This window comes from Comamonas sp. MYb396, from assembly GCF_037479555.1.
GTDB lineage: Bacteria > Pseudomonadota > Gammaproteobacteria > Burkholderiales > Burkholderiaceae_C > Comamonas.
Genome location: NZ_JBBGYU010000013.1, coordinates 1 through 57,542, shown reverse-complemented (window position 1 = coordinate 57,542; position 57,542 = coordinate 1). Strand labels below are relative to the sequence as shown.

Genomic DNA, 57,542 nt, shown 5'->3' with positions numbered 1-57,542 from the left:
CGCTGCTGCGCTTTTGCTCGCCCACCAGCTCGGCACTGCCATCGGGCAGGCCTTCGTCGATGAAGAATGGCGCCACCTGAGTCAGGCCCTGGGCCTGTGCAATGGCCTGCACATCGCGCGAGAACCAGCGCTGGGCCTGTGGGTCGTTGTCGCGCAGAAAGCCGCCCTTGGGCTCGGTAGCGCGCAGCAGGCCGGTCACGCTGACCTCGCCCGTGGGCGTCGCGGCTGTCAGCTGCGGGCCGCCTGCCCAGTCGCGGCGCAAGGCGTCGGGCACAAAGCCGCGGTTGACCAGCACCTGGCTGCCATCGGCACGCTGCAGCGGCGTGAGCACCCAAAATCCCGAACCCAGCGCCGTGGTGGCCTGGGTCAGCACGGTCTTGTCCGTCAGCCACTGGCCTTGCAGCTGGCTGGGCTGGTACTCCATGGCCTTGGCATCGAGCTGGGGCCAGCTGGTTATTGCAGGTACGGGCTGGGGCGCGCTGTGCACCCGGCGCTCGACCCGCTCGATGAGGTCGAGCTTCCACTGCAGGCGGTAGACCTGCCAGGTGCCCAAGGCGCAAAAGCCCAAGAACAAGGCGATGCCCACGGTTGCGAGCATCGCCTGAAAAAGTGCGGAATGCCGGGGCTGGCCCTGCGCATTCCGTTGCGTTTCGTTGGTCAAAACAGCTTAGTGGTTGGTGTGGCCTTCGCTGGCAGCAGGTTGCTGCTGGGTCACGGCGGCCGGGTTGTGGTTGTGGCCAGGCATCATGTTGGTGTTCATGTGGTACATGACCCACAAGGTACCGGCCAGGGTCACGGCCACGAACACGATGGTGAAGATGGTGGACATCAGGGTCCAGCCGCCTTCGATCTTGCCGTTCATGTGCAGGAAGTAGACCATGTGCACGATGATCTGCACGACCGCGAAGAAGGCGATCACGACCACGGTGGTGGTGCGGTTCTCGAACACATCACCCATCACCACAGCGAAGGGGATGGCCGTCAGGATGATCGACAGGAAAAAGCCGATCATGTAGCCCGAGAAGGTGCTGTGTGGGCCATCGTCATGACCGTGGTCATCGTGGCCGTGTGCTGCGTGGTTATGTTGTGCGCTCATTTACAGCACTCCCATCAAATATACGAAGGAGAAGACGCCGATCCAGACCACGTCCAAGAAGTGCCAGAACATCGACAGGCACATCAGGCGGCGGTTGTTCTCGCGGGTCAGGCCGTGCTTGCCGATTTGCAGCAGCAGCACCACCAGCCACACCAGACCAAAGGTCACGTGCAGACCGTGGGTGCCCACCAGTGCAAAGAAGGCCGACATCGCAGCGCTGCTCTGCGGGCCGGCGCCCACATGGATCAGGTGGTGGAACTCATAGAGTTCCACGCCCAGGAAACCGGCGCCAAACAGCATGGTGATGATCAGCCAGACGACGGTGCCCTTGACCGAGCCCTTTTGCTTGGCCAGCATGGCAAAGCCGAAGGTGATGGACGACAGCAGCAGCAAGGCGGTGTTGATGGCCACCAGGCTCAGGTCGAACAGCTCGGCGCCACCTGCGCCGCCTGCATAGTTGCGGCCCAGCGCGCCATAGGTGGCGAAGAGGGCAGCAAAGATCAGGCAGTCGCTCATCAGGTAGAGCCAGAAGCCCAGAGCGGTGCCATTTTCAACGTGCGGTTCTTCCTTGAGGAAGTAGTCACGGGTACCGGTCGCGCCGGCGAGGGTGTTGTGATTAGACATGGCGGGCCAACAGTTGGGTACGTTCTTCTTCGGTGGCTGCTACTTCGCTTGCGGGGATGTAGTAGTCACGCTTGTAGTTGAAGGTGTGGATGATCGAGACCAACACGATGCCGGCAAAGCTGATGCCAGCGATCCACCACATGTGCCAGATCATCGCAAAACCAAAGACCAGGGCGATCATCGAGATCACGAAGCCGGCGCCAGTGTTCTTGGGCATGTGGATTTCCACGAAACCGTCGAGCTTGCGCTTGTAGCTGTGCTTCTTCATGTCCCACCAGGCATCGCTGTCATGCACGGCTGGCGTGAAGGCGAAGTTGTACTGGGGTGGAGGCGACGAGGTAGCCCATTCCAGCGTACGGCCGTTCCAGCAGTCACCGGTCACATCACGCAGTTGGTCGCGCTTGAGGTAGCTGACGAACAGTTGGATGAAGAAGCAGGCGATACCCAGCGCGATCAGCACAGCGCCGAAGGCAGCGATGATGAAATAGATCTGCAGCGAGGTGTCTTCGTAGTGGTTGACGCGGCGGGTCACACCCATCAGGCCCAGCACGTACAGCGGCGTGAACGCAACCCAGAAGCCGAAGAACCAGAACCAGAACGATGCCTTGCCCCAGAACTCATCGAGGCGGTAGCCGAAGGCCTTGGGGTACCAGTAGTTGATACCGGCGAACACGGCAAACACGACACCACCAATAATCACGTTGTGGAAGTGGGCGATCAGGAACAGCGAGTTGTGCAGCACGAAGTCAGCAGGCGGCACGGCCAGCAGCACACCGGTCATACCACCGATGGTGAAGGTCAGCATGAAGCCCACGGTCCACAGCATAGGCACGGTGAACTTGATGCGGCCACGGTACATCGTGAACAGCCAGTTGAAGATCTTGGCGCCGGTCGGGATCGAGATGATCATCGTCGTGATGCCGAAGAACGAGTTCACGCTGGCGCCCGAGCCCATGGTGAAGAAGTGGTGCAGCCACACCAGCCAGGACAGGATGGTGATACACACGGTCGCATACACCATCGAGGTGTAGCCGAACAGGCGCTTGCGCGAGAAGGTCGCAACGATTTCAGAGAACACGCCGAACGCAGGCAGGATCAGGATGTAGACCTCTGGGTGGCCCCAGATCCAGATCAGGTTCACGTACAGCATGGGGTTGCCGCCCAGCTCGTTGGTGAAGAAGTTGGTGCCGACGTAGCGGTCCAGGGTCATCAGCACCAGCACAGCGGTCAGGATCGGGAAGGAGGCCACGATCAGCGCGTTGGTGCACAGCGAGGTCCAGGTGAAGATAGGCATCTTCATCAGGTTCATGCCAGGCGCGCGCATCTTGATGATGGTCACGATCAGGTTGATACCGGACAAGGTCGTCCCGACCCCGGCAATCTGCAGCGCCCAGATGTAGTAATCCAGACCCACGCCCGGGTGGTACTCGCCCAGACCCGACAGTGCCAGCCAGCCCAGGGTGGAGAACTCACCGACGAACAGCGAGGCCATCACCAGCACGGCGCCGGAGGTGGTCATCCAGAAGCTGAAGTTGTTCAGGAACGGGAAGGCCACGTCACGCGCACCGATTTGCAGCGGCACCAGATAGTTCATCAGGCCGGTCACAAAAGGCATGGCCACGAAGAAGATCATGATCACGCCGTGGGCGGTGAAGATCTGGTCGTAGTGGTGCGGGGGCAGGTAGCCCATCGATTCACCGGCGGCCAGCGCCTGCTGGCCACGCATCATGATCGCGTCGGCAAAGCCGCGCAGGAACATGACCAGGCCCAGGATCATGTACATGATCCCGATGTTCTTGTGGTCGATGGAGCAGATCCAGTTCTTCCACAGCGGACCCCAAAGCTTGAACTTGGTGATACCGGCGACGACCACGAGGCCGCCCAGGACCACGGCGATGAAGGTCCACAACACGATGGGCTCATGCACCATCGGTATGTCATTCCATGTCAGCCGCCCGAGGAGCGGGTCATGGCTTACGTTTGTAGCTACGGACATATTGAGTCTCTTTGAAAATTCTCGATGGGGTTACTGCGCCACGGGGGTGCCAGGCGCTGGCTCGCCCAGGGAGGCGACCACGGCAGGGGCGTTGGCCACCGTGCACACGTCGTCCTCAGGGATCAGCGAAACACTCTTGCCTGCAGCTGCACGGGCCTTCATGTTGGCCATCGCATCCTTGGCCATGATTTCGTCCATGCACATCTTGCCCGCTTCAACGCAGCGGTTGAGCACGGCGTGGTACAGGGTGCTGTCAACGGTGCTGAACAGGCGCACAGGATCGCGCTCGCTGGGCTTTTCCAGCTTCACGTATTCCGCACGGTCCAGGGTCGCGCCTTCGGTCTTGGCCTTTTGCACCCAGGCGTCGAAGTCGCCATTGCTCAGGCCGTGGAACTTGAAGGTCATGCCGGCAAAGCCCGAGCCGCTGTAGTGCGAGCTCATGCCCTTGTACACGCCAGGCTTGTTGATCACGGCGTTCAACTGTGTCTGCATCGATGGCATGGCATAGATCATGCCGGCCAGGTCAGGCACGTAGAAGGCGTTCATCGTCGTGGTCGAGGTCAGCTTGAAGCGGATCGGACGGTCCACGGGCGCGGCCAGCTCGTTGATGGTGGCAATGCCTTGCTCGGGGTAGATGAACAGCCACTTCCAGTCCATGGCCACCACTTCGACTTCCAGCGGCTTGACGTCCGCAGCCAGAGGGCGGTTGGCGTCAATGCGGTCCAGAGGACGGTAGGGGTCAAGTTTGTGGGTGTAGATCCAGGTCAGCGCGCCCAGCGCGATGATGATCAGCAGCGGAACGGACCAGATCACCAGCTCCAGCACCGTGGAGTGGTGCCATTCTGGATCGTAGTCGGCGGGCTCATTGCTTTCGCGGTACTTGAACGCGAACAAGAGGATCAGCACGATCACCGGAACGATGATGATCAGCATCAGCAACGTGGCGATGATCACCAAATTGCCGGACTGCGCCGCCACGTCACCCGCAGGGTTGAGAACGACGGTGTTACAGCCTGCAAGGCTGGCGGCAACCAGTAACGCCGCAACGAGCCGTGAGGGCCCGTGAAGTTTTTTCAGATCAGGCATGCGAAAGGGCACGGCAAGCGCGCTTAGGTATAAACATGGATTGCAAAATCCCCCCAAATGTAAATGCTAGAGGCAGGCCTGTCGATTGGACATTTTGTCCTACGCCCTCTCAGAAAGTACCCAGCTAGGCTCCTGGTAAAGGTACGGTCTCAGCAGGCCGGTAACAGCTTGAGGAAGGAGCTTTTGTATGAGTAGTCTCGGTTACACAGCATCTCCTGTCGGCGGCACCCCCGGTGCTGATCCCCATTCCCGTGCCCATTCTGAAGAAGATGTAACACCTGGCGAGATCGCGGTCGGGGTGATTATCGGCCGTTCGTCAGAGTATTTTGATTTTTTCGTATTTGGCATAGCGGCGGTCTTGGTCTTTCCAAGCGTCTTTTTTCCCAACTTTTCGCAGCTCAATGGCACGTTGCTGTCATTTGCGGTCTTCTCCATCGCTTTTGTCGCCAGACCGGTCGGCACCGCCATCTCGATGGCCATCCAGCGCCGCTGGGGACGTGCCGCCAAAATGACAGTGGCCCTGTTTTTGCTGGGTGTCTCCACGGTCGGTATCGCCTTTTTACCCGGGTATGAGATTCTCGGCCGCACCGCCATCTGGCTTCTGGCGCTGTTCCGCTTTGCCCAGGGCCTGGCACTGGGCGGCTCCTGGGATGGCCTGCCGTCACTGCTGGCGATGAACGCGCCGAGCAACCGCCGAGGCTGGTACGCGATGATCGGCCAGCTGGGTGCGCCACTGGGCTTTGTGCTGGCCGCCGGCCTGTTCGCCTACCTGTACAGCGCGCTGTCCAAGGCCGAGTTCCTCAGCTTTGGCTGGCGCTACCCGTTCTATGTCGCCTTTGCGGTGAACGTGGTGGCCCTGTTTGCCCGGCTGCAGTTGGTGCTGGGCCAGACCTACACCCAGGCGATGCAGGAGCGCGAGCTCGAACCCGTCAGCGTCACCCGCCTGATCGACGAGGAGGGCAGCCATGTGGCGATCGGCGCCTTTGCCGCGCTGGCCAGCTTTGCGCTGTTCCACCTGGTCACCGTGTTTCCGCTGTCCTGGATTTCGCTCTATTCGGACCAGCCCATCACCCATGTGCTGGGGGTGCAGATTCTGGGGGCCTTCTGCGCGGCGCTGGCGATTGTGGCCTCGGGCAAGCTGGCAGACAGTTTTGGCCGGCGTAACACCCTGGGCGCGATGGCGGTGCTGATTGCACTGTTCAGCCTGGCCACGCCCAAGCTGCTGTCCAGCGGCGTGACCGGTAACAACATCTTCATCATCGTCGGCTTTGTGCTGCTGGGCCTGTCCTACGGCCAGTCGTCCGGCACGGTCACCGCCAACTTCTCGCCGCGCTTCCGCTACACCGGTGCTGCGCTGTCCACCGACATGGCCTGGCTGGTGGGCGCGGCCTTTGCACCGCTGGTGGCACTGGGCTTGTCGGCCAAGTTCGGCCTGATCGCTGTCTGCCTCTATCTGCTGTCGGGTGCCGTCTGTACCTTGGCGGCCCTGGGCATCAACCGTGCACTGGAGTCGCGCGAAAGCGCCGAGGCCAGCACCTGACCGGTTTTATCAAGGGACTGTCCATTGCGGACAGCCGGGACGAAGGATTGACCTGAGCTCCTGGGCCTTGGTGAAAAAAAAGCTGCAGAGCTTGGCTTCTGCAGCTTTTTTCTTGGTGCGGGCGGATCGCCCGCTCAAGTACGCACCACCGCAGGCCGGGTGCGGTAGAACTGCATCGGGAACTCCTGCATCTCCTTGGCATGCTGGTTGATGACCGAGCGCTTCATCTTGCCGACCACATGCATCTCGCAGGGCTTGCAGTCAAAGCGCAGGGTCAGCTTTTCCTTGCCATTGATCAGCTGCAGCGGCTCGGCCTTGATGGTGCCCTTGACGCCGATGACGCCCTTGGCCTGCTTGGGGCACAGGCTCATCGAGAAGCGCACGCAGTGCTTGGTGATCATCAGCGAGACTTCGCCTTCCTCTTCCTTGCTCTCGTAGGCCGCGTCGATCACCTTGACGCCATGCTTCACATAGAAGTCATGCGCTTTCTGGTTGAACACATTGGACAGGTAAGTCAGCGTGTCTTCCGGGAAGGGCGCAGGCGGCTCCACTGGCAGCGCGCGCGGCAGGCGCACAAAGCCGGCCTCGCGGGCGGCTTCGAGCGCAGCCACAGCGTCGCGGCGCAGTTGGTTCAGTGCAGAGGCGGGGATGAACCAGGGCTGGTCCAGCTGCAGGCTGATGTCATGCACCGAGAAAATCGTGGTGCCAAAGCGGCCCAGCTGGTCGCGCAGGCTCGCTTCGGCCCGCTCGCTGTCGGTGGCGGCTTGGTGCGGCTGCACCAGGCTGGCGCTGCCGACAAAGCCGTCATCATCGGTCAGGGTCAGCGCAAAGCCATCCGGGGTCTGGCCGAGCTGGGCCCAGAGGCCAATGCGGCGCTCGCTGGACTTTTTATCCAGGGTGCGCACCCAGGCCATGTCACGGTTGCGGTTCACTTCCAGGCCCTTGCGCAGGTCCTTGAAGCCGGCGATCGGGTCCTTGGGGAACACGCGCCACAGCGATTTCTTCGCATCCACCGATTCGGCGCGGTTGATCTGCATGCCGACCAGCTCTTTTTGCAGATCGTAGTAGCACAGGCCATCGCCGTTGTGCAGCACGGTGTCGCGGCTGGAGGCCTCGAGCTCGACAAAGTTCTCGCCCACCTTGGTGACCCAGCCGATCGCGCGGCCCGGGGTCTTGGGGGTGTCGAAGGCGCCGATATCGTCCTTGCGTCCATTGACAAAGTAATCGGTGAACTCGCGGTTGAAGTTCTGGTCCGGATCGGGCATGAAGCTGAAGCTGGTGCGGCCAGAAGACGAGCGCGCCAGCGGCGCCTCGGAGAACTCGCGCTCTTCGATGATCTCGTCGAGCAGCTTGCGGTAGTGGGCCGTGATGTTCTTCACATAGCCCATGTCCTTGTAGCGCCCCTCGATCTTGAAGCTGCGCACCCCTGCATCGATCAGCGCGCGCAGGTTGTCGCTCTGGTTGTTGTCCTTCATCGAGAGCACATGCTTTTCATGCGCAATGATGCGGCCCTGGGCGTCCAGCACCTCGTAGGGCAGGCGGCAGGCCTGGTTGCAATCGCCCCGGTTGGCGCTGCGGCCGGTGTGGGCGTGGGTGATGTAACACTGGCCCGAATAGGCCACGCACAGGGCGCCATGCACAAAGAACTCAATCGTCGTGCGGGCCGGGTCGGTCGCGGCACGCACGGCGGCAATCTGTTTCAGATCCAGCTCGCGTGCCACCACGATCTGCGACAGGCCGGCATCCTGCAGAAAGCGGGCTTTCTCAGGCGTGCGGATATCGCTTTGGGTCGAGGCATGCAACTGGATCGGCGGCAGGTCCAGCTCCAGCAGGCCCATGTCCTGGATGATCAGCGCGTCAGCCCCGGCTTCGTAGACCTGCCAGGCCATCTGGCGCGCGCCTTCCAACTCATCGTCGCGCAAGATGGTGTTGAGCGTGATGAAGATGCGGCTGCCAAAGCGGTGCGCGTGTTTGATCAGGCGCTCCAGGTCCCGGATGTCATTGCCCGCCGTCGCGCGCGCGCCAAAGGCCGGCCCTCCGATATAGACGGCATCGGCGCCATGGTTGATCGCTTCAATCCCGATATCGGCATCGCGGGCCGGGGAGAGCAGTTCGAGCTGGTGGGGCAGGAGGGACATAGGGCCAGGATTATCTCAGGTCGCTGCAGGAGGGCCGCTGCGCTCGGAGATAAGCTGACTGCAGTGCCAGCCCAAGCACCATACCGACCCGGTTTATCCCCTGGTCCAGCCCGGTTCAGCCGCGCGGGCTGAAGGTGCGCGGAAATACCACCGGCGCGCTGCGGTCGGCCAGGCGGTAGCCCATGGCCGGGCGGTTGGAGGGCCCCTCGACATGCCCGGTCTCATGCAGAAACTGCGCCGCCAGCATGCGGGTGCGAAAGCCGCTCTTGTCTACCGGCCGTCCCAGCACTGTCTCGTATACCTGCTGGAGCTGGGGCAGGGTAAAGGGCTCGGGCAGCAAAAACGCAGGCAGCGAGGTGTACTCGACCTTGCCGCGCAGCCGATCGACCGCAGCGCGCAGGATCTCGCTGTGGTCAAAGGCGAGAGGGGGGCCATCGCAGATGGCATCGACCTCGAACCAGGCCACATCGGCCGCATTGGCGCCCTTGGCCAAGGTCAAGGGCTGCGCAGCGATCAACGCAAAGTAGACATGGGTGGCCGACCAGCCACGCGGATCCCGGCTGCGCCCGCCCCAGCTGCCCAGCTGCTCCAGGTAGGGGCTGGCGACATTGGTCTTCTCGCGCAGCTTGCGGTTGGCGCAGGCCTGCAGATCGCTGTCCTGCGCCACATCGACAAAGCCCCCGGGCAGCGCCCACCGCCCGGGGAAGGGCTCGGAGCCCGATACCGGCCGCTGCACCAGCAAGACCTTCAAGGCCCCGTCCAGCACGCTGAAAATCACCACATCCACGGTGGTGTAGGGTCGTACAAAATCAACGGGTTGGTAGCTGGCAGCGGTGGAAGCCATAAAAAACCTTGACGGATGGAAAAGCTAGTTGTATTGTACAACTCATGTAAGTTGTTCAGTACAACTTACAGCATGAGAGAGTGGTGCAGACAGGAGGCCAGCGCTCTCACCGATACATAACAACAAGAAAGACAGATGATGACTTTTAACCAACCAACCAAAGACACCCAGGTCGGCGAGCAGTCCGCCACCATGACCCGCCGCAGCAAGCTGCTCAGCCTGGTGCTGCGGCACAGCCCTCAGGCCATTGGCCTTCAGCTCGATGCCGCAGGCTGGGCGCACACGGGCGAACTGCTTGCCTGCCTGGCCCGCAGTGGCAAAGCCATGAGCCTGGCGCAATTGCAGGCGGTGGTGGCGAACTGCGCCAAGCAGCGCTTTGCGTTCAGCGAGGACGGCAAGCGCATCCGGGCCAACCAGGGGCATTCGGTCACCGTCGAGCTGCAACTGGCCCCCAGCACCCCACCCGATGCGCTCTACCACGGTACGGCGACCCGCTTTCTTGAGGCGATCCTGGCGCAAGGCTTGCAACGCCAAAAGCGCCACCATGTGCACCTGTCGGCCAGCATCGAGACGGCTGGCGCGGTAGGGCGGCGCCACGGCAAGCTGGCCTTGCTGCGGGTGGATGCGGCGCGCATGGTCGCCAATGGCCATGTGTTCTATTGCTCGGACAATGGCGTCTGGTTGACCGACGCCGTGCCCGTGGCTTACCTGCAGAGGCTGGACGCATGAGCGGCCATCGCGTATTGGCGCTGGATGCCGATGGCGTGCTGCTCGACTACAACCTGGCCTATGCCGGTGCCTGGCAGCGTGCTTTTGGCCGCTACCCTGCCTTGCGCAACCCCCATGCCTACTGGGCGGCAGACCGCTGGGATGTGGAGCGGCTGAACGGCGAGGCGCTGCACCAATTTCGCGCAGGCTTGGATGCGCAGTTCTGGTCCGCCCTGCCTGCTGTACCCGGTGCGCTGGAGGCTTGCCAGCAACTGGTGGCCGCCGGCTTCGAGTTGGTATGCCTGACCGCACTGCCTCTCCAATTTGCCCAGGCAAGGCTGGCCAACCTGCGTGCCCATGGCTTTCCGATTGCGCGGGTGATCGCTACTGGCAACGATGCCAGCGCCGGCAGCCCCAAGGCCACAGCGCTGGCCCAGCTGCAGCCGCTGGCCTTTGTGGATGACTATTTACCGAACTTTGCGGGCCTGCCAGAAGGCATCCATGGCGCCTTGGTGCTGCGCGAACCCGAGGGCAGCCCCAACTGCGGGCCGGCACTGCAACAACTGCATTCCACCCATGCCAGCCTGGCCGCGTTTGCGCACTGGTGGCTGGTTGAGAAACAAGAGAACTGAGATAAGAGAATGGACATGACGCATACCAACGACAGCATCCGCTCCGTCCCCGAACTGCTCGCGCAGATCCGGGCAGGCCATCAGCCCCGCTACCTGTTTTTCTGGGGCCACCAGCCCGAGGCCGATGGGCGTGTCGGCAAGGGTTGCCTGAGCCAGTGGTTTGAGGCCGGGTTCACGGTGGACGGCGCGCACTACCGCAGCGCCGAGCACTTCATGATGGCCGAGAAGGCGCGGCTGTTTGGCGATGACGAAGCGCGGGCCAAGATTTTGCAATGCGCCAGCCCGGCGCAGGCCAAGGCGCTGGGCCGCACGGTGCGGGGTTTTGACAGCGAGCGCTGGAACGCGGCCTGCTTTGACATCGTCGTGCGCGGCAATGCGGCCAAGTTTGGCCAGAACGCGGGTTTGCAGGACTACCTGCTGACGACCGGGGAGCGCGTGCTGGTGGAGGCCAGCCCGGTGGATGCCATCTGGGGCATTGGCCTGGCGGCGCAGGATGCGCTGGCCCAGCAGCCTGAGCACTGGCGCGGTCTCAACCTGCTGGGCTTTGCGCTGATGGTGGCGCGCGCGCAGCTGCGCAGCGGAGGCCAGTGATGCCGCCTACCTTGGATCGCTTTCAAGGCGCATTGCTGGGCCTGGCCTGCGGCGATGCGGTGGGCACCACGGTCGAGTTCCAGCCGCGCGGCAGCTTTGTGCCGCTGACGGACATGGTGGGCGGGGGCCCGTTCTCGCTGCGCGCGGGCCAGTGGACCGATGACACCTCAATGGCGCTGTGCCTGGCCGAGAGCCTGGTCTCCAAGGGCGATTGCGACCCGGCCGACCAGATGGCACGCTATGCCAACTGGTACCAGTGGGGTTACTGGAGCGCTACCGGCCATTGCTTTGACATTGGCATGGCCACGCGGGAAGCTTTGCAAAGGTTCTTGTTAACCGGCAATCCGCTGGCTGGCAGCACGGACCCGCACAGCGCGGGCAATGGCTCGATCATGCGGCTGGCACCTGTGGCGCTGCGCTTTTGCGGCGATGAGCAGCATCTGCAAGACAAGGCAGCACTCAGCTCGCAAACCACGCATGGCGCGGCGGAGTGCCTGGATGCCTGCCGCCTGCTGGCGGTCGCCATCGCCCGCGCGCTGCAGGGCCAGCCCAAAAATGAGGTGCTGGCGCTGTCCGATCTGCCGCTGGCCAGCCCCCTGCTGCAGCAGATTGCGCAAGGCCAGTACCAGGCCAAAAGCCGGGACGACATCCAGGGCTCGGGTTATGTGGTGCGCAGCCTCGAAGCAGCGCTGTGGTGCTTTGCCCGGCATGACTGCTTTGCGGACGCGGTGCTGGAGGCCGCGAATCTGGGCGACGACGCCGACACCACGGCGGCCATCACCGGCCAGATTGCGGGCGCCTTTTGGGGCGAGCAGGGCATACCGCAACACTGGCTGCAGCGGCTGCACCTGGCCGATGAGATCCGGGCGCTGGCTGTGCAGCTGTGGCAGGCCAACCAGGGCTTGCCTGCCGCTTGCCACGACGCCGCGCGATAATCAGACCCGCATACGGAATGGAGGGAGGATGCTATGCGGGCTGTATTGGGTTTGGCAGGGTTGTTGGTGGTGATGGCGATTGTGGCGTTGCTGATGAAGCAGAACATGGGCGTGACGAAGGCGCCCGCGCCCGCCGCCGTGGAAGGCGTGCCCGTGCCGCAGATTGACACCAGCAAGGATGTGAATGCACAAAGCCGGCAGATCCAGCAGCAGGTGCAGGACCAGCTGAACCAGGCGGTGCAGCAGGATGCGCAGCGCCTGAAGCAAGCCGAAGAGTGACGGTGATGGCCGACAGCCTCGTCCCCGCCAGCACCGGCGGCCAGCTGCCCCCCCAGCCCGATGATGCGCACTGGATGCGCGCTGCGCTGGAGCAGGCGTGCGCTGCGGCCGAGGCTGGCGAAGTGCCCGTGGGTGCCGTGGTGGTGCGTGATGGCCAGATCGTCGGCCGGGGCTTTAACCACCCGATTGGCGCACACGACCCCAGCGCCCATGCCGAGATCGAGGCGCTGCGCGATGCGGCCAAGCGCCTGGGCAATTACCGGCTCGATGGCTGTACCTTGTATGTCAGCTTGGAGCCCTGCGCGATGTGCGCTGGCGCCATCTTGCATGCGCGCCTGGACCGTGTGGTCTGGGGCGCTGCCGAGCCGCGCACCGGCGCTGGCGGATCAGTGCTGGACCTGTTTGCGCAGGCTGCACTGAACCACCACACCGCCGTGACCATGGGTGTGCTGGCAGACGAGGCTGCAGCCCTGCTCACCGAATTTTTTGGCAAGCGCCGCGTGCAGCAGAAACAGCAGGCGCTGGCCAGCCACCCGCTGCGCGACGACGCACTGCGTACGCCCGATGCGCTGTTTGCCCCCGCATTGGATTGCGCCTGCCCCAGCTGCTTTTACAGCGATTGGCCGGCCTTGGACGGACTGCGCCTGCATGCCAAAGACAGCGCGGGCCAGAACCCCGCGCCATCGGCCGCTGCCCGGCAATGGCTGCTGCTGCCCGGCCTGCCGGCGCAGCAAGGGCTGTTTCGCGAGCTGGCAGCCGGCCTGGCCGCGCGGGGGGACCGCGTGCTGGCCCCGGATTGGCTGGGCCTGGGGCGCAGCGACAAACCCAAAAAGGACCAGCGCCTGGGCGATGCGCAGCAGCTGGCGATGCTGCAGGACCTTATCCAGCATTTGCATCTGGATGGCGAACGGGGGCTGGTCGTCGTGGCCCATGGCGATGCCGCGCGCCTGGCCCAGGCCCTGGTGGCGCAGCAGGCTGCGCTGGGCCAGCCGGTGCAAGGGCTGTGGCTGATCAACCCGCCCAACGCCGCAGCGCCGAGCGCCGGCTACCGCCTCTGGCTGGAGCAGGTGGCGCGCAAGCCGGCGCTGGATATCGCCGCCGCACTGGGCAGCAGCGCCATGGGTGCGGCCCTGGATGCGGACCGCCAGCAGTGGGCGGCGCAGTTTCCTGACAAGGGCTACCGCGCAGGCCTGCGCGCCTGGGCACGCGATGCCTTGGCGGCGTTGGATGCGCCCGTTGTGATGCCGCGCGCATCCGCGCAAGTGCTACCTGTGCTGGTCAGCCTGGGCGAGCAAGCCCGCTGGTGGCCAGCACCTGTGCAGGGACTGGAGGCTTGGTTGGCAGCTGTCGCTACGGCGGCAGGCGGCATCGGGCCGCTGGCTTGGCAGCGCTGCGCTGGCGGCGACTGGCTACCCCTGCAAAACAGCGCGGCACTGCTGCAGGCCAGCCGCTTCTTTGAGGCGGGTGCCAAGCCCGCAGCGCTGGGCTTGGTGGCAGCGGCTTGGCGCTGAGCCTATCTGCTGCACAATAGCCCGCAGCTGTTCCGTTTTCTGACCGACTTTTTTTGCTATGAGCTCCACCCCCAAATACCAGGCACCGATCACCGGCATCATCCACCATCCCTATGCGCCAGATGCGCCTTTTGCAGCGCCGCAGCCCGGCGTGTTCAAGGCTTCGAGCGTGTTCTTCCCCAACGTGGCGGCGATGCGCAGTTGGGACTGGAAGGACAAGAGCGCCTTCACCTATGGCCTGCACGGCACGCCCACCACCTACATCCTGGAAGAGCGCATTGCCACCCTGGAAGGCGGCAGCCACTGCGTGCTGGTGCCCAGCGGCCTGGCATCGATCTCGGTGATTGGCCTGGCGCTGCTCAAGAGCGGTGACCATGTGCTGCTGCCCGACAACGTCTACGGCCCGAGCAAGGGCTTTGCCGAGAGCGAGCTGCAGCGCTTTGGCGTCAGCATCGGCTACTACGACCCGATGCGGGTCGACCATTGCGCCAGCCTGATCCAGGACAACACCCGCCTGGTCTGGCTGGAGGCCGCTGGCTCGGTCAGCATGGAGTTCCCTGATCTGGTGGGCCTTGTGCGCCTGTGCCAGCAAAAAGGCATTGCCACGGCGCTGGACAACACCTGGGGTGCGGGCCTGGCCTTCAACTGCTTTGACCTGGATGGCGACGGCAGCTACCGCACGGGCGTGGATGTGTCGGCGCATTCGCTCACCAAGTACCCCAGCGGCGGCGGTGATGTGCTGATGGGCTCCATCGTGTCGCGGGATGCTGCCGTGCACCGCAAGGTGCAGGCCACGCATATGCACCTGGGCCTGGGCGTGGGTGTGAACGATATCGAGACCGTGCTGCGCAGCCTGCCCAGCCTGGCACTGCGCTACCACGCGCAAGATGCGGCAGCCCGGCAGCTGGCCGCCTTCATGGCCGAGCAGCCCGCCGTGGTGCAACTGCTGCACCCGGCCTTTGCTGGCTCGCCGGGCCATGCGCATTGGCAGCAGCTCTGTGGCGCGGGCAGCGTGGCGGGCAAGCAGGGCGCAGCCGCAGGGCTCTTCAGCGTGGTGATCGATCCGCGCTACAGCCAGCAGCAGATTGACCTGTTCTGCGAGAGTCTGCGCCTGTTCAAACTGGCCTACAGCTGGGGCGGCCCGATCAGCCTGGTGGTGCCCTACAAGATTGGCAGCATGCGCGCGCTGGGCGACTCGCAGCTGCAGCCGGGCACGGTGGTGCGCTTTTCGATCGGACTCGAAGATGCAAACGACCTGCAACAGGATCTGGCGCAAGCGCTGCAAAAAGCCTTTGGCTAAGGGTTAGATCCCAACCTTTAAACGCCGCCAGCACCGCGCTGGCGACATTTTTATTTCATCAGCTTTTGCAGCTCGGGCCAGACATTGGCCAGCAGCTGCGGGTGGGCGCTGGCCAGTGGGTGGATGCGGTCGGCCTGGAAGTTCTTTTCCGCGTTGGGCACATCGGCCACGCCATGCAGCAAAAAGGGCACGACGGCGGTTTTCTTCTCGCGCGCCAGGCTGGTAAAGACCTGGGCAAAGTCCGTGGTGTATTTGCTGCCGTAGTTGGGCGGCACCTGCATGCCCAGCAGCAGCACCTGGGCGCCAGCCTTTTGGGCGCTGTCCACCATCGCCGCCAGGTTGGCCTGGGTGCTGGCCAGCGGCAGGCCGCGCAGCGCATCGTTGGCACCGAGCTCCAGCACGACGATGCCGGGTTTGTGCTGCGTCAGCAGCTGGCCAAAGCGGGCCCGGCCGCCGGCGGTGGTGTCACCGCTGATGCTGGCGTTGTGCACCTGGTAGGCGTTGGCGTTTTTGCTTTGTTCGAGCCTGTCCTGCAGCAGCGCCACCCAGCCGGTGCCGCGAGCAATGCCGTATTCGGCGCTGATCGAGTCGCCCACGACCAAAATCGTGGCGGGCGCCTGTGGTGCAGCCGCCTGTGCTGTAAAACCTATAGCGGCGGAGGACATCATTGACAACGCTACGATGCTGCGAAGACACCGGCGTCGCGTGACGGGTGTTCGATCATTGGAGGAAAGATTGGTTGTCATGACAGATGCAGTGCTTTCTCAATCGCAGGCGCCTGAGGCGGTGTTGGTGGCCCAGGGCCTGGGTAAATCGGTCTCGGATTCGACCGGCAGTTTGACCATTCTGCGTGATGTGGACTTTAGCATCGCGCAGGGAGAAACCGTCGCGATTGTCGGTGCATCGGGCTCGGGCAAAAGCACCTTGCTGTCGATCCTGGCGGGCCTTGATACGCCCAGCGTGGGCACGGTGCGGATTGCAGGCCAGGACCTGTTTGCGCTGAGCGAGGATGACCGGGCTGCGCTGCGTGCGCGCACGATGGGATTTGTGTTTCAGAACTTTCAATTGATGGGCAATTTGACGGCGCTGGAAAACGTGATGCTGCCCCTCGAGTTGGCCGGCCAGCGCGATGCCCGCAAGCAGGCGACTGCCATGCTCGAGCGCGTGGGCCTGGGCCAGCGCCTGTCGCACTACCCCAAGCTGCTGTCGGGTGGCGAGCAGCAGCGCGTGGCACTGGCCCGCGCCTTTGTCGTGCAGCCCGCCGTGCTGCTGGCCGACGAGCCCACGGGCAGCCTGGACTTTGCCACCGGCGAAGCCGTGATGCAGCTGGTGATGGACCTGAACCGCGAAGCGGGCACCACCTTGATCATGGTGACGCACGACCGCGCCATTGCCGCTCAGTGCCAGCGCGTGATCACTATCGCCGCCGGCGCCGTCGTCCAAGACAGCCGCATTTAGAGCCACTAATACAACCCTTGATACGTCGTTGCCCTGCCTTGTCGTACTCCTGTACTGCCTGCGGCAGGGCGCCTAGTCGGGGACGCCTAGTCTCAACCGCAAACCTGCGGTTTGCTGGGTCGTCTTAGTGGCTCTTATGTGTCTACCGCTTTTTTCCATGCATTAAGACATCGGTAAGCTCCGCCCGCCACAGTGCCAACCTACAGAGTGCGCTGTTGCCGGGTGAACACCCATCCAGAGCGGCCTTCTGCCAGAGAGGCTTGTGATGGAAGCATTGAATCTGCAATGGTTTGCATGGATGGCCGGGGGCTTTGCACCCACGGCCTGGGTGTTGGAGCTGGCCCGCTGGATGGGCATGGAAGGCGTTGCGCTGGCCGGGGCGGCGCTGCTGTGGCTGTGGTGGAAGCGGCCGGCCGACCGCCTGTACCTGCTGGGCAGTATGCTGTGCTGCGCCGCTGCCGTGTTGCTGGCGCACCAGCTGGCCGTCTGGCTGGGGCATCCCCGCCCCTTCGTGATGGGGCTGAGCCCCGCCTATATTGACCATGCCGCCCGGGGCTCACTGCCCAGCGCGCATGCCAGTTCACTCTTTACCCTGGGCTTTTGCCTGCTGTGGCTGCGGCAGTTGCGCCTGGGTGGCGCGGTCATACTGGCCGTGGCGCTGGCGGTGAGCTGGGGCCGGGTGTACTGCGGCGTGCATTTCCCGCTCGATATCGCAGCCGGCGCGGCGCTGGGCGGGGTGATTGCGCTGTTGTACGGCTGGCTGTGGCGGCATGCCGGGCCGGTGGTGCAAGACCCTGCCGAGCTCGCGCAGCAAGACGCCGCAGCGCCACGCCCTGCGCCGCAAGCGGCATCGCTGGAGTAGGGCATGCACAGCCTAGCTTCTGCGCGGGCCGTGCCCGGCCGCTTTGCCTGGACCATCGAGGCCCGCATGGCGGTCCTGGTGGCCCTTTGGCTGCTGGCGCTGGCCTGGCTGCGGCCGCTCAGCGATCCGGATGAGGGCAGGTACGCCGTGGCGGCCTTGCAGATGCTGCGCAGCGGCGACTGGGTCACGCCTGCGCTCAACGGCCTGCCGTTTTTCCACAAGCCGCCGCTCTACTACTGGCTGGCGGCCACCGGCTTCCAGCTTGCGGGTGTGCATGAATGGGTGGCGCGCCTGCCGTCGCTCTTGGGCGCCTGGCTGGCGGCCATGTCCTTGTTGGTCCTGCTCAAGCGCTATGCCAGCCAGTCGGTGGCCGTGGCTGCGGCCGTGGTGCTGGTGACCATGCCCTATACCTATATGGCCGCGCAGTACGCCAATATGGACATGCTGTTGGCCGGCTGCCTCACGGCCTGCATCTGCAGCGCCGCAATGGCGACCCTGGAGGCGCGCCAGGCCACCGGCCGTATCCGGGGCATGGCCTGGATGGGCTGGCTGGCTGCGGCGGGCGCCTGGGCCGGGTTGGGTTTTTTGGCCAAGGGCCTGATTGCGTTGGTGCTGCCCGGTATGGTCTGGGCCCTCTGGCTGGTCTGGGACCGGCGCTGGCGCCAGTGGTGGCTGCCTTTGCACGCCGCGGCATGGCTGCCGGTGCTGCTGATTGCTGGCCCCTGGGTGTTCATGGCGCAACAGCGCCACAGCGGTTTTTTCCACTACTTTTTTGTCACCCAGCACTTTCAGCGCTACACCGGCAGCAGCTTCAACAACCCCCAGCCCTGGTGGTTCTATGGCGCGGTGATCGCGCTGGCCGCCTTGCCCTGGACCGGCTGGGCGCTGGCTGCTGGCTGGCGCAGCTGGAGGCGCAAACAAACTGCCGCACCGGTATCGCTGCCAGCAGCACGGCCTGCAACGCAGACCTTGTTGCAAAGTCTGGACCGGCTGATGCTGGTCTGGTTTGCCGTCATTGTGCTGTTCTTCTCGGTGCCCCACAGCAAGATCGTGGGCTATGTGCTGCCGGCGCTGCCACCGCTGGCCTACGCGGTGGTGCGTCTGGTGCAAGCGGCTGGCTGGCAGCGCTGGGGCCGGCGCACTGCGGCCCTGGCCGCGCTGTTGTGTATGGCGCTGGCGGTGGTATTGGGCACGGTGGCCGTGCCTGCGAAGGCCCAGTGGCGCGCACTGCGCAACCTGCCGGTGCAGTCGGCCGACCGGCTGGTGATGCTGGAGCACCTGTACTACGAAGTGCCTTTTTACCTGCCCGCGATGGCCGATCCGCTGGTGGTGGACGACTGGCGCACCGAAGGCCAGCAGGCCGACAACTGGAAAAAGGAGCTGAGCGATGCCGCGCAATTTGCGCCGCAGCTGGGCAGCCGTGTCTTGCTGGATGCGCAGGGCTTGCAGGCCTATGCCTGCGCGCATCCACAGCAGCGCCTGTGGGTGGTGGGCAGCGCCGAGGCCGCCCAGCGCCAGATGCCGGTGGTGGCGGCTGCTGCACCAGCCCTGCACCTGGGCAGCACCCAGGTCTGGCAGCTGCAGGCAGGCCAGGCCTGCGGCAGTGGCATCGCGAAGTGAGTCACCGCGCGGCCATGGCCGCGCTGTTCGCCTTGGCCTACATCGGTCGTCACCAAGCAGGGGTATAACCAGAGGCTTTCCTCTCCTCTGCATGTCCTGAAAGTGAGAATGACCGTGGCAAAACCCCAAATTGGCGTGATCGTTGGCAGCAACAGCAAGACCTCGATCAACAAGCAACTGGCCCATGGCCTGGTGAACCTGGTGCAGGACCAGGCGGACTTCGAGTTCCTGGATCTGAGCGCGCTGCCGTTCTACAACCGCGACGACGATGCCGACGCCTATCCGGCGGCATTTACCGCTTTCAAAGACAAGGTGCGCAGCAAGAACGGCATCCTGTTTGTGACGCCCGAGCACAACCGCTCGGTGCCGGCCTACCTGAAAAACGCGCTGGACGGCGCCAGCCGCCCCTATGGCAGCGGTGCATGGAATGGCATCCCGGCCGGCATCATCGGCACCTCCACGGGTGGCCCGGCAACGTCGATGGCCCAGCAGCATCTGCGCAATATTCTGGTGTTCCTGGACATGCCAGCAATGGCGCAACCCGAGGGCTTTATCCGCTGGACTGATGGCTTGGTCAGCGCCGATGGCAAGGTGGCCGAGGCCAGCGAAAAGTTCTTGCGCAGCTACATGGAGCGCTTTCTGGCCTGGGTGGCTCTGCACCCGAAGAAATAAGCCATCAGCGCTGGGTAGGGGGCTGCCTTCGCTGGCAATGGCGCCCCAGCCACCGCAAGGCGTTTTGCTGTGGTTGCCACCATGGTTGCAAAGGCTGCGGTACGATGCAGCCAATTTTTTTCGACCAGGGCTGCCATGTTGAACCTTCCCCTTCACCACTTGTACCGCGCCGCTGCGGTGGATACCCCAGCACCTTGGCTGCTGGTGCTGATGCATGGCGTGGGCAGCAACGAGCAGGATCTGTTTGGCCTGGCGGGCATGGTGCCTCCGGCTTTCCATGTGCTGAGCCTGCGCGCGCCCTACACCCTTGGCCCCAGCAGCTATGCCTGGTTCCAGTTTGGCGTGAACCCCGACGGCAGCCGCACCATCGACACCGCGCAGGAAAAAGCCAGCCGCGCGCTTGTCGCACAGACCTGTGCCGAGGCAGCCCAGGCCTTGCAGATACCGGCCCAGCGGGTGGTGGTGGGTGGTTTCAGCCAGGGCGGCATCATGTCGCTGTCGGCGCTGCTGACCCAGCCGCAGCTGCTGCAGGCCATCATGGTGTGGCACAGCCGCCTTGTGCCCGAGATTGCGGCAGAGCAGGTCGCCCCGGCGCAACTGGCTGGGCGCCAAGCCTGGATCAGCCATGGCACGGCCGACAATGTGATTCCGCTGGCGCAGGCCCATGCGATTCGCGCAGCGCTGCAGGCCACGCCGCTGGAGCTGCGCTACCACGAGTACCCCTGCCGCCATGAGCTGCACCCGCAAGAGCTGCAAGACAGCATGGCCTGGCTGCAGGCGCTGACGCAGGCGCAGCGCGGCTAAGGTCCGTATTTAGCCGGCGCCCGGCCGGAACAACCCGGCCAGCATGCGGTCGAGCTGTGGCCATTCCTGCGCGAAGTGGCTGCGGTTGACAAAGAAGGCCTCGCAGGCCACTGCAAAGAACTCGGCCGGTGCAGTGGCGCCATAGCTGTCCAGCCAGGGCGCGGGCTCGCCAAAGCGCTGGGCTTTGGCGATCGCATGGCGAAAGGCATCAAAGGCCGATGCCCAGGTGCGCTCCCAGGTCTGACGTGCTTCGGCGGCGCTGGTCAGGCCCAGAAAATGGCCGGGCAGCGAGGGGTAGCCATCGGCACCGCCATTGCGCATATCGATCTTGTGGCAGAACTCGTGGATGACGACGCTGGTGCCGCGCTCGTTTTGCTGCAGCGGGTCTTGCGCAATGGCCGCCCAGCTCAAGGTGACAGGGCCATGCTGCATGGCTTCGCCTTCAAGCATCATGCGCCGGTGTGAGACCAGGCCTGCCTCGTCATGCATGTCGCGCGCAGCGACCATGGTGCCGGGGTGCACGACGATGCCCACAAAATCATCGTAGAGCGCAATCGCCTGCTGCGCCTCACCCCGGTGCAGCAGCGGCACGCAGGCCTGCGCGGCAATGGTCAGCGCCATCACATCGCTCACCACCAGGCCATGCGCGCCCGAGAACTGTTTTTGGCGCAGAAACAGCGCGCTCAAGGCGCGCAGCTTGGCTTTTTCTTCGAGCGACAGCGCTTGCAGGAACGGGTATTTTTGCAGCACCTGCAACCACAGGGCGGCGGGGATTTCGGGCACGGGGCGCGCCAGCGCGCGCAGACGTGACCAGGTGCGCTGCAGCCAGGCCATCTCAGCGTCCTTGCTGTGGCGGCCGGGCCAGGTAATCGGCCAGCGCGATACGCTGCAGGCCGGCGGCATCGATGCGCAGCACTTCGGCGCGGGCGGGTTCCAGGTCGGTGTCCCAGTCGCTCAGCACCAGGCGCTCGTGGCCCGCATCCAGCGCGTGGCGGGCAGGGCGGTGGGTGTGGCCGTGGATCAGCGTGGGCGCCTGGGCCTGCTGCAACCAGGCGAGAGCAGCCTGGGTATCCACATCGGCGGTGATCACTTCGCGCATGCGGCGCGCTTCACTTTGGCTGCGCATGGCGCCTGCCAGTTGGCGGCGCTGGGCCAGCGGTTGGGCCAGAATTTGCTGCTGCCAGGCGGGGCTGCGTGCCACCGCACGAAAGCGTTGGTATTCGGTATCTTCCACGCACAGCGCATCGCCATGGCTGAGCAGCCAGCGCTGGCCGAGAAAAGTGAGGCAGCTGGGATCGGGCAGCAATTGCATGCCGCTGCGCTCGGCAAACTGCGCGCCGATGAGAAAGTCGCGGTTGCCGTGCATGAAGAACAGGGCGCGCTGGCCACTGGCCTCGCGCAAGCTCTGGGCGCAGGCCGCTTCAAAGCTGCCGGTCTCGTCCAGCGCATCGTCGCCGACCCAGGCTTCAAACAAATCGCCCAGCATGAAGATCGCATCTGCCGTGCTGGCTTGCAGGTACCGCTGCCAGCTGTGCCAGGTCAGTGGCAGCTGGGGTTGCAGATGCAGATCGGAGATGAATTCGATGCTGCGCCAGGCGGGGGGCGCAGCGAAGGCATGGACTGCCGTGGTGGCCAACTGGGCGCGCAGCGCCTCATGGGGGTCTGCGGCGCGGGTGTCGGTTGGGCTGTCCATGCAAATGGTGGCGCCTATTACAGGGCCACCGCCTTTTCGATCAGCACTTCTTCCTTGGGCACGTCTTGGTGCATGCCCTTGGAGCCGGTCTTGACGGCCTTGATCTTGTCGATCACGTCGTTGCCCTGGACCACCTTGCCGAACACGGCATAGCCCCAGCCGCTAGGCGTGGGCGAGGTGTGGTTCAGGAAGTCGTTCTTGGCGACGTTGATGAAGAACTGGGCGGTTGCCGAGTGGGGATCGCTGGTGCGGGCCATGGCCACGGTGTACTGGTCGTTCTTCAGACCGTTTTGCGCTTCGTTCTGGATCGGCGCCTGGGTGGACTTCTGGTCCATGCCCGATGCAAAGCCGCCGCCCTGGATCATGAAGCTGTTGATCACACGGTGGAAGATCGTGCCGTCATAGTGGCCGCTCTTGACGTAGCTCAGGAAGTTCTCGGTGGACTTGGGGGCTTTGTCTGCGTCGAGTTCCAGCGTGATGACGCCGTAGTCTTTGATATGCAGTTCAACTTGTGGATTGCTCATGGTGTGTTTCCTGTTGAGAAAGGTGGGAAGGGCGCCGCAGCCCGGTTGGGGGCCAGCGGCAGGGCCATTTACTTGACGACGGTGGCCGACTTGATGATGACCGGGGTCTTGGGCACGTTCTGGTGCGGGCCGGCATTGCCGGTTTGCACGGCCTTGATCTTGTCGACCACGTCATTGCCGCTGACGACCTTGCCAAACACCGCATAGCCATGGCCATCGGGGTTGGGGGCGTTCAGCGAATCATTGTTCTGCACATTGATGAAGAACTGCGCGGTGGCCGAGTCGGGCACTGCCGTGCGGGCCATTGCAATGGTGTAGGTGTTGTTCTTGAGGCCGTTGTTGGCCTCCAGTGGGATCGGCGAGCGCGCAGGCTTTTGCTGCATATCGGGGGTGAAGCCACCGCCCTGGATCATGAAGTTGCCGATCACGCGGTGGAAGATCGTGCCGTCATAGAACTTGTCGTTCACATACTGCAGAAAGTTGGCCACCGTCTTGGGCGCCTTTTCTGGATTGAGCTCGACCACGATGTCGCCCATCGAGGTCGCCAGTTTCACGCGGGGCTGGTCCGCTGCTTGCGCGGCGCTCGTCAGCAACATGCCGCCGGCCAGTGCCAGGCCGCCCAGAATGGAAAGAGTGTGTCGTTTGGAAGGCATCGGTTTCCTCTGTCGTTGAATACGGTAGATGGCCAGCGCAGGGCGCTGCGGGGTCCGCAAGGCATCCTGCGCTGCGCGCAAATCATGGGCGTTGCAGCGTCTGCGTTTGCACGGTGTGCGTTTGCACCCTATGCGTTGCACCGAGTTGAGGGCCAACGGTGCAAGATTCAAGGCAAGGCCCTTACTTTTTTGCGTCGGGCGCCGCTGCCGGGGCAGCCGGCGCTGCGGCAGCGGGTGCTGCAGCAGCGGCAGGCTGGGCCCGGGTCACCAAGAGGCGCAGGCTGCTGATCTTGGGCTGCAGCCGCGCTTGCTGGGCCGGCGCCAGCGTGCTGGCCTTGCTCAGTGATTGCTCGGCCAGGCGGATATAGATATCGCCCAGGTTTTCATAGGCGGTGGCATAGCCGGGGTTGGCCCGCACGGCGTCTTGCAGCGCGCGGCTGGCTTTTTCCAGCTGGTTGTTCTGGGCGTAGAGCACGGCCAGGTTGTTGTAGGGCTCGGGCAGTTCGGGGTATTCCTGCACCAGTTTCTCGAATGTCGCCGTGGCCTCGTCGCGCTGGCCGGCGTTCATCTGGGCCACACCCTGCAAAAAACGCCATTGCGGGTCACGCGGGGCTTGCTGGATCTTGGGCTCCAGCTGCTCCAGGGCCAAGGCAGTCTGGCCAGACTGGATCAGCTTTTCCACAGCCGTGTATTCGTCCGCATAGGCGGCGCCGCAGCTCAGCGCAAGCGCCAGCAAGGCGGCACGGGGCATCAGGGGGGAGAAAAGGCAACTGACTAACTTCATAGGGTTCGGGCGCGCTGGGCGCGTGCAAGTGGCCTGCAGGCTTATACTGCAGCGCATTGTAGCTGAGGGGGCTGGCGCCCCGGAACGACGGGCGGCCATGGTTTGCAGGGCATGGTCTCGGGCATCAGCTACCATACACGGTTCGGCGGTTCCTGCCGGGCGGCGGTGCCCGGGCAGGCGCTGCCAAACCCGTGCCCCAGCCTCTGTCAAGAGGATGGACGCGGAACGGGGCAGGGCGCCAGGCGTCTTTCCCTCTCTCAACCACAACCACGCTAATTTTTCATGAGTTTGCGCATCTACAACACGCTTTCGCGTGCGCTGGAGTCATTTGTTCCGATTGAGCAGGGCCATGTCCGCATGTATGTATGCGGCATGACGGTCTATGACCTCTGTCACCTGGGACATGCGCGCTCGATGCTGGCGTTTGATGTGGTGCAGCGCTGGTTGCGCGTCAGCGGCCTGAAGGTGACCTATGTGCGCAATGTCACCGACATTGAGGACAAGATCATCCGCCGCGCCGTGGAAAACGGCGAGACCATCCGCAGCCTGACCGACCGCATGATCGAGGCCCTGCACCAGGATGCCGATGCGCTGGGCATCGAGCGGCCCACGCATGAGCCCCGTGCCACCGAATACGTGCCGCAGATGCTGTCCATCATCTCGCAGCTGGAAGAAAAAGGCCTGGCCTACCGCACCGAAGGCGGCGATGTGAACTATGCCGTGCGCAAGTTCCCCGGTTACGGCAAGCTTTCGGGCAAGTCGCTCGACGAGCTCAATGCCGGCGAACGTGTTGCCGTGCAGGACGGCAAGGACGACCCGCTGGATTTTGTGCTGTGGAAGAGCGCCAAGCCCACCGAGCCCGACGAGGCCAAGTGGCAAAGCAGCTATGGCACGGGCCGGCCGGGCTGGCACATCGAGTGCTCGGCGATGAGCTGCGCGCTGCTGGGCGAGACCTTCGACATCCATGGCGGCGGCGCTGACCTGCAGTTTCCCCACCACGAAAACGAGATTGCCCAGAGCGAAGGCGCACACGGCCAGCCGCTGGCCAAGATGTGGATGCACAACGGCTTCATCAACGTCGACAACGAGAAGATGTCCAAGTCCCTGGGCAATTTCTTCACGATCCGCGATGTGCTCAAGCGCTACGACGCAGAAACCATCCGCTTCTTTGTGGTGCGCACCCACTACCGCAGCCCGCTCAACTACAGCGATGTGCACCTGGACGACGCCCGCAATGCCCTGAAGCGCCTCTATACGGCGCTGAGCCTAGTCGCCGCCGAGCCGGTGACCATCGACTGGAGCCACCCGAGCGCAGCGCGCTTCAAGGCGGCGATGGACGAGGACTTTGGCACGCCCGAAGCCGTGGCCGTGCTGTTTGAGCTGGCGGCCGAGGTCAATCGCAGCAAATCGCCAGCGGTGGCTGGCCTGCTCAAGGCGCTGGCGGCCACCTTGGGCCTGCTGCAGGCCGACCCTGCCGCCTACCTGCAAGCGGGCGCCACCGTGGATGCCGCTTATGTGGAGGCGCAGATTGCGCTGCGCGCGGCTGCCAAGGCGGCCAAGAACTATGCGGAATCGGACCGCATCCGCGCCGAGCTGCTAGCCCAAGGGGTGGAGCTCAAGGATTCCGCCCAAGGCACGACCTGGACGGTAGTGCAGGCAGGGGCCTGATGCGCGCTGTCGGTGGACTGCATCTGTCCCTGGCGTTGACGCGGTCTGTCTAGCCCTATGCCTGGTATCAGCAACAAACCGCTGTCTGCGGAAGACTGGGCCGTCGCCTGCAAACATCTGGCCCGCAAGGACCGGGTGATGCGCCGGCTCGCGCCGCTGTATGCCGGCGAGATGCTGCGCCGCGAGGCCGACGGCTTTGCGCTGCTGATGCGCTCGGTGGTCTGGCAGCAGCTGTCCGACAACTCGGCGCGCCAGCTGTGGAAGCGGCTGGTGGCAGCGCTCGGGTCGGCTAGCCCCAAGGCCATGCTGGCCCTGACGGACGAGGCGGCCAAGGCCATCCGCCTGCCGCAGCGCAAGCTGGGCTATCTGCGTGATCTGGCTGCATGGTTTGTGCAAGAGCCCAAGGATGCGCTGTCCTGGGTGCATGTCGATGACGACGCGGTCATCGAGCAGCTGATGGCGCAACGCGGCCTGGCGCGCTGGGGCGCGGAGATGTTTTTGCTGTTCCATCTGGGGCGGCCCAATGTGCTGGCCATTGACGATGCGGCGCTGCTGCAGGGCATCAGCGACCATTATTTTTCGGGTGAGGCCGTCAGCCGCAGCGATGCGCGCGAGGTGGCCCAGGCCTGGCAACCCTGGGCCAGCGTGGCGGCCTGGCTGATCTGGCGCTCCCAGAATGCCATGCCACTGGGGCAGGATGCAGATTGATCTGGTTTGGCCGCATGCGGTTACACTGTCGGTCGTTATGAGAAGGCTGCCTGCGGCTTTTCTCGAGGAGAATCATTTTGGCGAAAAGAACATTCCTGGATTTCGAGCAACCGATTGCGGAGCTGGAAACCAAAATTGATGAACTGCGCTATGTGCAAAGCGAAAGCGCAGTCGATATCTCTGAAGAGATTGATCAGCTCAGCAAGAAAAGCCAGCAGCTGACCAAGGATATCTACAGCGAGCTTTCCCCCTGGCAGATCACCAAGATCGCACGCCACCCCGAGCGTCCCTACACCCTGGACTATGTGAACGAGATCTTCACCGATTTCGTCGAAATGCATGGCGACCGCCACTTTGCCGATGACCTGTCCATCGTGGGCGGCCTGGCACGCTTCAATGGCAACCCCTGCATGGTGGTGGGCCACCAAAAGGGCCGCGACACCAAGGAGCGCACCCTGCGCAACTTTGGCATGAGCAAGCCCGAGGGCTACCGCAAGGCGCTGCGCCTGATGAAGACCGCCGAGAAGTTCAAGCTGCCGGTGTTCACCTTTGTCGACACGCCCGGCGCCTACCCCGGCATTGATGCCGAAGAGCGCGGCCAGTCCGAAGCCATTGGCCGCAACATCTATGAAATGGCGCAGCTGGAAGTGCCGATCATCTCCACCATCATCGGTGAAGGTGGCTCGGGCGGCGCGCTCGGTATCTCGGTGGCCGACCAGGTGCTGATGCTGCAGTACTCTGTGTACTCGACCATCAGCCCCGAAGGCTGCGCCTCCATCCTGTGGAAGACCAGCGACAAGGCCCAGGAAGCGGCCGATGCCATGGGCATTACCGCCCACCGCCTCAAGGCCCTGGGCCTGATCGACAAGATCATCCACGAGCCCGTCGGTGGCGCCCACCGCGACCACAAGCAAATGGCGGCGCTGCTCAAGCGCGGCCTGAGCGATGCCTTCCGCCAGCTGGCCGATCTGAAGCCCGCCGAGCTGCTGGACCGCCGCTACGAGCGCCTGCAAAGCTATGGCCGTTTCTCGGACACCAAGGCTGAGCATTGATACGCGCTGCTGGCCGCCGCTGATGCTGCGCCGCTGCTGCCAAGCCTCCCTTTGCGGAGGCTTTTTGCTGTGGGGCGCGCGCCATGGCTGAGCCCGCCATTGTTACCGCGCTGAACGGCTGGCAGCCCGCACTGCCGCTGGCTGTGGCCTACAGCGGTGGGGCCGATTCCACCGCCTTGCTCTGGGCCTGCCTGCAGCGCTTTCCAGGCCAGGTGCATGCCATCCACATCAACCACGGGCTGCAGGCCGCAGCCGCGGTGTTTGAAGCGCATTGCCGCGCCCAGTGCGCGGCCTGGGGCGTGCCGCTGATGGTGGTGGCGGTGAATGCCCATGCGCTGCCCGGCCAAAGCCCGGAGGATGCCGCACGCATTGCGCGTTACCAAGCGCTGACCCAGGCCGTGCTGGCTGCTGACGAGGCAGCGAAGGGCCGTATCCAGACCATGGCGCTGGCCCAGCATGCCGATGACCAGGTCGAAACCGTGGTGCTGGCGCTGTCGCGCGGCGCCGGGGTGGCCGGCCTGGCGGGCATGCGCGCGCAGTGGCAGCGCGCGGGCCTGCAGTGGGCGCGGCCCTATCTGGGGCTGGGCAGTGCGCAGATCCGTGCTGACCTGGCTGCGCTGGGCATCGCCTGGGTGGAAGACCCGAGCAACACCGACACCCGCTACACACGCAACCGCATCCGCCAGCAGGTGATGCCCGGCCTGGTGCAGGCCTTTCCGCAGATCGCGCAGACGGTGGCGCGCAGCAGTGCCAACGCGGCGCAGGCGGCCGAGCTGCTCGATGAGCTGGCGCAGATCGACCTGCAGGCCACCGGGGCGCCGCCGCGCATCCGCGCGCTGCAGGCGCTGAGCGCGGCGCGCATGGCCAATGTGCTGCGCTACTGGCTGCGCACGGCCCATGGCCAGACGCCGAGCGCCGCGCAGCTGGCGCAACTGCTGCTGCAGCTGCAGCGCTGCACCACGCGGGGCCACCAAATCCATATAAAAGTGGGCCGTGGGTATATACAGCGCCACAGAGATGTCATCGATTGGTACAATCCGCCAGTTTTGGTCTGACTAATGTACGATTCCGACGGCGTGCCAAAACACTTTGCATCAACGCCGAGCTTCGTGTTTCGTCATCGTGATATTCAATGGCACTGATCGTTCATAAGTACGGCGGCACGTCGATGGGCTCTTCCGAGCGCATCCGCAATGTCGCCAAACGCGTCGCCAAGTGGGCAAGGGCTGGCCACCAGATGGTGGTGGTGCCCAGCGCCATGAGTGGCGAAACCAACCGTCTGTTGGGCCTCGCCAGTGAGCTGGCACCCAGCCGCGCAGACAAGTCCTATTACCGTGAGCTGGACATGCTGGCCGCCACCGGCGAGCAGGCCTCGTCGGCCCTGCTGGCCATTGCGCTGCAGGCAGAAGGCGTACCCTCGGTGAGCTACACCGGCTGGCAAGTGCCGGTGCGCACCGATGACAGCTACACCAAGGCGCGCATTGAATCGATCGACGACCAGCGCGTGCGTGCCGATCTGGACGCCGGCCGCGTGGTCATCGTTACCGGTTTCCAGGGCATTGACCCGAACGGCAACATCACGACCCTGGGCCGTGGCGGCTCGGACACCTCGGCCGTCGCCGTGGCAGCCGCCATGAAGGCCGCTGAGTGCCTGATCTATACCGACGTCGATGGTGTCTACACCACCGACCCGCGCGTGGTCTCGGCCGCACAGCGCCTCAAGACCGTGAGCTTTGAGGAAATGCTGGAGATGGCGAGCCTGGGCTCCAAGGTGCTGCAGATCCGTTCGGTGGAATTTGCCGGCAAGTACAAAGTGCCAATGCGTGTGCTGTCGAGCTTCACGCCCTGGGATATTGCATTGGATGAAGAGGCCAAATCGGGCACTCTGATCACATTTGAGGAAGACGAAAAGATGGAAAAGGCCCTCGTATCGGGCATCGCTTTCAACCGCAGCGAAGCCAAAATCTCTGTCCGTGGCGTGCCTGACACCCCCGGCATCGCCTACCAGATCCTGGGCCCGGTGGCCGACGCCAACATCGATGTGGACGTGATCCTGCAAAACATCGGCAAGGACGGCAAGACCGACTTCAGCTTCACCGTCAACCAAGGTGACTTCAACCGCACGGTCGAGTTGCTGCGCGAAGAAGTCGTGCCCAAGCTCGGCGCTGACGAAGTCATCGGCAACCCCAACATCTGCAAGGTGAGCATTGTCGGTATCGGCATGCGCAGCCATGTGGGCGTCGCATCGACCATGTTCCGCGCGCTGGCCGAAGAGGGCATCAACATCCAGATGATCTCCACCTCCGAAATCAAGACCTCGGTCGTGATCGATGAGAAGTACCTGGAACTGGCTGTTCGTGCCCTGCACACCGCTTTTGGTCTGGATTCTGCAGAAGTTTCCAAATCGGCCTGATTTTTCAGGTTAGAATAGCTGTATTGGAAACGTGACCGAGTGGCCGAAGGTGCTCCCCTGCTAAGGGAGTATGGGGTGTAGAGCCTCATCGAGGGTTCGAATCCCTCCGTTTCCGCCAAGATGGCTTAAAATTCAAAGGCTTGCAAAAGAATTTGAGTTTTGTACCACTTAAAGTACCACAAAGAACAAAGGCTGCAAACTTAGGTTTGCGGCCTTTTGTTTTTGCATCGACACACGCATGTACCATGAATAGGGCAAGCAGATGACTGCATTGCAGCGATTGCTGCCAATCGGTGTGTATTCTTTAACGACTGCTCCCGCTATCGAAGCGGTCGCTGCCCAAATTACCGCATGACGAACTGGATTAGCCTAACGGTGTGGCACGCGTTCACCTCGTAAAAGTCAGGCCAAGGCTAATTGCCAGTGTCCCCAGCCACTTGCGCATGGTGCGTGACTACCCATTGCTGAGCCTCGTCGATATTGAGATTTAGGCTCGCATATGCTTTTTTCAGCAATTCAGGGGGAAGTGCCCAATCCCACTTCTCACGTTCGAGATTCCTGGCACCCTCGAGAAGTTCAGCCAACGTCGGCGGCACAGCCAAAGCTGCGTCCAATAGTGCATCTAAGATGTTGTCGACCGTCTTTTCGCCCTTCATCACTTCGATACCTGGACCTGCAGGTGCTGCTGTGAAACCCCTCAACCTCATGAAGCATGCGAGCGCCTCGTTGGCAGAGTCGCCAAGCCATGTCAAAACCAAAAGTTCCCGCCCCTGGTCTACAAGGTGCTCTGTGTGCAAATTCATCAAGTGGAAGTTTGCACGTGCTTCCTCCAGAAACCGTTGTGCCACTTCATCGATGAATACCACTTTTTCGGTCGACTCCAGCAGTTGCCGCATCCGCTGCCTAACCTTCGTGTGGACGCGTCCTACGCCCCCTGAGAACAATGGTGGGGCGCCACCACGTGCATGCCTCACAAAGATGACTTTCTGCTGTTCATCAACCGACTCGACTATCCACGTCTTGCCAGCAAAAAGAATGCGCTGTCCAATAGTGAGCATTTGAGAAACGGGCAGCGTACCCAGCGTACGACTTCCAGCAACTAGTCGAAACTCATCGTCGCCCGCAAAAGCGGCGTAGAAGGTGTAGTGGTTCACGAACTTCTCACCCACCGGTCCATGCAGTAATAGGCCGGAAGAATCCTGAACAATGAGTTCCTTCTGCCCCAAATGGCGAACCAGGTCTATGAAGCCCTCTTTCGTTGTACCTTCAAAGGGCGTACCGGGTGCGCACAGGAGAGCATACAGCTGACCAATCGTAGCCCCTCCGTTCTGAGCAATAGCGGACAACACTTGCTGCACGAGAGTAGACAGATGAGCTCCTTGCGTGACGGGCGGTTCAAACCAGCCTTCCAGCAATAGAAAAATCATCGCTACGGTCTGAACTAAGTCCAATCGCAATTGGGTCTCAATGCCAGACCTGCTGTCGACAGCGTCTTGGATGCAGTACCCCAGCAGAATGGCTGGCTCGCCCTTGCGGCGGCCGGAGCGTCCCAGCCGTTGGCGTAAGCTGGCAACCGATGGAGGCGCTCCAATTTGCACGACTCTTTTGACCGCTCCAATGTCAATTCCTAACTCCAATGTGTTCGTACATATGGCTGTTGCAGGCACTTCTTTCTGCTTGAGTGCCGCCTCGCTTTCTGACCGAATTTCTTTGGAGAGGCTCCCGTGATGGGGCCAGAATTCCTGCGGGACCTTTTGCTGCTCGCAGAGGCTGTTCAGCAGGTTGGTGTACCGCTCAACCTCTCGCCGGGAGTTTGGGAACACTAGGTTGTTGGAGCCTCGAAGCGACTTGAACATGTGGGCCGCGATAAGGCCCGGTGTCGCGGCTTCTGCATCCTCATCTTTGTTGTTCTTTTCAATGGCCAAGGGCTCTTCGTAGCCTTTCACCAGAATTCTGAGCTCGCTGCCTGAAGAGGCGGACACGACCATAGCCACCTCGGCACCGTGTCCAGGCCGCAGGAAGTCAGCTGCAAGGCTCATGTCGCCCAGCGTCGCAGACAGACCTACGCGTGGTACTTGGCGGCCCAGCACGACCTCGACACGATGCATCAGGGACTGCAGCTGCTTTCCTCGCTCTGAACCGATAAAGGCATGGAGTTCGTCCACCACGAAGTACGCTGCCCTTTGAAACACCGCCCCAATCGACGTCCCCCGATTGCATAACAACGCTTCCAGTGATTCGGGAGTGATGAGCAAGACACCTTGCCGTTGCTTGAGGAATTTCGCCTTCGATGTGGCGCCAATGTCACCGTGCCAAGGCCAGACAGGAATGTCCAATTGCTCGCAGAGCCTGTCCAGCCTGCCGAACTGGTCGTTGATAAGGGCCTTCAACGGGCTGATGTAGACGATGAGGCCTGGTTCCTCGCGCTGCAGAAGGTGCGTAAGCGCGGGCAGAAAAGCAGCTTCGGTTTTCCCAGCCGCCGTCGCTGCGGCCACAATGACATCCCGGTCTGCTTTGATGAGCAATGGGATGGCCTGTTCCTGTGCTTCGCGCAACGACTCCCAGCCTTCGGCCCAGATGAATCGCTGGATGCGCTCATCGAGCAGGTGAAAAGAGGAGCTTGCCGCGGACATAGCCGACCCTGGAGGTCAAAGCTTGAAGGATGCGAACTCGTCGCTTTCTTCTACCTCTACCGTCATATCACCTGCTGCCCCCGTATCCGCCGCCACCTCAAGCCCCCCCAGCAGTGTTTGCCACTCGACACCAGGGTTCTGCTCCAGAACCGCCAGCAGGTTGATGAAAGAGGTAATGGTAGTTCGCGGCGTCCTGAAGTAAGTCTCGCCGATTCGTCTGGAGCAGTGCTCCATGAAGCTCGCGACTCCATGGTCAGGAAGAAGGTACTTGGCCACATCACCTCCGGCATACACGTGGCGCAGCTTCTGTAGAAGCACGTAAAAATCCTCTGGCGTCAGGCTAGAGAGCCGCACCGTGGGCCCGCTGAAGTCGACGAGTTCACTGCTAGCGAAGGTATTCTGCGCCAGGCGACTTTGGAGCGCTGGATAGCTATACAGCCCGCGCCGTGTATCCAGCAGGAACTCAGGAGTTCCTCCGAGAATGAAGCCGAGTCCCACCGCCGTGCCCTGTAGCGAGTCATTAAGGATGCGCAGAATCTGCTCGTAGTTTGAGTTGCGTGCCTGGGCATTAGCCAGCTTGTAGAGGTTGACCAACTCATCAAGGCTGACCAGCAGCCCGCTGAAGCCGGCAAGCCTCACGAACCTGGCCATGAGTTTCAGTTGGTCATAGACCGCAGCGTCGTCTACATAGGTGCGCACGCCGAGAGCGGTTTTCGCATCAGTCTTTGTCGTGAACTCGCCGCGCAGCCAGCGCACGGCATCGGACTTCAATTCCTCGTTGCCCTCTTCAAAGCCGCGGTAGTACGCAGCGATGACATCAGCGAAATCGTATCCATTGACCAACTCGGTGAGATGCTCAAGCTTCCGGCGAATGAGGGTTTCGGTGGGCTGGCCTGCCTCCTTGGCCTCGGCCTTGGCCGTGGCGATGAACTTCTCGACGATGCCGTTAAGGGCCCCGCCCTCGGGCTTGGTACGCGTTGCCATGTTGCGCATGAGTTCGGCGTAAAGTGACCTCGCCTGTCCTCCACTGGCGTGCAGGCGACGATCAGGATTGAGGTCAGCGCTGGCAACAACCAGCTTCTTCTCCATTGCGACCGCGCGCACCAGGTTCAGGAAGAACGTCTTGCCGGCACCGTATTCGCCAATAACTAATCGGAAGGCGGAGCCCCCATCGGCGACGCGGACGATGTCACTGACCAGTGTTTCGATTTCACGGATGCGGCCCACCTGGATGAGATGTTGTCCGGCCCGTGGCACCACGCCCGCCCGCAGGGACTGGACAACGGCATCACGTTCTTTGGGTCGAATTGGTGCGTTCATGCTTCAAGCTTCTCCAGAATTTCGGGGTTCACGTCAACAGGGTCCTCGCCCTCGGTGAAGGGAATGTCGTGGGTGTCGAACGACACTTCATTGATGCGCTCAAGAGCTCCATCGAGCATCAAGTCTAGGTCCGAAGCGACGTCAAGTAGTTCCTCTCGGCTCCACTGTGGGCGCGACAGCAGCATGCGCGCAAACGCAGAGTGAGTTTCGTCCAGACCGAACAGCCCAGAAGGCGGAGATTCACTATCCGAAGGCTCCAGTTCGGGCTCTGAGGCAGGTGGCGTTGGTGCAGGCGCTTCGTCTTTGAAGATATCGGCGAGCAGCGCTGATACCCGTTCGGAATCCTTCTGCAACGCTGCAATCTTCGCGGTATCCAACTGGAACCCAGTCGACTCCGTCTTCGCAAGAACGCCCGCAGTTGGCGTCGCTCCAGTTCCTACCGCATGCACATCTGAGAAGACCTTCTTGGCATCAAGGCCCAGCGCCTTATATACCTTCTCCAGCATCTTCACCTCGGCAGGCGTGACGCTTCCATCCGACTGAGCAACAGTCGCCATGAAGGCAGCAATCGTCTCTTTCGATTTTGTATCCAAGGGCTCCAGCTTCTTCTTGAGAGAAGTCAACGAAACCGGTGCTGCAACCAGCAAGCGCAGATGGGCTAGTAGCCTGCTCGACTGCGCAGGGGAAAGATGCGTCCAGGCCTGCACTTGCTCGCGCAGGTGACCCATTTCCCGGACGCTAAAGTCGCCGTCAGCACTGGCTACGGCTGAGGCCAGCTGCAAGGTGAGCGTCGCTGCCTGGTAGACAGAAGTTCGCCTTTGCGAAGTATCTGGCTCCGGTGCGAAGAACAGCACGATATGGTCCTCGGGCTTTGGCGTCTTGGCCCCGCCCAGCACATCCGGTTCGAATCCAATCTGCATAGATTCCAGCGCCTTTGCCAACGTGATGGCACGATCTTTGTTTAGAGCAGCCTTTGCTTGGAACGTATCGAGCAAATCCTGCATAGTCATCACCACCATTCCAGAACCAATGCGCGTTTTCAGTGCATTGACAGCTTTCTCCGACTCCGGTGGCCACAAGGTGACGGGTAGGAGCAGCAGGGCCTCCAGCGAGGCCGCCGCATCCAGATTGCGTCCAAGGTATCGGCTGTAAGGGTCCAGCTCTGCGGAAACTGCATCCACGATTTTCTTGAGCCGCTTTTGAGGTGCAGTCAGAACTGTGACGTCTGGCACGTCGCCGAAGGTCAACTTAATTTCATTGACGCCCTGAAATCCGGCAGATGCAGGGCGATAGACCAGCTTTAGCTTGGTTTTGTTTCTTGGGAGAATCACGCCTTGCTTGAACTCCTCGGCATAGCGCTGCAAGAAGAGCTTATCGAACTGCTCGACGCACCGCGTTGCAGGTGTCCTCAGGTAACTCGTGGGGTCCATTCGAGCCCATGCCAATGCAAGATGGCCTGGGACAGGCACTGCATCAACAGCTGTAAGGCCCAGTGCCAAGCGAATGTAGAGGGGCAATTCAAACGTTTGCGGGAATGTTGGCACGGGCTCGTTGTAGAGCTGCTTGGAGTAGTCGGCCACTTCCAGCCAGTCGAGCAACTCGCTAGCGTAGCGCTTAAAAGAGTAAGACTTCTCACCATAAATAACCAGTAGACGTCTGATTTCCTGTGCGATTGCTGGCCTATCGCACCGAGCCTGCTCGTCGTCCTGACCATCAACGATGGCTCTACGCTCCAGCCCGTAGAAGAAGAGAAATACATATCCAATGTCCGCTTCCATGTCTCTACGGCCGCCAGCCAACCAGGTCAGATAAGCTCTGCGGGCAGTGGGGGAAATCTGCGAATACGAAGGCCAGTAGCCAAACTCACGCTTGCTAAGGTTCGCCTGTGCAGCAACGGTCAAATTTGGATTGATGAGACAAGGGTCAGTGGATTTTGAATAAGTCTTTAGGTCATTACCCACGTAAATCATCCCGCCTGTGATGAGACTGCCGGCCACCATAACGCTTTCACCTTGGGTAATCCACCTACCAGGCCCAAGGATGGCGGGCGCTTGCGGAATGGCGAAGTTCTCATGCGTGGCGGGCACCTGCGTGGCGACGGGCACGGGGGCGTCATCATCCACAAATCGCCGGTGAGCACCGGGCGCTGCTACTGGCGCTTTCACCGGAGGCCGTTGGTCGGGACTGGGCGCCTGCGCGGGGAGCCCCGGAGGGGCTATGGAAACAGGATGGTCATCCGGAACAAATCGCGCAGGTTGCACGACTAAAGCTGGCGTGAATACCGTATCGGTTGTGTGCGCCACCATTTTTGGACGTACGGGTACGGATGACTTGGAAGGCGTCTCGGTTGTTCCAGAATTCGGAGCGACGGCATGAGCCGCACTCTGCTTTTTAGTGCTGAGTAATAACCCACAGGCCCAAATCCCCCCCATGAACAAGACTATATAGCCCCAAGAGTACTTTGGAAACACGATGAAAAGAATCACCAAGGTCATGGCGGCGACGACACCGCTGCTTGTCTTTTTCTTCTTAGGCATCCTGCCCCTTTGTGGTTGTTGAGCGAGTCATGTTGTTGCCCCCAATTGGTGCTCTACAGTAACAGAATGTTCTAAACCTCCGAAGGGGAATGGGTCTTCCCACAAGGTGTGGACGCACTACTTGGGTTGTAACTTAGCTATTGGGATAAGAAACAGATTTCTGGTAATTCTCATTGAATATTTTATGAACAATTCCATTGTCAACCAGGGTCTCGTTCAGCCTGAAGTCCCTCTGGGAGCCGCCGATCCGCCTTTGCAGCGATTGCTGCTGTACGCGTCGTGAAGTGGGGCTGGCCCTCCGGACCCTGCAGCAGTCATCGCTCCACCAAAGCGGATGACTGCTGCCTGCTCATAACAGCCGCCTACAGAAGAATCTCGCTGTAAGTCAGGCTCAATCACAACTTCGTCGCAGCTTCCGTCGCAGCCACCATGCTTTTCAGAAACCTGATCGCTTTCTCAAGTTCATCCTTGCGCACAAGATGCGCTGCAGGCGTTCCAGCATTTAACGCTTTTGAGCGGTGGACGGCTTCACCGCGCTTCTTTATTAATGTGTCCAGTTCTAGGCGGGCCCGAGCACTGTCATAGTTGTTCCACTGCCAGCCTGCAGATACGTCTACACCTAGGAAATCCAAGAACAGCTTGCAGGTCTTTTCAGCGCTTGGGTTGTGAAACTGCTTTAGTGTCGTTTGTAGATGCCGTAGAAGAAACTTATTCTGGAAGCTGTCGTTGCCTTCGCCTAACCGTTGCTGAACGGCTTCCTGAACCCGATCTTCCACATATGTCTCCCATGCCGTGCAAGCCATGATGAGGCCAGCCCGCTTCAACACCTCCGCATTTGGTGGTGGGGGAAGGACGTTAATGGCATTGAAGTGTGCGAGCAGCTCCTCTGCATCTTTTATCGAACTACTGAATGTATCTAGCGCTCCGGGCATGTGACGACTTTCAAATTTGCGAAGGAAATCAACGCGTAATACCTTGTGTAAGGGTTGGCATACGAGTAGACAGAACCTCAATTTTCTCCAAGGCTAAGATGCGGCCACGCTGGATCTGAGCATCAAATATTGCAAGGTGCGAAGGAGAACTGTCAAGAACAAAGCCCGTCCCGATGACCTTCCCCTCGCGCTGGACCTCCACACAAGGAATCCTAGAGGCCTGGCAACCCTTCAAATACTCCACTGCCTGGCTTTCCGCAGCAGCCTTTCCTGCGGCCTCGCCAAGCGCAGCGGGTACAACCATGAAAGCTGTCAGCACAAACAGCGCACAGGGTACTACGCTGATAACTATTGCTGTGAGCATCATCTGCCGAATGAGGCGACGTCGCCATTCGGGCTGTCGCAGCAGCCAATCTGGCGCCTTTCCCAAAGCTCCCATTGTCGGAGACAGAAGAACGAAGAAATACACACCCAAAATGACTGTAGCGACTGCCAACCAATGCAAGTTACCGACTATAGATGCAAGAATAGAGGCAAACCTGTCGACCACACCGTAGTAACCGTTGATCAGTATCCAATCTGCAGATTTGGGAAATAGACCGGCATCAACATTCCAGTACTTAAGATAGTGCCGGTGTCGCACGTCACCAATGAGATGTAGGGTGACAGTTCCTGTAGCTACCAGAGCTGTGAGCAAACTGAGCGTTGTCGGCCAATTCAACGCAGTCCGCTTTCTTGGGGGAGTGTTTTCTTCGATTTCTGACATATTGACACTTTAACCGTTGTGTCTTGGTCCGTGCGCATTGTATGGAAGGTGAAGAAGTTGGTCACCGAGCGTAGGTAAGCGTGGCGCAGGATTAATGATCAGCGCTTGCATTGATGGGCAGTCCTTGTAATGCAACACAGCCATGGGACTCGCCGATTCACCCATGTGATCTAACGCTATTCCGTGGCGGGCTCAGCAATATGAGTGAGCAATCGTCCGCAGACTTGCGCGTGAAGAGTTGCTGCATATTCGCGTTCAGAATCTTGCTGATCTCGTCCTGCTTTAGGTCTTGGGTCCATGCCACCAGCTTGGCAACTGCGGATGCGGGATTTCCAGTACTTTTTTCATAAAGCGATTCGGCGCATCCGTCACTCATGAGAACAAGGCCAGCAAGGTCTGAAGTATCACTGCCATGGTAGAGACGGATCTTGCTTGGTGCAGATGAGTCTGTGACAAAGTACGTCGTGTTGGTGAATTCCCCGTTGTCTGGATGTGACAACGTACTGGCCGCTCCCTGTGCATTGACTTGAACTATGACTCCATCTCCAAGATGCGCTGCGACGAAGCGGTTATCCTTGTGCGCGGCACATAGGAGTGTCGACGCGAGTGCACTTTCGTCGCATCTCAGGCGTCTGGCCAAACGATGCAATTCATGCTTGAGCCGCTTGTGTATGAATCTGCCGGCTGCTGCAGGGTTTTTTTCGCACAATGTGTAGAGCGTGTCGAACTGCGACATTAGCAGCCGTAACGCTGAGCGAACCACAATGGCGGCACCATGCTGCGAGAAGGCTCTTGAGCCCGCCCCATCAGCTAGCGCAACGGCTGCCATGTCCATTGTTCGTTCGAATCCGATACGGTCTTGGCACGGGGTGTTGGCACCAACGTGGGAGCGCCCGGTGGCGGCAGCTCCGGCAACTTTGTAGCGAGAGCCCCCCCGGTTGCGACGCCGACTCAGACCTGCCCCCATGCAGCAATGCCGGCCGTATCCAGAGCCACGTGCTCACCGGGTGTAGATTGAGAAACTCTGGAGACACTGCGGCTGAGCCATTCGAAGAATTCCTTGAAGTTGAGGCCTCGCAGCCGCAGTGGTGGGCGATTCGGTGAAAGCACTGCGAGTTTGGTCATATTGGCGCCGCCTCCAATGCCGATGGGAAAAACGGTGAGCTTCTTCGCTGACACCAGAGCACGGATGCGTTCCGCTGCGGCGGATAGCTCATCGGTTGGCTCTCCATCGGTCATGACGACCAACCAAGGTTGGTAGTAGTCAACTCCTGCACGTTGATAGTCGAGCTTTCGCGCCTCTAACAAATCCAGACCCATGAGCACACCTTCGCCCATGGGGGTTGCGCCATTGGCTTGTAACATGGGGGTCGTCTGTCGATCAATGGCCATGAAGTCCACGGCCTTGTGAACACCAGCACCAAAAGTGACCACTGCGATTTCAGCCGCGTACTGTGCAACGTCATCAGCGCGGATCGCGTCAAAGAACAAACCGACGCCTTCATTGAGTTCGGCAATGGGCTCTCCACTCATTGAGCCGCTCACATCGAGCACGAGGCAGATGGGCACGCGAGCGGTTGGGTTTTCGACCAAGTCTTCTTGTCTCAATATGTACTGTTCATCCATTTGGTTGCTTTCGGTTGAAGAGGCTGGGTCCGCCACTTATTTGAAAAAGTGATTCAGCAGATCTGCAAAAATTTTGGCAACGCCATTTCCTGAGGACACTGTTGCCGGATTCCTGCGCGGTGGGGATGGCGGAGGCGCAACTTTGGGCATCGTAGTTTTATAAATAGGCACGATTCTTGGGGGCGGAGAGTATTTGCGTGCACCGGGTTGCACTTTTGGGGGCTGTGGTGAGCCAGTCGCATCTCGTGTAGCCTTTTGACTGTCTCGCGCAAGCCGCTCAAGGCGGAAACGGTTGTGACAGCTTGAGCACCAGGGTAACTTTCCGTCGTTTGCTAGCCGCTCGACATAACGTTTTGAAGATTTGAACGAACGCGAGCATTTTCCGCACACCACTTGGATAGGGTCGCGTACTGGAAAGCTTAAAGGAAATAACTCCTTGGAAATATCTTGGTGTTGCAGTCGCCACTGATAGCTGGAAAGAAGCTCGGACCATTGAGTCACGTTCGTGCGGCGATTGCCGTCATGGAAGGTCCCAAAGAAAGCTTGGCGTATTTTGAAGGGAAGGTGAGACCAGATGAATTGCCACGGTCCTTGTGGGGCGTCTTGCCCTGAGACTTCGGGCGCGCCAGAGCCCAGTTCAGAGGAATAGCGGTAGGGGAAATTTTTAGATTTGATGTTGTCTGCTGGCGAGCCCCCGCCTTGCTGTGAGTAAGGCGCTTTACCTGGAAACAGAATCATGAAGATCATGGTCGCCACAGCGAATAGTTCGTGCTCTTTGGTGCGAAGAAAGTCTGCGTAGTTGCGCCCCTGAATTTCCGGTGGAGTGAAATTGACCGTGCCTACTGGGCAAGGAAATGCTTCGATCTGAAAGCTGTCGGTATCAACGATCCAGACCTTGGAACTGTCCGGAGTCACAAGCAAATTCATCGGGTTTATATCGCCGATGATGATGTTATGAAAATGAAGGAACTCGACGTGGTCAATGAATGCGCGGGCGACCTTGACAAGGTCCTCCCGTGTCCATAGGGGGAACGTCTTTTCCAGACGTGGCTTGACGAACATCGTCGATTGCATCGTCTGGCCTTCAGCACGAGGCATCGAATACCCGATGAACTCACCGTGGCTGTTAGTTAACGTTTGAATGGGCCAACAGATGCCGGGTCGCTCGATATGTCGGCTAACCATCAACTCGATCTTGCGCTGTTTGAGCTGGGTGATTTTCTCCAGATGGTAGATTTTGCATACCAACTGTCCGCCGGGAAGCTCGTATATAGTGCCCTCCCCACCAGCACTGATTTGCCTTCCGAGCACTGTGGTCGCCCCATCTGCGAAGCAAACTTTGTCGCCGCTTTTAGGCAAGCTGGACACGATGGAGGGACTGTCAATTTCACGGATGGGCTGACTGCATAAAGCGAACGGCTGTATACGCGCAGCTTTCGCTGGGCGCCTGGCAGATGCACCCTGAGGCGCACGAGCTATGTTTGTCGCTGAAGTGCGGGGTGGGCCGTTCCAGTGCGCAGCCATGAAGCCGCAAGACTCGATGAATTGCTGCCGTTGCACGCTACGGGATAGCACGATTACACCGTAGTCCTTGCAGAGAGAGATGACGAATTGCTCTGGTGTATAAGCCGCAGCGCTTCGCTCAAGGATGTATACGGGCGTGCCTTTGAATGACAGCCGCTGCAAGGTGTCGCTACCAATCAACACACCACCTGGTGGAACCTCATCGAGATTTACGGCTGGTGTGCTTTGAAGCTCCCGAAGGAGCGCAATGGCAGCACCTTTTCCAGGCACAGAGCGTTTGGCAATGGCCTGGATCTCCGTCAAAGTCCCGGAAGTGACGAATGGCAAGCCAGACTTCTGAACGATACGACGAAGGACGTCGGGATCCGCTAGGAGAACATTACCTTCGACCAATACACGGTCTCGATTTGGCTTTATATTTTGGTGCGCCATCAAAGTGCTTCTATCTCACAACTTTCTTATTGGGATCGTAGCATTTTTACACAATAAAACATACCTGACAGCATCTTCCAGAGTAAAGCGAACCATCTTGCCTCGGTGTGCTTCTTGCATTGCAAGGCGGTGCATCAGGCGCGGATAATTACTTGGATTGGATTTATGCGCAAGTCCAAGGCTCGCCCGGTATTCGACAAGGCTGTGAGAGCCAAGGGAAATCTTGATACGCTGCTCGTTGTATCAGCGGTGTCGCATCGCCAGGGGGACATCGCAGCGAAGTGCTGCCAATTGGGCCCTAGGAGCACTGCCGGCTGGTAGAGATGCCGCCCTGGGAAAAGTCTGCAGAACCTCACAACCTGATCGTCTCAAGTGCCATCGAGCCGTCCGTGGACAGCTATGACGACGCTTTGACCGAGACCATCAACGGCCTCTACAAAGCCGAGTTAATCCATCGACGTGCACCATGGAAAACAAGGAAGCCGTGGAGTTCGCCAGGCTCGAATGGGTGTCATGGTTTAACCACCATGGCCTATCCGAACCGGGTATATCCCTCCAGCAGAAGCTGAGGCAAACTACTACCGGCAACTTGCCAATCAGGCCACTGCTGTAGTGACCTGACTTAAACCAAACAGCCTCCTTGAAACCCGGAGCGATTCAGTCAAACGTTGCTGCGAAATCAACTGACACTGACCGCCACAAAGCAGCCGTTCCAGGCTGGCTTGAGCAGAACACCATGCACGCCTCTTTATGATGACCACCACACCATTAAACTAAGGCTTACGTCAATACGGGAGAAGACATGAAGGTTGTCCGGCTCACCATCACGAACTTTCGCGGGATCAAGTCGGCGAAGCTCCTGTTCGACGGGCACACCCTGATGGTGGGCTCCAACAATGTCGGCAAGAGCACGCTCTGCGAAGCCCTCGACCTGGTCTTGGGCCCCGACCGGCTCAACCGCTTCCCTCCGGTCGATGAGTTCGACTTCTACAACGCTGAATACCTGGCCCCTGCCGCAGGAGAAGGTGCGGAGCGGGTGCCGACTCCGCTTCGGATTGAGGCGGTCCTCATTGAACCCGGTGCCGAGATCGGAGCCAAATGCGGCGGCAACACCGAGTTTTGGCATGTAGCCGAGCAAAGACTGCTCGGTGCGGGAGAGGCCGACGCCGCCAATGCTCCCTATGCCGTCCCCTGCCTTCGGATCGAGACTATCGGCCAATACAACCCCGAGGAAGACGAGTTCGAGGCACGCACCTACTTCTCCCATAGTCCCGACGCTCCCCCCGGGGAGCTGACCAAGCTTCCCAAGCCGATCAAGCGGCAGTTTGGTTTCCTCTACCTGCGGGCGCTTCGGACCGGCTCGCGGGCGCTGAGCTTGGAGCGTGGGTCGCTTCTCGACATCATCCTGCGGACGAAGGGCGTGCGCACCAGCCTGTGGGAGAAGACCATCGAGCGCCTGCGCGGCCTCGACATCGAAGCCGACGCGGCCGAGATTGCGCCGGTTCTGCGATCCGTTGAGAGGCGGCTTGCCCGCTACATCGCATTGGAGTCGCCCGGCAACGCCACCAAGCTGCATGTCTCGGAGCTCACGCGTGAGCATCTGCGCAAAACGATGACGTTCTTCCTAGCGCTGTCGACGGACCAACGACACGTCCCATTCCCCCACGCCGGCACGGGCACCATCAACACGCTGGTGCTCGCGCTGCTCTCCTTCATCGCCGACCTCAAGCCAGACACGGTTATCTTCGCCATGGAAGAGCCCGAGATCGCGGTACCGCCTCACACCCAACGACGCATCGCCCAATACCTGCTGACCAAGACGACGCAGGCCTTTGTGACCTCCCACTCGCCATTCGTGATCGAGAAGTTCGAGCCATCCAAGACACTGCTGCTGGCTCGAAATGCTGGCGTGGTCACGGCGCGAAAGGTCTCCGATGCCACGGGCCTCAAAGATAACGACTACAAGCGCTTCTCTCGCTCCGGCCTGTCTGAATGCATGCTTGGACGAGCAGCCATCGTCGTCGAAGGCGTTACCGAGTTGCATGCGATGCCCATCGTCGCACGGCGCATGGAAGAGAGCGATCCTAAATTGCAGCCGCTGGACATCGCGGGTGTGGCCTTCTTCGACGCTGATGGCGAGTCGAACATGCCCAAGTTCGGAAAGTTCTTCAAGACGCTGGAGCTCCGCACCTTCGCCTTCTACGACCTTGACTACAAAAAAAAGCGCAAGGGCGAGCAGGCGCAGGCTCTGGCGGACAACTTCGAAATCAACGTTGAGCACGCCTACAAGGGCTTCGAAGACCTCGTCGTGGCGGAGGTGCCCGTGGATCGGCTGTGGTCCTTCCTGTCGGGCCTAAAATCCAATGATGAGAACGGCAACGTCGCCATTCCCGATGCGCGCCCGAACGACGACGCGGTCAAGGCCATTGCCAAAGAAGCCCTCGGAAGCAACAAGGGCGCCGGCTGGTCGGCGCGCCTGTTCGAGGAGTGCGAGCTCCACGAGCTGCCGGCCACGGTGACCAAGTTTCTGGCGTCAGTGTTCGCACTCTTCCCACCTCCACCCCCGATCGACGACGGCGATCGAGCACCCCCTGAACCGGCCGCCGCTGCTGCCGCTCCATGAACGAGCCTTGCAAGTTGCGCGAAAGCGTCATGGCTTGCAAGGGCCATGCCTTGGTCATCGGCGGTCCCGGCAGCGGCAAGACAACGCTCGCACTGCGCAAGGCGGTCAAGCGGATTCGCAACGGCATGCGTCCGGGTCAGTCGGCCTTGTTCCTGAGCTTCTCACGGGCGGCAGTGGCACGCATCTTGGATGCCGCCAAGCTAGAGTCCACCAAAGCAGAACAGGAGCAGCTCTCCATCCAAACGTTCCATTCGTTCTTCTGGGACATCCTCAAAGCTCACGCCTACCTGCTTGGGGCACCGCATAGGCTATCGATCTTGCTGCCACACGACGAGAAGGCACTGTCGGGCGGCATTGGCAACGAAGACGATGGGTGGGACGAGTGGCTCGTCGAGCGAGAGCGGCTGTTTCGAGAAGAGGGCCGGATCGCGTTCGATCTGTTCGCGCCCAATGCGACAGCTCTGTTGGCTCGCAGCTCGCATCTTTTGGCGTCGATTGCTCATCGGCATCCCATCATCATCGTGGACGAAGCCCAGGACACCGGTCAATACGCGTGGCAGTGCATCCAGATGCTCGCGCCACACACCCAGGTGCTGTGCCTGGCAGACCTGGAGCAGCAAATCTTCGACTACCTGCCAGGCGTCGGCCCGGAGCGCGTGATTGCCATCCGGGAAGCGTTGAAGCCGCACGAGATCGACCTTGGGACGCAGAACCACCGCAGCCCGGACTCCGAAATCCTGGCGTTCGGCAATGACATCCTGACGGCCAAGCCACGCGGAGCGCCCTACAAGGGCGTATCCGCCCTTGCGTACCGCCCCGAGAAGCCACCGCCGAACTGGAATCATCTGCTGCGCCGAGCCCTCGGGGAGCTCTTGAAGTCGATTCAGGCTCAGAGCGACAAGAAGGTGGAGACGATCGCGATACTGGTCACCAACAACCGCAGTGCGCTGAAGATGTCCAACGCCCTCAACGCGTTGGGAGCCAATGTCGGGAAGCCGGTTCGGCACAAGCTGCTGTTCGACGAGGCCGAAGCGCTGCTGTCAGCCCGTTTCGCGGCCTTTCTGCTGGAACCCAAGGACCTCGCCCAACTGGAGGCCGATGTCGCCACCAGCATGGAAATGATCGCCGCCGCGAGGCGCGCGACGGGACAGGGCCGGAAGGAGGTCGCCAAACTCTTGGAGCAGGCCAACAAAATCAAGGGTGGCAAGGCCCTGAACATCAACATCGCCAACGCGCTGCGCGGCCTGATTTCAGGCTTGGCAGTCAACGATTTCAGCGGCGATCCCGCCGAGGACTGGCTCACGGTCAAACATGAGATGCGGGCGACTAATCAAGACGAGCTCACCCGGGTCGCTGCGCAGTTGGACTTCTTGGTGGCGTTCCGTCGGGGACATCGCATCTCGGCTGCCCTCTCAGATGAATGGCTTCGCGACGGCGCTTACACCGATGCCCGCACCGTCCTCGACTTGGCTCTCGCACAGGAGCAAATCCTCGAAGGCGTGGATCCGCCGATGGGCTTGCAAGTCATGAATTTCCACAAGGCCAAGGGCAAGCAGTTCGACGGAGTCATCCTAGTGCGCGAAGCTCGTCGGACCGGCCCCACCGTCGAATCATCTTTCATTTGGCGAGGCGACACTGCCCCGTATCCCAAAAGTCGACGTGTGCTTCGAGTCGGCATCACGCGAGCAAAAGTCCACACGCTCATCCTCAGTCCGCTTTGGCCGCAATGCCCCCTGCTCAAGGGGCACAAGATCTAAGGAAAACTCCTCTTCAGTCGGACTGGCGCGTGGCGATATTACGTAGGACGATTGGCGACGGAGTTTTGCACGAAGACCAAGGTCATTCCCTCTTGAGTCGACCGGGCTGGCTACAGATCCCGACTGAGAGTTGTCGGCGGCGAGGAGAATCGCTTCGCACGAGGAAGGTCAATGACCGGTTCCGGCAGCCGCTGACATTCGCTTTGGAACGGCGAACGACCGTACCCAGCCTGAAGGCGACATCATTACCGCGAACGGCAGAAATGCAGCGCTGCTGCCAATCTTGCCGTAGGGCGAACTGTTGCTCACGGGCTCACACCAGTTATTCAGAGCGCCAAGCCAGTCGCTTGTACAACAACTGTTTTCAGGTGGTGTTGCCGACTTTCAGCGGAGGCGCTCCGGCAGAGGCTCTTTGCCCAAAGCGGTAGTGCTTCGCTCGCCAAAGCTGACTTTCCATCTCTGTGCCACCCCCGACATTGATGCGCGCATCTCCGCCTGGCGTTCGCGCTTGGTGTGACAAATCCGCGCAATGAGGTATTGACATTCAGTTGGCACTTATCTTACGGTCGCGCACAATTGCGCTCCATTTGGCGTCCTCTTTTTTCATGAAGGCGGTGAGTTCTGCTCGGGTGGTCGGCTGAGGTGTCAAGCCGTGCTTGTTCAACGCTTGCTTCACGCCTGGATCAGCCAGTACGGTGACGATGGCCTGATTCCACCGCTCCAATAGGGCCACTGGGGTCTTTCCGGGTGCAACGAATGCGTACCAGTTAAGCGCTTCAAAGCCTGGGTAACCCGACTCCGCCACCGTTGGGATGTTGGGCATGTAGACCGGACGGGTGATGCCCGTGGTGGCCAGCGGGATCAGGTTGCCGGCTTCAACTTGGGGCAACGCAGTCGGCGGTGCTGAAAAATATGAGGCGATGCGCTGGCCCAGCAAGTCCTGCAGGGCCGGTGCGCCCCCTTTGTAGGGCACATGCACCATGTCGATGCCGGCTATCTGGTTGAAGAGTTCGCCGGCCAAATGGGATGCGGATCCGGCTCCGGTCGAGGCGAAGTCGATGCTGCCGGGATTTTTCTTTGATAAATCCACGAATTCGGACAGAGTTTTTGCACCGATGCCCTTGTGCACCACCAAGACATTAGGAAAGTTCACTCCACCAGAGATGGCGGCCAGATCCTTGAATGGGTCGTAGCTCACCTTCATCACATGCGGTGCAATGGTTAATGGCCCAATGGAGCCAAACAGCAGCATCGAGCCGTCGGCCGGGCCATGGGCTACATATTGGTGAGCAATGTTGCCGCCGGCACCCGCTTTGTTATCTACGATGACGGTCCGGCCAATGTCTTCGCCAAGCTTGCGGGCTATCAAGCGCGCCGCTGCATCTGCCGCACCTCCGGCAGCGAAGCCCACTACCAGCGTGATGGGCTTGTCAGGAGGGAAGTTCTGAGCATGTACGTGCGGCACCACGCTGAGCGTGGCGGCCAGCGTCGCAGCGTGCAGAAGTTGTCTTTTTTTCATCGGGGTCTCCTTGGGATTTTCGTGTTGAGCTCAGTCAGCTCCAAGGCCGACGGAATTGGGCTGACGCCTCTCGACGGCATGGCGCAGCAACGCTGCGCTTCTGAAAATGCCGTGGCCAAACTTGCCATAGGGCATGGTGGCGAACAGTGCCATCACGGCGCCTAGATGCAGGCACAGCAGCAGTGCCAGGGCGGGTGTACCGCGGCCAAGCCACAAGGCCAGGCCGCTGGCGCTGGTGAGGAACAGCAGGGCAATGAAGCCAAGGTCCATCGACTTTTGCGCCAAGTCCCCGTGCAAGGGATGACGCCTGCGATTCAGCCGCCACAACCCGGCGGTGCCAAGCATCAGGCAGATGCCGCCGACCACGCCTAGCAGCTTGGGCAGGCTGGGCAAGGCGTAGGGTGCCGTCCAGCCGAAAGCGTAGTGGTAGAGCGTAGCGACGCTGGTGGCGGCAAAGCACAGCATGAAGCCGTAGAAGGTGAGATGGTGGAAGCGTCGCCGCGACAGCGTGTAGGCATCGTCTTCGTTGTGGCAGCCGTCGCCGTGGCCACCGTCAAGATACTTGAGGCGCAGAACCGCATCTGCGGCTTCGGCGGCGGCAGGTGCGTCCAACGGTGCACTGCTGGTGGCCGGCGTGATGTCGCGCCAGAAACGCCGCACGCCCATTGCTAGCGCCAATGTGGCAAACAGGAACACGGGGGCGAACAGGCTCACCAGCAGGTTGTGTGGAAACACGCTGTAGAAGGTGTCGCCCGGCGCTGCGCCCCACAGGCTGCCTTTGATCGCCACGGCCATAACCAAAAACAGCGCCAGCGCCGCGGCCAATGCCAGCGATAGCGTGAGCCCGTTGCGTTGGTAGAGCATGCCTAAGGCGGGTGGCCAGGCGTAGTCCACATAAGTCTGGCCACGCACCTCAGCCATGGCCTGGGGCACATTCACTGCAAATTCATGTGGCGGTGCGTACTGGCAGGCATGCAGGCAGGCACCGCAGTTGTGACAGAGGTTGGCCAGAAAGTGGATGTCGGCCTTGCCGAATTCGAGCCGTCGCGTCATGGCTGGAAACACGGCGCAGAAGCCCTCGCAGTAGCGGCAGGCGTTGCAGATTTGCATCTGCCGGCCGACCTCGGTCTCTGCGGAGGAGAGAATGGGAATGACGCGACGTGGACCGTCTACAAGCGACGCGGCTTCACGTGCCGGGGTTTCAAGCGTTTGCATGTTGGGACTCTTTTTGCTTCAAAACGGAAGCTGCGGCCTGGGAGCCGGCGATGCGACCGAATGCGGTGCCGATGCTCATGCCGACGCCGGCGGTGTAGCCTTTGCCGAGCACGTTGCCGGCCATCATTTCGCCAGCCACGAAGAGGTTGGGGCTGCGCCGGCCGCCGAAGCGAACGGCGGCGGTGTCGTCCACTTTCAGGCCTAGGTAGGTGAAGGTGATGCCAGGGCGCAGCGGGTAGGCATGGAAGGGCGCGGTGTCGATGGGCCGTGCCCAATGGGTCTTGGCGGGGGCCAGGCCTTCGGTATGGCAGTCGTCAAGCGCCGTATGGTCGAAGCGGCCGACGCGGCAGGCGGTGTTGTAATTGGCGATGGTGCGTAAAAAGCTCTCCTCGTCCAGCCCCAACTGGCGCGCCAGTTCGGGCAGCGTGGCCGCGGAGGTGCCGGCGAACACCGGCGGCATGAAGTGACCGATGGCCTTTTGGTCAATGATGGAATACGCCACCTGGCCCGGTTGCTGCGCCACCAGCCGGCCCCAGATGGCGTAGCGCTTGGGCCAGAAATCCTCGCCTTCATCATAGAAACGGCGTGCCTCGCGGTTGACCACCACGCCTAGCGACACACAGTCAATGCGAGTGCATATGCCGCCGTCATAGAGCGGCGCGCGGGCATCGATGGCCACCATGTGGCCCTGCGACGGGTCACCGACGGCGTCGGCTCCAGCGTCTATCATTTGCTTGAGCAGCACGCCCTGGTTGAAGCGGGTTCCGCGGATAAGGAAGTTGTCGGCTGGCCATTCGCCGCGCTCGTTCTGGCCCCAAGCCTCGCGCAGCCAGGCTCGGTTGGACTCGAAACCGCCGGCCGCGAGCACACAGCTCCTGGCGGTGATTCGTTCACCGGCTTCTGTGCGCACGGCCTTGAAGCGGTCGCCGTCAAGCTCCACCGACGTTACCGGCGTGTCGTAACGGACTTGCACGCCAAGGCGCTCGGCGCTGCGGTAATAGGCGTTCACCAGCGCTTTGCCGCCACCCATGAAAAAGGCGTTGGTGCGGGCCACATGCAGCGCGCCGGAGAGCGGGGGTTGGAAGTGCACGCCATGGCGACGCATCCAGTCTCGACAGCTCGACGATGCGCGGATCACCAGCCTTGCCAGGTGCTCGTCGGTCATGCCACCGGTGACCTTGAGCAGATCCTGCCAGTATTCTTCCTCAGGGTAGGCCTCTACCAGCACGTCTTGAGGCGTGTCGTGCATGCAGCGCAGGTTGCGCGTGTGCTGAGAATTGCCGCCGCGCCAGGCCTTGGGCGCTGCTTCGAGCAGCAGAACGCTGGCGCCGGTCTCACGCGCCATCAGCGCGGCGCAAAGCGCGGCATTGCCGCCGCCGATGACGAGTACGTCTACCTCTTGATTGCTCACTGCTTGTCTCCTTGTGGGTCAGGCGACTTTAGGCAGGCGGCCTTTCAGACGAAAGGCCGGATCGGGCAACAGGTGTTCAGTTTTTGAGAAGACTTGCGCCAGCCCATCGGCCTTCGCGCACCAGCGTGAGCGCAGTGTTGGCCATTACTACCCGGGTGGCCAACGCGGCGGGCGACAGTTCATCGTCCGACAAGCTGACCAGCAAGTTGCGCCGGCCCACATGTGCATCGGTGATCTCACTGCTGAATACCTCATCTGAAGGTTGGCGTGCGATGGCGGCGCCCGGTTGTATGGTCGCGCCAAGACCGGCGCGGACGGCATCCATCAGCAATGCCAAGCCGTCTATTTCCGCCACCACGTCAGGTACGAGGCCTGCGCGGGCGAAGGCAGTGGTGAGGGTGGCACGCAAGCCGTGACCAGTGCTAGGCATGATCAGCGGCACGCCAGCAAGCTGGGACAGCTGCACATAGGGTCTACTGGGCCGCTGGGTCAACCCCGCTGCAGCTAGCACGAACAGCTTTTCATCGAGCAGGGGCTCAATGCTCCATCTGCGCGGCGTGGAGGTCTCGAACAACACGGCCAAGTCGAGCTGACGGGCCTGCAACATGCTGGCCAAATTGCCCGATAGCGATTCCACTAAATGCAGCCGTACATCTGGGTAACGCTCTCGCATGGCTTGGATCAGCGCAAGCCCGAGCACCGAAGCGGTGGTCGGTGCCAGACCCACGCTCACATGGCCCGATAGGCGCGCCTGCTGCGCCGCGCGCACCGCCTCGTCTGCATGGCGCAGAGTAAGCTGGGCTTGCTGCAAGAAGGCCGCTCCAGCATCGGTAGGGATGACCCCTGTGCTGCTGCGTTGTAGCAACCGGGTACTGAGCTCGCCTTCGAGTCGGCTGATCTGCTGACTCAATGCCGAAGTCACTACACCGAGCTCAATAGCTGCACGCCCCATACTGCGCAGCTCGCAAACCTTAACAAAATACCTGAGTTGGCGGAGTTCCATACAAAGCCCTCAGCAAACGGCCGCGGGCCATGAAAGTTATTTCGCCCATCTAAAGGGCAACGCTCAATAGTAGATTGCAGCGCTTAGGCGTACAGCCTGAGGCGGAGTATGGCTGAAATTGACCGATGTGCACTCATGAAGACCTCCTATGCTCAAAAGATAGGCTAATTTCTACCTGACCAGGGGCAGTCCACAGTGACCCAGCTTGCCAGCTCATAGTGGTTGATATCAAGGGGGGACGAGCGGTCCGTGGTGCCAATTCAGAAGATGCCCACGTAGTATCTCTGCCGAAGGGCTGAGTGTTCGGTCACGGCGTTGTAGCAGACCGATGGTACGCCACACCTCGGGAGACACTAGCGGAACGCCACAAATCTCAACTTGATTCTGGTGCAGCGCAAGCTGTGGGATGACCGCCAGCCCTAACCCTGCCTCAACTAAAGCCAGTGCTCCGGAGAGATGATTGCATTCATACCAGGCGACAGGCTGATCTGGCAGTTGGGCAACGATTTGGTCCAGCAGCAAACGGTTTTCGCTTTGCCGAGACACTGACACCAGCCGCTGGCCCGCCAGCTCCATCCATGCAACGCTTTCCCGATTTGCCCAAGGATGCTCTCGTGGCATCGTCAGCACATAGCGCTCGCTGGTCAGTGCTTCGAACTGCAGCGAGGGCTCCTGGCTGCCGGTGAAGTTCAATCCAAAATCGGCCTCGCCTTGCAGGACCGCGTCAAGCACACGCTTGGCACTCTCGTCCATCACATGTACCTGTACCTCCCGCTGGTCAGCGGCAAATTCTTTCAAAATCGGGGCCAGCAAATTGGTTGCGACTGAAGGTATGCAAGCGATGACCACTTTCCCTCGGCGCAGCATGCGTTGGTCGTCGACCCGCTGAATCGCATCTTCAAGGCCTGAGAGCGCTCGGCGTGCTTCCTGGAGAAATTCCTTGCCGACCGGTGTGAGCTGCACATGCCGGGTGGTGCGCTCGAGCAGCCGCACGCCCAGGGACGCCTCCAGACGTTCCACACGCCTGCTAAGTGCCGGGGGCGACAAAAAAAGGGCCTCAGCAGCCATGCGAAAGCTGGCCTTCTCTGCGGTCATTACAAATGCTTCCAATTCCCCCATGTCGAATTTGATGCGCCCCATGCAATAGTCCCTGTTTAAATTGCAATTTACAGAATAACACTCCCTGTCTAGGATCGCGGGTATCGAAAAAAGCAGGCATGCCCGGCGTGCACAGGAGACAACATGAAACTACCTAAATGGTATGTGGCGAGCTTCATCGCGGCAGGACTTGGTTTGTCCATGACGGCCAGCAAAGCGCAGGAATTTCCACCGAAACGGCCCGTGACCATGGTCGTAGGGTTTGCGGCAGGAGGCTCGGCCGATATTGCCGCACGCATCATCGCCAAGAAACTGAGCGAGAACATCGGGCAGAACGTGGTCGTGGACAACAAGCCCGGCGCCGGCGGAAATCTTGCGCATGGCCAGGTGGCCAACGGTCCTGCCGATGGCTCCATGCTGCTCTTTGGCTCGATTGGTCCGCTGACCATATCTCCGCATCTCATGAAGCTGCGCTATGACCCACTCAAGGATCTGGCGCCCATCACGATGGGGGTGGTCTTTCCTAACGTACTGGTGGTGCCGGCCAGCACCGGTATCAAGACCCTGGCCGAATATGTCGCCCGAGCAAAGCGCGAACCGGGCAAGCTGGACTTCGCCTCAACAGGTCCTGGATCGGCGTCCCACCTGGCCGGTGAGCTGCTCAATGATGTCGCACATATCAGCACCGTGCACATCCCCTACAAGGGCGGTGCGCCCGCTTTGCAGGACGTGCTCGGTGGCCGCGTCGCATCCTTCTATGCCGCACCACCAACGGCACTGCCGCATATCGAGTCCGGCAAGCTGATCGCACTTGCCACCACCGGGCTGACCCGCCCTGCCTACCTGCCCAACGTCCCCACCGTCGCCGAGAGCTACCCAGGGTTCAATGCCACCAATTGGTATGCGTTTCTGGCACCCGCGAAGACCCCTCAGCCTTTGCTGGACCGTTGGAACCTGGAACTGGTGAAGGCGCTCAACGCGCCCGAGGTGCGGGACAACCTGCTCAAGCATGGCCAGACGGCTACTCCGGGTAAGCGGGAGGAGCTGGGTAAGTTTATCGGCGATGAATATGCCAAGTGGGGCCGGATCATTCAGGAACGCAAGATCACGATCGAGTAATGCAGGACCTGGTAAGCCCCGACAACCCATGAGGAGACAAGCCTTGTCCATACTCCATCTTCTTCGCAGTGATTGTGCTTTCGGCGGGAGCCGACGTGCGGTTGGCGGCCTGGTAGCCGGCTGGTTGAGCCTGGGGTTCCTCGCCGCCTCCTTACAGCCTTCTGCCGCGCATGCAGCCGATGTTCTGGTAGTTACCTCCGGAGGTTTCTCAGCAGCCTATGATCAACTGGTGCCGTTATATGAGCAGGCCACCGGTCACAAGATCATCACGGCGCGCGGAGCCTCGCTGGGCAATGCACAGGACTCCATTCCCAGCCGCCTAGCTCGGGGCGAGCAATTCGACATCGTGATTCTGGCGGACTCCGGCTTGGAACAGCTCGTTGCCCAAGGCAAGGTCCAGGAGGGATCGCGTGTGGATCTGGCTCGCTCGATGATTGGCATGAGTGTGCGCAAGGGCACCCCCAAGCCCGATATCAGCTCTGTCGAGGCGCTCAAGCAGACTTTGCTAAATGCCCAAAGCATCGCCTATTCGGCAAGTGCAAGTGGAACTTACCTCTCTACGGAGTTGTTTCCGCGTCTGGGCGTGGCCGAGCAAATCATGGGCAAAGCCTCCAGGATTCTGAGCGAACGCGTCGGTGCTGTCGTGTTGCGTGGCGATGCGGAGATTGGTTTCCAGCAGGTGAGTGAATTGCTTCCGTTCAAGGACCTTGACTTTGTGGGGCCGCTGCCAGACGAAGTGCAGCAGCGTGTTTTTTTCTCTGCGGGCATTGCGACCGCCGCACCTCAGCCGGATGTGGCCCGGCATTTCATTCGTTTTCTCGCTTCTCCTGCAGCAGCACCGATTGTTCGCAGCACCGGGATGGAACCATCCGCCGCTCGCTGAATCGGCGTGGCGGGAAATCAACGACCGCTGCCTGTCAATCTGCAGCCGCTGGCATCGATGAACGCGCTCAGCTCAGAGGACCAAGCGCTCCAGTAGAGCTGTGATGGACCTCATGCCGGCCCCAATGGTCTGGTACAGCGTCCGAAGCCTTTGAAACCCAGGACTCCATGCTGCGGTGGTGCCTAGCGTGGTTGTGGAAAAACCGAGCACCCCATGGGAGTGTCTTGCGTCTTGCAGAAAGGAATGCACCGTGATTAAAGGCTGCCGGGGGCAGGGCGGCTGTGTGCGAGAAGCAAACCTACAAAACAACATGAACTGCAATGGCTGTTCACGGTGCCATCAATCATCGAACTGTTTGAGTTGAGCCACAGCAATCTGGGCTTCCCCCAGTTTCCCGAACGATTTGCCTAGTCCATTAGGCTTTGCTCAAAGTCGACTGGGCTAAAGATGTTTAGCTTTGAATGTTTACGCACTGGGTTGTAGAAACGCTTAATGTAGTCGAACACATCAGACCTAGCTTCCTCCCTTGTCCGGTAGACCTTGCGGCTAAGCCGTTCGGTCTTCATCAATGAGAAAAAGCTCTCCATCGCGGCGTTGTCTTATCATTCGCCGCGACGACTCCTGCTGCAGGTGATGCCTTGTGCCTTGAGCAATTGCTGGAAGTCATTGCTTGTGTATTGACTACCTTGGTCTGAGTGATGCATCAGCGAGCTGGATTTGCCCCTTCGCCATGTAGCCATCAATAATGCGTCACTCACCATCTTGGCTTGCATGGTCTCGCTCATCTAACAACCTATGATGCGGCGTGAATACATTTCCATTACAGCTGTGGCGTAAAGCCAGCCTTGCGCTATTCAGATATAAGTAAAGTCGGCTAGGCGATGCCACAATCAAACGCGATAGGGGCATGCGTAGGCTTTTACACCCAGGAATAGAAAAAGCCTCCCTGGCGCCACTATGGCACTGGGGAGGCGTTTTTGTTTGAGGTTCGGAGCTTGACTACAGGTAGTCGGATTTCAGTTCGATTTGCGCCGACCTAGGCGGAATGCGGCGCTTTCAGGCACAAAAAACCGCCCTGAGGCGGTTGGTCTGATGAGTTAGTTTTGATCGGGGCTTCGGAAAACCTTGGCCTGACCTTTGATCCCTATCTGGTCACAGAGTCGCGCTAGCTCTCCGTCCGTGTATTCCACTCGCCATTGATCTAACTCGTCCTTTTGAGAGGGGTCATAGACGACTTGCCCAGTATCGCCAGAGGGATGTTGAATCACGTTACCTGCGTATATATCATGACCGCTAAAATCGGTCCATGGTGCTTTTTGCATTGCCATAGTCTTCTCATTGAGATGGGTCTGTAGGCTCCAAGAGCACGCCTAGAGCCCAGCCTTTTCAGGCCGGTTGTGAGGGAATTGAAGATTCTATTTCTAGAGCGCGATCTGACTGCTTGCGAGCAGCGCAAGAAGCGAATGAAAAAGAGAGGGAGCAGACCCTAGGAAGTTGGTGAGGCTGAAAGCTTGCCTAGGATGGTGATGTCGAGGCTTGAAGGCGCAACGTTTTGATGGATCAGAGGGCGCGCATGCCCTGATCGGATATTGAGGATAGCACAAAGCAGTCAAGCGCACATGACTATCAGAGGTCCACTAGAAGCCAATATCAATGGCAGCAGCCTTCAATCTTGCGCTTCAGCCCCTCACAGTACATGTGATCGCCGATCTCAGCCAGCGAGTACATCTCTTCTTCAGAGATGCTTCTCGATTTCACCCATGAAAACAGATAAGAGCACCTTAGCAGCGTCTGGGACTTAAGGGATGCGGAGCTGGTCCATGCGATTAGCCTGCAAGCGGATGCTTTCGATGTATGAATCTGATTTAGTCATAAGGGCTTTCGGCGTTGTGACAGGCAAAAAAATGCCACCCGGACGGATGGCGAAGGTTAGGAATAAAAAGGCCGATCCTGGTCCACCAGGCGAGCGTGCAAGTGTTACAAGAGAGGGAGGGATGCTACGCACGATTTCGGCATGAAAACTATGGGAATATGGTAGACCAATTCCTTTGGTGAATGCGTCGCGAATGTCTCGTTGATGCTACTTGCAGAGCAAAAAAAGCCCGCAGTTGAACTGCACCCCAAAAGTTGGACATCCATCCAACCTTTGGGGTGTTTTTCATGGCGAAGTACGACGAGAGTTACAAGCTGGAAGTTGTCCAGGGCTACGTGCAGGGGCAGCATGGGTTCAGAGCACTGGCCCATGCTCACGGTCTCGACCAAGCGACAGTGCGACGTTGGGTAAAGAGCTACCAACAGCATGGCCTATCAGGGTTGCGCAAGAAGTTCAGTCGCTACAGCGCCGACTTCAAACTGGCAGTGTTGCAGCGGATGTGGCGAGATGATCTGTCTGCACGAGAGACGATTACCTTGTTTGATATCCGGGGTGGCACCGGTGTCATCAGCGCCTGGGAGCTGCAATATCATAACGGTGGACCGCAAGCACTTGCACCCCGGCCAAGAGGGAGCCCCAAGAAGATGCCAAACCCACCCACAGCCAAGCCCGCACAGGCACAAGCAGTTATGTCTGCGCACGACACGCGTTCGCACGCAGATTTGCTCAAAGAGGTGAAGTACCTGCGCGCGGAGGTGGCGTACCTAAAAAAATTGGAGGCCTTGGTTCAGGCGAAAAACAAGCTGCGCAGAAAAAGCGCGGATAGTGCTTGAGCTAAGGCCAGATCACGACCTCAAGGACTTGCTGCGGGCAGGTAAGCTGGCGCAGCACCTTCTATTACCAGGCTCAAGTGCACAGGAGAGGCGACAAATACGCTGAGCTCAAGGCTCAGATCCGATCTGTCTACGAGCTTCACAAAGGATGCTATGGCTATCGGCGCATTGTAAGCGTCCGGTCATCCCATCTTGACTCGCAATAGCGTGCGGCGAAGGCGTTTGATGGAAGCTCCGGCAATTGCTC

The 57,542-nt window shown here is 60.7% G+C and carries 49 protein-coding genes, 1 tRNA gene and 2 pseudogenes (1 of these 52 running past the window's edge); 25 read left to right on the top strand and 27 right to left on the bottom strand.

The window, feature by feature from the left end; translation table 11 throughout:
- The 5 genes from WH265_RS23365 to cyoA form a co-directional block, all read right to left on the bottom strand.
- On the bottom strand, positions 1-598 hold the 5' portion of the coding sequence (locus WH265_RS23365; protein ID WP_339559827.1) for an SURF1 family protein. Its footprint begins 158 nt before the window's first position; 598 of the gene's 756 nt are visible here — the first part of the coding sequence; the start codon lies at positions 596-598; the stop codon falls past the left edge of the window.
- 69 nt (positions 599-667) lie between these two features.
- Positions 668-1,096 carry a cytochrome o ubiquinol oxidase subunit IV gene (cyoD, locus tag WH265_RS23360; protein ID WP_116925060.1) on the bottom strand — a complete coding sequence of 143 codons (429 nt, stop codon included), beginning with the start codon at positions 1,094-1,096 and terminating at the stop codon, positions 668-670.
- Positions 1,097-1,720: a cytochrome o ubiquinol oxidase subunit III gene (cyoC, locus tag WH265_RS23355; RefSeq protein WP_021026722.1), complete on the bottom strand. Its 624-nt coding sequence runs from the start codon at positions 1,718-1,720 to the stop codon at positions 1,097-1,099. It abuts the gene before it with no gap.
- Positions 1,713-3,716, bottom strand: a complete 2,004-nt coding sequence (gene cyoB / locus WH265_RS23350; protein ID WP_027010869.1) for a cytochrome o ubiquinol oxidase subunit I — start codon at positions 3,714-3,716, stop codon at positions 1,713-1,715. Before cyoB ends, cyoC begins: the two co-directional genes overlap by 8 nt.
- Positions 3,717-3,746: 30 nt before the next feature.
- Positions 3,747-4,802, bottom strand: coding sequence for a ubiquinol oxidase subunit II (gene cyoA, locus WH265_RS23345; RefSeq protein ID WP_021026724.1), 1,056 nt, complete (start codon positions 4,800-4,802; stop codon positions 3,747-3,749).
- A 187-nt stretch (positions 4,803-4,989) separates the two neighbouring features.
- Between cyoA and WH265_RS23340 the strand changes: the two genes are divergently transcribed.
- Positions 4,990-6,342 (top strand): MFS transporter, encoded by a 1,353-nt coding sequence (locus tag WH265_RS23340; RefSeq protein WP_339559821.1) that lies wholly within the window; start codon positions 4,990-4,992, stop codon positions 6,340-6,342.
- A gap of 134 nt (positions 6,343-6,476) precedes the next feature.
- Here the strand turns inward: WH265_RS23340 and WH265_RS23335 are convergent, their stop codons facing one another.
- Together WH265_RS23335 and WH265_RS23330 are read right to left on the bottom strand one after the other, a co-directional pair.
- Positions 6,477-8,480, bottom strand: coding sequence for a peptidase U32 family protein (locus WH265_RS23335; RefSeq protein WP_339559820.1), 2,004 nt, complete (start codon positions 8,478-8,480; stop codon positions 6,477-6,479).
- A gap of 115 nt (positions 8,481-8,595) precedes the next feature.
- Positions 8,596-9,324 (bottom strand): NUDIX hydrolase, encoded by a 729-nt coding sequence (locus WH265_RS23330; RefSeq protein WP_339559819.1) that lies wholly within the window; start codon positions 9,322-9,324, stop codon positions 8,596-8,598.
- Between the two features lie 138 nt (positions 9,325-9,462).
- Here WH265_RS23330 and WH265_RS23325 point away from each other — a divergent pair, with 138 nt between their 5' ends.
- Genes WH265_RS23325 through WH265_RS23295 form a run of 7 tightly spaced genes read left to right on the top strand, consistent with a single transcriptional unit; the run spans position 9,463 to position 15,280 of the window.
- The gene (locus tag WH265_RS23325) at positions 9,463-10,053 is read left to right on the top strand and encodes an RNA 2'-phosphotransferase (RefSeq protein ID WP_339559818.1); all 591 of its coding nucleotides are present in this window, start codon (positions 9,463-9,465) and stop codon (positions 10,051-10,053) included.
- On the top strand, positions 10,050-10,664 hold the full coding sequence (locus WH265_RS23320; RefSeq protein WP_339559817.1) for an HAD family hydrolase: 615 nt from the start codon (positions 10,050-10,052) through the stop codon (positions 10,662-10,664). Before WH265_RS23325 ends, WH265_RS23320 begins: the two co-directional genes overlap by 4 nt.
- A 15-nt stretch (positions 10,665-10,679) precedes the next feature.
- Positions 10,680-11,255 (top strand): NADAR family protein, encoded by a 576-nt coding sequence (locus WH265_RS23315; RefSeq protein ID WP_339559816.1) that lies wholly within the window; start codon positions 10,680-10,682, stop codon positions 11,253-11,255.
- A complete protein-coding gene (locus tag WH265_RS23310; RefSeq protein WP_339559815.1) occupies positions 11,255-12,190 on the top strand; it encodes an ADP-ribosylglycohydrolase family protein in 936 nt (311 codons plus the stop codon). Before WH265_RS23315 ends, WH265_RS23310 begins: the two co-directional genes overlap by 1 nt.
- 33 nt (positions 12,191-12,223) lie before the next feature.
- A complete protein-coding gene (locus WH265_RS23305) occupies positions 12,224-12,469 on the top strand; it encodes a hypothetical protein (RefSeq protein WP_133859063.1) in 246 nt (81 codons plus the stop codon).
- 5 nt (positions 12,470-12,474) lie between these two features.
- On the top strand, positions 12,475-13,980 hold the full coding sequence (tadA, locus tag WH265_RS23300; RefSeq protein WP_339559814.1) for a tRNA adenosine(34) deaminase TadA: 1,506 nt from the start codon (positions 12,475-12,477) through the stop codon (positions 13,978-13,980).
- Between the two features lie 58 nt (positions 13,981-14,038).
- Positions 14,039-15,280, top strand: a complete 1,242-nt coding sequence (locus WH265_RS23295; protein WP_339559813.1) for a PLP-dependent transferase — start codon at positions 14,039-14,041, stop codon at positions 15,278-15,280.
- 50 nt (positions 15,281-15,330) lie between these two features.
- Here WH265_RS23295 and WH265_RS23290 read toward each other — a convergent pair whose 3' ends face one another.
- Positions 15,331-15,945 (bottom strand): arylesterase, encoded by a 615-nt coding sequence (locus WH265_RS23290; RefSeq protein WP_339559812.1) that lies wholly within the window; start codon positions 15,943-15,945, stop codon positions 15,331-15,333.
- 79 nt (positions 15,946-16,024) lie between these two features.
- Here WH265_RS23290 and WH265_RS23285 point away from each other — a divergent pair, with 79 nt between their 5' ends.
- The 5 genes from WH265_RS23285 to WH265_RS23265 all read left to right on the top strand — a co-directional run bounded on the left by WH265_RS23285 (position 16,025) and on the right by WH265_RS23265 (position 20,696).
- The gene (locus WH265_RS23285) at positions 16,025-16,738 is read left to right on the top strand and encodes an ABC transporter ATP-binding protein (protein WP_052329949.1); all 714 of its coding nucleotides are present in this window, start codon (positions 16,025-16,027) and stop codon (positions 16,736-16,738) included.
- A 265-nt stretch (positions 16,739-17,003) separates the two neighbouring features.
- Positions 17,004-17,600: a phosphatase PAP2 family protein gene (locus tag WH265_RS23280; protein WP_339559811.1), complete on the top strand. Its 597-nt coding sequence runs from the start codon at positions 17,004-17,006 to the stop codon at positions 17,598-17,600.
- 3 nt (positions 17,601-17,603) lie between these two features.
- Entirely contained in the window at positions 17,604-19,220 is a 1,617-nt protein-coding gene (locus WH265_RS23275) for an ArnT family glycosyltransferase (RefSeq protein WP_339559810.1), read from the top strand.
- A gap of 114 nt (positions 19,221-19,334) precedes the next feature.
- Positions 19,335-19,892: an NADPH-dependent FMN reductase gene (locus WH265_RS23270; protein WP_339559809.1), complete on the top strand. Its 558-nt coding sequence runs from the start codon at positions 19,335-19,337 to the stop codon at positions 19,890-19,892.
- Between the two features lie 135 nt (positions 19,893-20,027).
- Entirely contained in the window at positions 20,028-20,696 is a 669-nt protein-coding gene (locus WH265_RS23265; RefSeq protein WP_339537243.1) for an alpha/beta hydrolase, read from the top strand.
- A 9-nt stretch (positions 20,697-20,705) separates the two neighbouring features.
- Here the strand turns inward: WH265_RS23265 and WH265_RS23260 are convergent, their stop codons facing one another.
- The 5 genes from WH265_RS23260 to WH265_RS23240 form a co-directional block, all read right to left on the bottom strand.
- Positions 20,706-21,530 carry a M90 family metallopeptidase gene (locus WH265_RS23260; RefSeq protein WP_339559808.1) on the bottom strand — a complete coding sequence of 275 codons (825 nt, stop codon included), beginning with the start codon at positions 21,528-21,530 and terminating at the stop codon, positions 20,706-20,708.
- A 1-nt stretch (position 21,531) separates the two neighbouring features.
- Positions 21,532-22,389, bottom strand: coding sequence for a UDP-2,3-diacylglucosamine diphosphatase (locus tag WH265_RS23255; protein ID WP_339537245.1), 858 nt, complete (start codon positions 22,387-22,389; stop codon positions 21,532-21,534).
- Positions 22,390-22,406: 17 nt separating this feature from the next.
- A complete protein-coding gene (locus WH265_RS23250; protein WP_339559807.1) occupies positions 22,407-22,913 on the bottom strand; it encodes a peptidylprolyl isomerase in 507 nt (168 codons plus the stop codon).
- 68 nt (positions 22,914-22,981) lie between these two features.
- Positions 22,982-23,566: a peptidylprolyl isomerase gene (locus tag WH265_RS23245; protein WP_116925078.1), complete on the bottom strand. Its 585-nt coding sequence runs from the start codon at positions 23,564-23,566 to the stop codon at positions 22,982-22,984.
- Positions 23,567-23,747: 181 nt separating this feature from the next.
- Positions 23,748-24,317: a tetratricopeptide repeat protein gene (locus WH265_RS23240; protein ID WP_339559806.1), complete on the bottom strand. Its 570-nt coding sequence runs from the start codon at positions 24,315-24,317 to the stop codon at positions 23,748-23,750.
- A 315-nt stretch (positions 24,318-24,632) separates the two neighbouring features.
- Between WH265_RS23240 and cysS the strand changes: the two genes are divergently transcribed.
- The 6 genes from cysS (at position 24,633) to WH265_RS23210 (ending at position 30,309) form a co-directional block, all read left to right on the top strand.
- Positions 24,633-26,018 (top strand): cysteine--tRNA ligase, encoded by a 1,386-nt coding sequence (gene cysS / locus WH265_RS23235; RefSeq protein WP_339559805.1) that lies wholly within the window; start codon positions 24,633-24,635, stop codon positions 26,016-26,018.
- A 57-nt stretch (positions 26,019-26,075) separates the two neighbouring features.
- On the top strand, positions 26,076-26,726 hold the full coding sequence (locus tag WH265_RS23230; RefSeq protein WP_339537249.1) for a DNA-3-methyladenine glycosylase family protein: 651 nt from the start codon (positions 26,076-26,078) through the stop codon (positions 26,724-26,726).
- 77 nt (positions 26,727-26,803) lie between these two features.
- Positions 26,804-27,778 (top strand): acetyl-CoA carboxylase carboxyltransferase subunit alpha, encoded by a 975-nt coding sequence (locus WH265_RS23225; protein WP_116925082.1) that lies wholly within the window; start codon positions 26,804-26,806, stop codon positions 27,776-27,778.
- Between the two features lie 83 nt (positions 27,779-27,861).
- Complete coding sequence (gene tilS, locus WH265_RS23220) at positions 27,862-28,833, top strand: tRNA lysidine(34) synthetase TilS (RefSeq protein WP_339559804.1); 972 nt, start codon at positions 27,862-27,864, stop codon at positions 28,831-28,833.
- A 77-nt stretch (positions 28,834-28,910) separates the two neighbouring features.
- Complete coding sequence (locus WH265_RS23215; RefSeq protein ID WP_133858990.1) at positions 28,911-30,191, top strand: aspartate kinase; 1,281 nt, start codon at positions 28,911-28,913, stop codon at positions 30,189-30,191.
- Positions 30,192-30,216: 25 nt separating this feature from the next.
- A tRNA-Ser gene (locus tag WH265_RS23210) sits at positions 30,217-30,309 on the top strand.
- Positions 30,310-30,604: 295 nt separating this feature from the next.
- Here WH265_RS23210 and WH265_RS23205 read toward each other — a convergent pair.
- From WH265_RS23205 to WH265_RS23170, 8 genes are all read right to left on the bottom strand, one after another.
- A complete protein-coding gene (locus WH265_RS23205) occupies positions 30,605-32,824 on the bottom strand; it encodes a DEAD/DEAH box helicase (protein ID WP_339559803.1) in 2,220 nt (739 codons plus the stop codon).
- A gap of 15 nt (positions 32,825-32,839) precedes the next feature.
- A complete protein-coding gene (locus WH265_RS23200) occupies positions 32,840-34,144 on the bottom strand; it encodes an ATP-binding protein (RefSeq protein WP_339559802.1) in 1,305 nt (434 codons plus the stop codon).
- Entirely contained in the window at positions 34,141-36,681 is a 2,541-nt protein-coding gene (locus WH265_RS23195; RefSeq protein ID WP_339559801.1) for a tellurite resistance TerB family protein, read from the bottom strand. Before WH265_RS23195 ends, WH265_RS23200 begins: the two co-directional genes overlap by 4 nt.
- A gap of 395 nt (positions 36,682-37,076) precedes the next feature.
- Positions 37,077-37,613, bottom strand: a complete 537-nt coding sequence (locus WH265_RS23190) for a HEPN domain-containing protein (RefSeq protein ID WP_339559800.1) — start codon at positions 37,611-37,613, stop codon at positions 37,077-37,079.
- 28 nt (positions 37,614-37,641) lie between these two features.
- Positions 37,642-38,379: a hypothetical protein gene (locus WH265_RS23185; protein ID WP_339559799.1), complete on the bottom strand. Its 738-nt coding sequence runs from the start codon at positions 38,377-38,379 to the stop codon at positions 37,642-37,644.
- Positions 38,380-38,536: 157 nt separating this feature from the next.
- The gene (locus tag WH265_RS23180) at positions 38,537-39,346 is read right to left on the bottom strand and encodes a PP2C family serine/threonine-protein phosphatase (protein ID WP_339559798.1); all 810 of its coding nucleotides are present in this window, start codon (positions 39,344-39,346) and stop codon (positions 38,537-38,539) included.
- A complete protein-coding gene (locus WH265_RS23175; RefSeq protein WP_339559797.1) occupies positions 39,331-40,005 on the bottom strand; it encodes a VWA domain-containing protein in 675 nt (224 codons plus the stop codon). The genes WH265_RS23180 and WH265_RS23175 overlap by 16 nt, the downstream gene beginning before the upstream one ends.
- 36 nt (positions 40,006-40,041) lie before the next feature.
- Positions 40,042-41,961 (bottom strand): hypothetical protein, encoded by a 1,920-nt coding sequence (locus WH265_RS23170; RefSeq protein ID WP_339559796.1) that lies wholly within the window; start codon positions 41,959-41,961, stop codon positions 40,042-40,044.
- 374 nt (positions 41,962-42,335) lie between these two features.
- Between WH265_RS23170 and WH265_RS23165 the strand changes: the two are divergent.
- From WH265_RS23165 to WH265_RS23155, 3 genes and pseudogenes are all read left to right on the top strand, one after another.
- Positions 42,336-42,582 (top strand): annotated as a pseudogene (locus WH265_RS23165) (IS3 family transposase); the annotation flags it as partial.
- A 181-nt stretch (positions 42,583-42,763) separates the two neighbouring features.
- A complete protein-coding gene (locus WH265_RS23160) occupies positions 42,764-44,584 on the top strand; it encodes an ATP-dependent nuclease (RefSeq protein ID WP_339559795.1) in 1,821 nt (606 codons plus the stop codon).
- Positions 44,581-46,341, top strand: coding sequence for an ATP-dependent helicase (locus WH265_RS23155; RefSeq protein WP_339559794.1), 1,761 nt, complete (start codon positions 44,581-44,583; stop codon positions 46,339-46,341). Before WH265_RS23160 ends, WH265_RS23155 begins: the two co-directional genes overlap by 4 nt.
- Positions 46,342-46,885: 544 nt before the next feature.
- Here WH265_RS23155 and WH265_RS23150 read toward each other — a convergent pair.
- The 5 genes from WH265_RS23150 to WH265_RS23130 form a co-directional block, all read right to left on the bottom strand.
- Positions 46,886-47,860, bottom strand: a complete 975-nt coding sequence (locus tag WH265_RS23150) for a Bug family tripartite tricarboxylate transporter substrate binding protein (protein ID WP_339559793.1) — start codon at positions 47,858-47,860, stop codon at positions 46,886-46,888.
- Between the two features lie 30 nt (positions 47,861-47,890).
- On the bottom strand, positions 47,891-49,075 hold the full coding sequence (gene tcuB, locus WH265_RS23145; protein WP_339559792.1) for a tricarballylate utilization 4Fe-4S protein TcuB: 1,185 nt from the start codon (positions 49,073-49,075) through the stop codon (positions 47,891-47,893).
- Positions 49,062-50,486, bottom strand: coding sequence for an FAD-dependent tricarballylate dehydrogenase TcuA (tcuA, locus tag WH265_RS23140; protein ID WP_339559791.1), 1,425 nt, complete (start codon positions 50,484-50,486; stop codon positions 49,062-49,064). Before tcuA ends, tcuB begins: the two co-directional genes overlap by 14 nt.
- Before the next feature lie 76 nt (positions 50,487-50,562).
- Complete coding sequence (locus WH265_RS23135; RefSeq protein WP_339559790.1) at positions 50,563-51,489, bottom strand: LysR substrate-binding domain-containing protein; 927 nt, start codon at positions 51,487-51,489, stop codon at positions 50,563-50,565.
- 228 nt (positions 51,490-51,717) lie between these two features.
- The gene (locus WH265_RS23130; RefSeq protein WP_339559789.1) at positions 51,718-52,629 is read right to left on the bottom strand and encodes a LysR family transcriptional regulator; all 912 of its coding nucleotides are present in this window, start codon (positions 52,627-52,629) and stop codon (positions 51,718-51,720) included.
- 102 nt (positions 52,630-52,731) lie between these two features.
- Here WH265_RS23130 and WH265_RS23125 point away from each other — a divergent pair, with 102 nt between their 5' ends.
- The gene (locus WH265_RS23125) at positions 52,732-53,706 is read left to right on the top strand and encodes a Bug family tripartite tricarboxylate transporter substrate binding protein (protein ID WP_445228573.1); all 975 of its coding nucleotides are present in this window, start codon (positions 52,732-52,734) and stop codon (positions 53,704-53,706) included.
- 43 nt (positions 53,707-53,749) lie between these two features.
- Complete coding sequence (locus WH265_RS23120; protein ID WP_445228572.1) at positions 53,750-54,589, top strand: substrate-binding domain-containing protein; 840 nt, start codon at positions 53,750-53,752, stop codon at positions 54,587-54,589.
- 407 nt (positions 54,590-54,996) lie between these two features.
- On the opposite strand, the pseudogene WH265_RS23115 reads toward WH265_RS23120, so the two are convergent.
- Positions 54,997-55,467: pseudogene (locus WH265_RS23115) on the bottom strand (IS3 family transposase); the annotation flags it as partial.
- Positions 55,468-56,749: 1,282 nt separating this feature from the next.
- Between WH265_RS23115 and WH265_RS23110 the strand changes: the two are divergent.
- Positions 56,750-57,295 carry a helix-turn-helix domain-containing protein gene (locus tag WH265_RS23110; RefSeq protein ID WP_339559788.1) on the top strand — a complete coding sequence of 182 codons (546 nt, stop codon included), beginning with the start codon at positions 56,750-56,752 and terminating at the stop codon, positions 57,293-57,295.
- Positions 57,296-57,542 lie beyond the last annotated feature (247 nt).

Excerpts from the sequence above, each read along its gene's own strand:
- cyoD (WP_116925060.1), bottom strand. The coding sequence starts at position 1,096 with ATGAGCGCACAACATAACCACGCAGCACACGGCCACGATGACCACGGT.
- cyoC (WP_021026722.1), bottom strand. The coding sequence starts at position 1,720 with ATGTCTAATCACAACACCCTCGCCGGCGCGACCGGTACCCGTGACTAC.
- cyoB (WP_027010869.1), bottom strand. The coding sequence starts at position 3,716 with ATGTCCGTAGCTACAAACGTAAGCCATGACCCGCTCCTCGGGCGGCTG.
- cyoA (WP_021026724.1), bottom strand. The coding sequence starts at position 4,802 with ATGCCTGATCTGAAAAAACTTCACGGGCCCTCACGGCTCGTTGCGGCG.
- WH265_RS23340 (WP_339559821.1), top strand. The coding sequence starts at position 4,990 with ATGAGTAGTCTCGGTTACACAGCATCTCCTGTCGGCGGCACCCCCGGT.
- WH265_RS23335 (WP_339559820.1), bottom strand. The coding sequence starts at position 8,480 with ATGTCCCTCCTGCCCCACCAGCTCGAACTGCTCTCCCCGGCCCGCGAT.
- WH265_RS23330 (WP_339559819.1), bottom strand. The coding sequence starts at position 9,324 with ATGGCTTCCACCGCTGCCAGCTACCAACCCGTTGATTTTGTACGACCC.
- WH265_RS23325 (WP_339559818.1), top strand. The coding sequence starts at position 9,463 with ATGACTTTTAACCAACCAACCAAAGACACCCAGGTCGGCGAGCAGTCC.
- WH265_RS23320 (WP_339559817.1), top strand. The coding sequence starts at position 10,050 with ATGAGCGGCCATCGCGTATTGGCGCTGGATGCCGATGGCGTGCTGCTC.
- WH265_RS23315 (WP_339559816.1), top strand. The coding sequence starts at position 10,680 with ATGACGCATACCAACGACAGCATCCGCTCCGTCCCCGAACTGCTCGCG.
- WH265_RS23310 (WP_339559815.1), top strand. The coding sequence starts at position 11,255 with ATGCCGCCTACCTTGGATCGCTTTCAAGGCGCATTGCTGGGCCTGGCC.
- WH265_RS23305 (WP_133859063.1), top strand. The coding sequence starts at position 12,224 with ATGCGGGCTGTATTGGGTTTGGCAGGGTTGTTGGTGGTGATGGCGATT.
- tadA (WP_339559814.1), top strand. The coding sequence starts at position 12,475 with ATGGCCGACAGCCTCGTCCCCGCCAGCACCGGCGGCCAGCTGCCCCCC.
- WH265_RS23295 (WP_339559813.1), top strand. The coding sequence starts at position 14,039 with ATGAGCTCCACCCCCAAATACCAGGCACCGATCACCGGCATCATCCAC.
- WH265_RS23290 (WP_339559812.1), bottom strand. The coding sequence starts at position 15,945 with ATGTCCTCCGCCGCTATAGGTTTTACAGCACAGGCGGCTGCACCACAG.
- WH265_RS23285 (WP_052329949.1), top strand. The coding sequence starts at position 16,025 with ATGACAGATGCAGTGCTTTCTCAATCGCAGGCGCCTGAGGCGGTGTTG.
- WH265_RS23280 (WP_339559811.1), top strand. The coding sequence starts at position 17,004 with ATGGAAGCATTGAATCTGCAATGGTTTGCATGGATGGCCGGGGGCTTT.
- WH265_RS23275 (WP_339559810.1), top strand. The coding sequence starts at position 17,604 with ATGCACAGCCTAGCTTCTGCGCGGGCCGTGCCCGGCCGCTTTGCCTGG.
- WH265_RS23265 (WP_339537243.1), top strand. The coding sequence starts at position 20,028 with ATGTTGAACCTTCCCCTTCACCACTTGTACCGCGCCGCTGCGGTGGAT.
- WH265_RS23260 (WP_339559808.1), bottom strand. The coding sequence starts at position 21,530 with ATGGCCTGGCTGCAGCGCACCTGGTCACGTCTGCGCGCGCTGGCGCGC.
- WH265_RS23255 (WP_339537245.1), bottom strand. The coding sequence starts at position 22,389 with ATGGACAGCCCAACCGACACCCGCGCCGCAGACCCCCATGAGGCGCTG.
- WH265_RS23250 (WP_339559807.1), bottom strand. The coding sequence starts at position 22,913 with ATGAGCAATCCACAAGTTGAACTGCATATCAAAGACTACGGCGTCATC.
- WH265_RS23245 (WP_116925078.1), bottom strand. The coding sequence starts at position 23,566 with ATGCCTTCCAAACGACACACTCTTTCCATTCTGGGCGGCCTGGCACTG.
- WH265_RS23240 (WP_339559806.1), bottom strand. The coding sequence starts at position 24,317 with ATGCCCCGTGCCGCCTTGCTGGCGCTTGCGCTGAGCTGCGGCGCCGCC.
- cysS (WP_339559805.1), top strand. The coding sequence starts at position 24,633 with ATGAGTTTGCGCATCTACAACACGCTTTCGCGTGCGCTGGAGTCATTT.
- WH265_RS23230 (WP_339537249.1), top strand. The coding sequence starts at position 26,076 with ATGCCTGGTATCAGCAACAAACCGCTGTCTGCGGAAGACTGGGCCGTC.
- tilS (WP_339559804.1), top strand. The coding sequence starts at position 27,862 with ATGGCTGAGCCCGCCATTGTTACCGCGCTGAACGGCTGGCAGCCCGCA.
- WH265_RS23215 (WP_133858990.1), top strand. The coding sequence starts at position 28,911 with ATGGCACTGATCGTTCATAAGTACGGCGGCACGTCGATGGGCTCTTCC.
- WH265_RS23205 (WP_339559803.1), bottom strand. The coding sequence starts at position 32,824 with ATGTCCGCGGCAAGCTCCTCTTTTCACCTGCTCGATGAGCGCATCCAG.
- WH265_RS23200 (WP_339559802.1), bottom strand. The coding sequence starts at position 34,144 with ATGAACGCACCAATTCGACCCAAAGAACGTGATGCCGTTGTCCAGTCC.
- WH265_RS23195 (WP_339559801.1), bottom strand. The coding sequence starts at position 36,681 with ATGCCTAAGAAGAAAAAGACAAGCAGCGGTGTCGTCGCCGCCATGACC.
- WH265_RS23190 (WP_339559800.1), bottom strand. The coding sequence starts at position 37,613 with ATGCCCGGAGCGCTAGATACATTCAGTAGTTCGATAAAAGATGCAGAG.
- WH265_RS23185 (WP_339559799.1), bottom strand. The coding sequence starts at position 38,379 with ATGTCAGAAATCGAAGAAAACACTCCCCCAAGAAAGCGGACTGCGTTG.
- WH265_RS23180 (WP_339559798.1), bottom strand. The coding sequence starts at position 39,346 with ATGGGGGCAGGTCTGAGTCGGCGTCGCAACCGGGGGGGCTCTCGCTAC.
- WH265_RS23175 (WP_339559797.1), bottom strand. The coding sequence starts at position 40,005 with ATGGATGAACAGTACATATTGAGACAAGAAGACTTGGTCGAAAACCCA.
- WH265_RS23170 (WP_339559796.1), bottom strand. The coding sequence starts at position 41,961 with ATGGCGCACCAAAATATAAAGCCAAATCGAGACCGTGTATTGGTCGAA.
- WH265_RS23160 (WP_339559795.1), top strand. The coding sequence starts at position 42,764 with ATGAAGGTTGTCCGGCTCACCATCACGAACTTTCGCGGGATCAAGTCG.
- WH265_RS23155 (WP_339559794.1), top strand. The coding sequence starts at position 44,581 with ATGAACGAGCCTTGCAAGTTGCGCGAAAGCGTCATGGCTTGCAAGGGC.
- WH265_RS23150 (WP_339559793.1), bottom strand. The coding sequence starts at position 47,860 with ATGAAAAAAAGACAACTTCTGCACGCTGCGACGCTGGCCGCCACGCTC.
- tcuB (WP_339559792.1), bottom strand. The coding sequence starts at position 49,075 with ATGCAAACGCTTGAAACCCCGGCACGTGAAGCCGCGTCGCTTGTAGAC.
- WH265_RS23135 (WP_339559790.1), bottom strand. The coding sequence starts at position 51,489 with ATGGAACTCCGCCAACTCAGGTATTTTGTTAAGGTTTGCGAGCTGCGC.
- WH265_RS23130 (WP_339559789.1), bottom strand. The coding sequence starts at position 52,629 with ATGGGGCGCATCAAATTCGACATGGGGGAATTGGAAGCATTTGTAATG.
- WH265_RS23125 (WP_445228573.1), top strand. The coding sequence starts at position 52,732 with ATGAAACTACCTAAATGGTATGTGGCGAGCTTCATCGCGGCAGGACTT.
- WH265_RS23110 (WP_339559788.1), top strand. The coding sequence starts at position 56,750 with ATGGCGAAGTACGACGAGAGTTACAAGCTGGAAGTTGTCCAGGGCTAC.